The sequence below is a fragment of the Snodgrassella alvi genome, assembly GCF_002777855.1.
Lineage (GTDB): Bacteria > Pseudomonadota > Gammaproteobacteria > Burkholderiales > Neisseriaceae > Snodgrassella > Snodgrassella alvi_E.
In genome coordinates this window covers 1-49,448 of sequence record NZ_MEIK01000018.1, presented here as the reverse complement: position 1 = coordinate 49,448, position 49,448 = coordinate 1, and the positions used below count along the sequence as shown (strand labels likewise).

Annotated in this window: 34 protein-coding genes, 1 tRNA gene and 2 rRNA genes; 9 read left to right on the top strand and 28 right to left on the bottom strand. The window is 43.3% G+C overall.

All coding sequences use genetic code 11. The annotated features are described in order from the left end of the window. Positions 1-1,707, bottom strand: a 1,707-nt coding sequence (locus BHC43_RS03175) for an ESPR domain-containing protein (protein WP_218966449.1), incomplete at its 3' end; no start/stop codon positions are given. A 1,226-nt stretch (positions 1,708-2,933) separates the two neighbouring features. On the opposite strand from BHC43_RS03175, the gene BHC43_RS03170 reads away from it, so the two are divergent. After that, complete coding sequence (locus tag BHC43_RS03170; RefSeq protein WP_100156502.1) at positions 2,934-3,698, top strand: SDR family NAD(P)-dependent oxidoreductase; 765 nt, start codon at positions 2,934-2,936, stop codon at positions 3,696-3,698. Positions 3,699-4,590: 892 nt separating this feature from the next. Here BHC43_RS03170 and BHC43_RS03165 read toward each other — a convergent pair. From BHC43_RS03165 to phoB, 3 genes are all read right to left on the bottom strand, one after another. After that, positions 4,591-4,666, bottom strand: a tRNA-Lys gene (locus tag BHC43_RS03165). Positions 4,667-4,679: 13 nt separating this feature from the next. Then, positions 4,680-6,032, bottom strand: coding sequence for a phosphate regulon sensor histidine kinase PhoR (gene phoR, locus BHC43_RS03160; RefSeq protein ID WP_257377975.1), 1,353 nt, complete (start codon positions 6,030-6,032; stop codon positions 4,680-4,682). Between the two features lie 43 nt (positions 6,033-6,075). Continuing rightward, on the bottom strand, positions 6,076-6,762 hold the full coding sequence (gene phoB, locus BHC43_RS03155; RefSeq protein ID WP_100141432.1) for a phosphate regulon transcriptional regulator PhoB: 687 nt from the start codon (positions 6,760-6,762) through the stop codon (positions 6,076-6,078). Positions 6,763-7,867: 1,105 nt separating this feature from the next. On the opposite strand from phoB, the gene BHC43_RS03150 reads away from it, so the two are divergent. After that, positions 7,868-11,608, top strand: coding sequence for an autotransporter outer membrane beta-barrel domain-containing protein (locus tag BHC43_RS03150; RefSeq protein ID WP_100156501.1), 3,741 nt, complete (start codon positions 7,868-7,870; stop codon positions 11,606-11,608). Between the two features lie 309 nt (positions 11,609-11,917). Further along, positions 11,918-15,232: an autotransporter family protein gene (locus tag BHC43_RS03145; protein ID WP_100156500.1), complete on the top strand. Its 3,315-nt coding sequence runs from the start codon at positions 11,918-11,920 to the stop codon at positions 15,230-15,232. A gap of 209 nt (positions 15,233-15,441) precedes the next feature. Here BHC43_RS03145 and BHC43_RS10655 read toward each other — a convergent pair whose 3' ends face one another. After that, positions 15,442-15,741 carry a hypothetical protein gene (locus tag BHC43_RS10655; protein ID WP_180297413.1) on the bottom strand — a complete coding sequence of 100 codons (300 nt, stop codon included), beginning with the start codon at positions 15,739-15,741 and terminating at the stop codon, positions 15,442-15,444. Here BHC43_RS10655 and BHC43_RS03140 point away from each other — a divergent pair. Further along, positions 15,740-17,278, top strand: coding sequence for a YadA-like family protein (locus BHC43_RS03140; protein ID WP_180297412.1), 1,539 nt, complete (start codon positions 15,740-15,742; stop codon positions 17,276-17,278). The two genes, BHC43_RS10655 and BHC43_RS03140, sit on opposite strands and share 2 nt — an antisense overlap. Positions 17,279-17,625: 347 nt before the next feature. On the opposite strand, the gene proB is transcribed toward BHC43_RS03140, so the two are convergent. From proB to BHC43_RS03065, 15 genes are all read right to left on the bottom strand, one after another. Continuing rightward, a complete protein-coding gene (gene proB, locus BHC43_RS03135; RefSeq protein WP_100156498.1) occupies positions 17,626-18,759 on the bottom strand; it encodes a glutamate 5-kinase in 1,134 nt (377 codons plus the stop codon). 128 nt (positions 18,760-18,887) lie between these two features. Further along, positions 18,888-20,330, bottom strand: a complete 1,443-nt coding sequence (nuoN, locus tag BHC43_RS03130; RefSeq protein ID WP_100156497.1) for an NADH-quinone oxidoreductase subunit NuoN — start codon at positions 20,328-20,330, stop codon at positions 18,888-18,890. A 10-nt stretch (positions 20,331-20,340) separates the two neighbouring features. Further along, on the bottom strand, positions 20,341-21,834 hold the full coding sequence (locus BHC43_RS03125; RefSeq protein ID WP_100156496.1) for an NADH-quinone oxidoreductase subunit M: 1,494 nt from the start codon (positions 21,832-21,834) through the stop codon (positions 20,341-20,343). Between the two features lie 37 nt (positions 21,835-21,871). Next, complete coding sequence (gene nuoL / locus BHC43_RS03120; protein WP_100156495.1) at positions 21,872-23,896, bottom strand: NADH-quinone oxidoreductase subunit L; 2,025 nt, start codon at positions 23,894-23,896, stop codon at positions 21,872-21,874. A 25-nt stretch (positions 23,897-23,921) separates the two neighbouring features. Continuing rightward, a complete protein-coding gene (gene nuoK, locus BHC43_RS03115; RefSeq protein ID WP_100141439.1) occupies positions 23,922-24,227 on the bottom strand; it encodes an NADH-quinone oxidoreductase subunit NuoK in 306 nt (101 codons plus the stop codon). Then, positions 24,224-24,877, bottom strand: a complete 654-nt coding sequence (locus BHC43_RS03110; protein ID WP_100141440.1) for an NADH-quinone oxidoreductase subunit J — start codon at positions 24,875-24,877, stop codon at positions 24,224-24,226. The genes nuoK and BHC43_RS03110 overlap by 4 nt, the downstream gene beginning before the upstream one ends. Positions 24,878-24,886: 9 nt before the next feature. Continuing rightward, entirely contained in the window at positions 24,887-25,366 is a 480-nt protein-coding gene (nuoI, locus tag BHC43_RS03105) for an NADH-quinone oxidoreductase subunit NuoI (RefSeq protein WP_100141441.1), read from the bottom strand. A gap of 18 nt (positions 25,367-25,384) precedes the next feature. Further along, positions 25,385-26,434: an NADH-quinone oxidoreductase subunit NuoH gene (gene nuoH / locus BHC43_RS03100; protein ID WP_100156494.1), complete on the bottom strand. Its 1,050-nt coding sequence runs from the start codon at positions 26,432-26,434 to the stop codon at positions 25,385-25,387. 2 nt (positions 26,435-26,436) lie between these two features. Beyond that, positions 26,437-28,689: an NADH-quinone oxidoreductase subunit NuoG gene (gene nuoG / locus BHC43_RS03095; RefSeq protein ID WP_100156493.1), complete on the bottom strand. Its 2,253-nt coding sequence runs from the start codon at positions 28,687-28,689 to the stop codon at positions 26,437-26,439. Between the two features lie 32 nt (positions 28,690-28,721). Then, positions 28,722-30,017, bottom strand: coding sequence for an NADH-quinone oxidoreductase subunit NuoF (nuoF, locus tag BHC43_RS03090; protein WP_100151421.1), 1,296 nt, complete (start codon positions 30,015-30,017; stop codon positions 28,722-28,724). Next, complete coding sequence (nuoE, locus tag BHC43_RS03085; protein ID WP_100141445.1) at positions 30,017-30,490, bottom strand: NADH-quinone oxidoreductase subunit NuoE; 474 nt, start codon at positions 30,488-30,490, stop codon at positions 30,017-30,019. The genes nuoF and nuoE overlap by 1 nt, the downstream gene beginning before the upstream one ends. Further along, a complete protein-coding gene (locus tag BHC43_RS03080) occupies positions 30,490-31,743 on the bottom strand; it encodes an NADH-quinone oxidoreductase subunit D (RefSeq protein WP_100151420.1) in 1,254 nt (417 codons plus the stop codon). Before BHC43_RS03080 ends, nuoE begins: the two co-directional genes overlap by 1 nt. After that, positions 31,736-32,323, bottom strand: coding sequence for an NADH-quinone oxidoreductase subunit C (locus BHC43_RS03075; protein WP_100156492.1), 588 nt, complete (start codon positions 32,321-32,323; stop codon positions 31,736-31,738). Before BHC43_RS03075 ends, BHC43_RS03080 begins: the two co-directional genes overlap by 8 nt. Before the next feature lie 13 nt (positions 32,324-32,336). Beyond that, complete coding sequence (locus BHC43_RS03070; protein ID WP_037407271.1) at positions 32,337-32,816, bottom strand: NuoB/complex I 20 kDa subunit family protein; 480 nt, start codon at positions 32,814-32,816, stop codon at positions 32,337-32,339. Further along, positions 32,807-33,163 (bottom strand): NADH-quinone oxidoreductase subunit A, encoded by a 357-nt coding sequence (locus BHC43_RS03065; protein WP_100090213.1) that lies wholly within the window; start codon positions 33,161-33,163, stop codon positions 32,807-32,809. The genes BHC43_RS03070 and BHC43_RS03065 overlap by 10 nt, the downstream gene beginning before the upstream one ends. Before the next feature lie 475 nt (positions 33,164-33,638). On the opposite strand from BHC43_RS03065, the gene BHC43_RS03060 reads away from it, so the two are divergent. Then, positions 33,639-33,905 (top strand): chorismate mutase, encoded by a 267-nt coding sequence (locus BHC43_RS03060; RefSeq protein ID WP_218966448.1) that lies wholly within the window; start codon positions 33,639-33,641, stop codon positions 33,903-33,905. 42 nt (positions 33,906-33,947) lie between these two features. Here the strand turns inward: BHC43_RS03060 and murJ are convergent, their stop codons facing one another. Continuing rightward, positions 33,948-35,486: a murein biosynthesis integral membrane protein MurJ gene (gene murJ, locus BHC43_RS03055; protein WP_100156490.1), complete on the bottom strand. Its 1,539-nt coding sequence runs from the start codon at positions 35,484-35,486 to the stop codon at positions 33,948-33,950. A 236-nt stretch (positions 35,487-35,722) separates the two neighbouring features. Here murJ and asd point away from each other — a divergent pair, with 236 nt between their 5' ends. Beyond that, the gene (gene asd / locus BHC43_RS03050; RefSeq protein WP_100156489.1) at positions 35,723-36,838 is read left to right on the top strand and encodes an aspartate-semialdehyde dehydrogenase; all 1,116 of its coding nucleotides are present in this window, start codon (positions 35,723-35,725) and stop codon (positions 36,836-36,838) included. Between the two features lie 200 nt (positions 36,839-37,038). Here asd and BHC43_RS03045 read toward each other — a convergent pair whose 3' ends face one another. Then, entirely contained in the window at positions 37,039-38,427 is a 1,389-nt protein-coding gene (locus tag BHC43_RS03045; protein ID WP_100151417.1) for an L-cystine transporter, read from the bottom strand. A 272-nt stretch (positions 38,428-38,699) separates the two neighbouring features. Between BHC43_RS03045 and thrB the strand changes: the two genes are divergently transcribed. Together thrB and BHC43_RS03035 are read left to right on the top strand one after the other, a co-directional pair. Then, positions 38,700-39,620 (top strand): homoserine kinase, encoded by a 921-nt coding sequence (gene thrB, locus BHC43_RS03040; protein ID WP_100156488.1) that lies wholly within the window; start codon positions 38,700-38,702, stop codon positions 39,618-39,620. A 705-nt stretch (positions 39,621-40,325) separates the two neighbouring features. Then, a complete protein-coding gene (locus tag BHC43_RS03035; protein ID WP_100156487.1) occupies positions 40,326-42,707 on the top strand; it encodes a glucose/quinate/shikimate family membrane-bound PQQ-dependent dehydrogenase in 2,382 nt (793 codons plus the stop codon). Between the two features lie 109 nt (positions 42,708-42,816). Here BHC43_RS03035 and leuS read toward each other — a convergent pair whose 3' ends face one another. From leuS to BHC43_RS03015, 4 genes are all read right to left on the bottom strand, one after another. After that, positions 42,817-45,456, bottom strand: a complete 2,640-nt coding sequence (gene leuS / locus BHC43_RS03030) for a leucine--tRNA ligase (RefSeq protein ID WP_100156503.1) — start codon at positions 45,454-45,456, stop codon at positions 42,817-42,819. 343 nt (positions 45,457-45,799) lie between these two features. Continuing rightward, a complete protein-coding gene (gene ptsP, locus BHC43_RS03025; RefSeq protein WP_100141454.1) occupies positions 45,800-47,557 on the bottom strand; it encodes a phosphoenolpyruvate--protein phosphotransferase in 1,758 nt (585 codons plus the stop codon). After that, positions 47,557-47,826: an HPr family phosphocarrier protein gene (locus tag BHC43_RS03020; protein ID WP_100141455.1), complete on the bottom strand. Its 270-nt coding sequence runs from the start codon at positions 47,824-47,826 to the stop codon at positions 47,557-47,559. Before BHC43_RS03020 ends, ptsP begins: the two co-directional genes overlap by 1 nt. Before the next feature lies 1 nt (position 47,827). Further along, positions 47,828-48,220: a PTS sugar transporter subunit IIA gene (locus tag BHC43_RS03015; protein ID WP_180296789.1), complete on the bottom strand. Its 393-nt coding sequence runs from the start codon at positions 48,218-48,220 to the stop codon at positions 47,828-47,830. Between the two features lie 339 nt (positions 48,221-48,559). Between BHC43_RS03015 and BHC43_RS03010 the strand changes: the two genes are divergently transcribed. After that, the gene (locus BHC43_RS03010) at positions 48,560-48,862 is read left to right on the top strand and encodes a tRNA (cytidine(34)-2'-O)-methyltransferase (protein ID WP_306807694.1); all 303 of its coding nucleotides are present in this window, start codon (positions 48,560-48,562) and stop codon (positions 48,860-48,862) included. A gap of 70 nt (positions 48,863-48,932) precedes the next feature. Here BHC43_RS03010 and rrf read toward each other — a convergent pair. Both rrf and BHC43_RS03000 read right to left on the bottom strand, forming a co-directional pair. Further along, positions 48,933-49,045 (bottom strand): 5S ribosomal RNA (rrf, locus tag BHC43_RS03005). Positions 49,046-49,155: 110 nt separating this feature from the next. Beyond that, a 23S ribosomal RNA gene (locus BHC43_RS03000) occupies positions 49,156-49,448 on the bottom strand; the annotation flags it as partial.

Sequence of the window (49,448 nt, the reverse complement as noted above, 5' to 3'; positions counted from 1 at the left end):
GCCTATGCCTGTACCATATTCGATTTTTGGTTTATCAGTTTCTGGTTTATCAGCTTCTGGTTCCTCAGCTTCCTGAAATTGAGTGCCTGTTGCACTCACATTGCCACTCACCTGAATATTGGTCGCACCTGATTCATGATTGCTGGCATCTATACCACTAGCAAAACCATTGATTTCACCACTTGACTGAACAACATTAATTCCGCCCAAAGGTACCTGGCCATTTTCATCACCGGCTTTTGTTGCGGCTTTCTTATTTACAGCAAATGCTGAACTTATGTCTTCTCCGTTTTCGTCAATATCTGAAACTGGTGCTGTACCTGATACAACCTGAATTCCGGCTCCAGTTTTACCTTCTACTTTGCCGGCTGTAGTCACTGAGACTTTTCCACCAGTTTCATTAACAGCAGTAATACCATCTGTACCACCAATAATACTTCCGGCAGTTTGATTAATAATAATATCGGTCTTCGATTTGCTTTCTGCTCTTGTTTCAGCATCAGGATAATTAAAATGCATATTAGTAACATCGATACCGGCGTCTTTATTACCAGTAACATTTCCTGCAGTAGTGATTTCGGTATTGCCTTGTCCGAAATTACTTGCAGATATGCCTTTTTCTTTACCTTTAATATTTCCTGATGTTTGGTTTATATGGATTGCTTTGGCTGTTTGAGTATTGGAAGCGGCAATACCAATACCATTTTCTGCTATGCCATCAGCAATTACCGTGCCAGCAGTAGTAATCGTGGTAGAACCAACACCTGAATTAGATGCCGTAATTCCTGTTGCTCCACCTTGAATTAAACTGGCGGCTGAAGACTGAGTTATATTCAGGTCAGTGGTATTTTTATTATTTATGGCAATAATACCACTACCAGAATTATATCGTTCACTATCTGGATTTTCAGGATCTTCCGGAATGGTTGCATTACCAGTTGAGCTTACATTACCGGCTATATCAATATTTGTTGCTCCCTTACCCTGATTATTTACTACAATTCCGTTAACTGAACCTTCAATTTTACTGGGAGCTGACTGCGTGATAGTCACATCTTGAGTTTTTTCACCACTATCTGCGTAAACAGCTGTTGTTGCTGCTATTGTTCCTGCAATATTAATTTTAGTAGAACCGGTACCATTATTAGATGCCATAATACCGGTGTTTTTAGCTTTAATGATGCTACTTTCTTCCTGATTGACTGTAAGATTAGTTGCTTGTTCAGAGTTAGTCATGCTAACCGCATCATCAAATAGCATATTTTCATCTGTTGATTCAGCAGCATCCTCGGAAGAAGGAAAAAATAAATTTCCTGAAGAAATAACATCTCCTTTTATATTAACAGTGGTTTCTCCAGTTCCATTATTCAACCCCCAAACACTACCCAAATCCCCTTTTCTCTCAAGTTCTACTCTAATATTCTGGCCATCTTTTAAATTAAAGACTTCAAAAGGGAGGGCAGGAAAGTCTATGTCATTATCCGAATAAATATTGCCAATAAACACAATATCTTTTCCGTTGACTTTATCTTTATCTGAAATTACTAAGTCTTCTGCTGCGGAAGCAACATTTGCACTCAATGCGAGTGCACCTAACAAGGTAAGTACTTTAACTCCTACAACTTTTCCACTTTTTCGAGCCAATTCTGAAGTTACTACATAAGCATGTTCTCTGGCATTCCATATAAGTTTATATATTTTATTCATAAATTAATCTATCTATAATTGTGAGTTGGTTTTTGTTAACACTATATAAATATAATGCAATTTATACTAACACTTAATTACATTATAAATCAAACCTATATTTTGTCTTAAAAATTACCATTATTGATACATATCAATTAAATTTTAGTTCATATTTATATTTATTTTTAAAGTATACATTAATTATTAGAATTTTTATTTGTAACAATTAGAGAAGAATTTTTTAATCACGATTTAGTTTTGGTAAATAGAACCTAAAAACTTAATTCAATTAAGTATTTAATTGTGTTGGTTCAGCTAGTATTTACCATCCACACTGATTTATAAGATATTTGAAGCATAAAATGCGAGAATAGTTGCTTTTTATATAGATGGATCTGATAGTAAACATCTTTATTCGTTTATATGAATAAAAATGAAATTTTTAAAAATTAATCAAATTTCAATTTATTACTGACATTTATAAGGAAAAATAAAGCATAGGCATATTAGTATCTAAAATTTTGCATTCATTACATTCCTTAAAAATTTTTTAAAATATATACACAAGCAAGTTCGAAACGCTAGCCCAGTTTTAACCTACATGCATAGCATGTAGTAGATAAAGATAATCAAACTTTAACTAAATATGTTGACTGATATCGTTTTGTTTTATACCCAAGCACTGATTCTTGCTGCTAAAGAAAGACGAGTAATCATGGCGGAATAATATTAATAATCTTCAGGTCTTAATGGAGGTCTATTATCTTTATAAACACACTACCTGCTTCCAGCATATAACCACCTGCTCTGATACCTTGTTTTTTTATATGCTTTCCAGATTAAATGAAAAGTCCAAATTGTGCATCAACAAAATCATTAAGCAACAGCATAGTCACAACGCCAAGTTTTTTATTTGGCCTAATGCGCATCAATGATTAATGAATTTTATTCATAAGTGTAATGAAACCAAGTATGTAGTTTTACTCTTTCTAATTCAGTATATTACAAATCATCCAGCCATCAATGTTCATCAACAAATATATGATGAGAATAGCTAAATATTAATATTATATTTGTATATTATTTTATACTTAACAATCACGTTTTTAAAACTTAAGAACGATAAATTGAAATCTTAAAAACACAGGATGGCTACGAATCAACCTGCAAATTAAAACCCATACTTTTAATGAGTTATTTACAACAATTAGTCACATCTTTCAATCTTAACTGGAGAAATAAATATGAATTATTCCTTTGATAATAAAGTTGCTTTAGTGACCGGTGCTGCTTCAGGTATAGGCCTTGCTACTGCTCGTGCCTTTGCAGAATCAGGTGCAACTGTCGTCCTAGCTGACATCAATGCAGATGCAGTAAACAAAGCTGCTCAGGATCTTGTTGCGAATGGATTTCAAGCAGAGGCAGTTATCTGCAATGTAGCCAATTTGGATGATATAGAGGCAATGGTAAAGCACATTGTTTCTACCTATGGCCAGCTCGATATTGCGTTTAATAATGCTGGAATACAAAATGTTTTAGCAGAAACTGCCGATGCCACAGCAGAGGATTTTGATCGTGTGATGAGTGTAAATCTGCGCGGAGTATGGGGATGTATGAAATATGAACTGATACAAATGCGCCAACAGGGCAATGGCGTGATTGTAAATTGTTCATCCTTAGGCGGAATTCTCGGTGGGGTAGAACGTGCTAATTATCATGCTGCTAAACACGGAGTGTTAGGTTTAACCAAAAGTGCGGCATTAGAATACGCGACACGCAATATTCGCATCAATGCTGTCTGTCCCGGATTAATTCGCACGCCTATGTCTGAAAAAATGGCAGCATCAGGTCAAAAGGAAGCATTAGATGCGATGGTTAAAACCGTACCGATGCAACGCCAAGGTCGACCCGAAGAAATTGCCGATGCCGTGCTATGGCTAGCTAGTGACTGTTCTTCTTTTGTTACCGGACAATCCATCTCAGTCGATGGTGGCTTAACCATGCGCTAATATGATTAACAAAAAAATGGCCGAATAGAAGTCTCAAGTATGTCAAAATTTAATCTGATTTTTGTGTTCGGTTAACATTCAGTGCGGTTATATTGTTATTTTTCTGCAAACTATGGTACAGGAATCAGCAAATAACATAGATTCCTGTATCAATTTAAAAAATAGAATTGGTATTTGTTTCTGATATTAAATATGCGTTCAGAGTGAATAAGATATTTTTTTTATAATTTTAAACAACATTGAGGAGTATCTACTAACAATCCAATACTTTATCCGTCTAATTCTCCTACCTTACCGTGATAACCTAACCAGCATGCATCATCTTCCAATATAGTATCCTTATTGCAACGACTTATATATTTTGCGATGAAAATATTAGGTATTAGATTACAAGTAATATAACACTCAATTTCTGTTCAAATTTTAGCTTAATCGAAAATCCAGAACATAACTGCAATTCTTTTATTGTTACAAAACAAAATTCTGTATTTGATAGTCAGTATGCCATCCCCTACAAAAAACATTTATACAAAATAATATCTAACTCCTACTTAGAAACACTGCTATTGATGCGTATTAAGCTTAATTTATATATATTTTATTCAGAAAAATAGGCAGTTTATTCCTTAGTTAAACATTCAAAAACTAAAAAAATGGCAGCCAAATTGCTATTAAAATACCAGAAAAGAAAATAATGATTAAGGATAACAGTTTAATTGTGTAAAAATACAAACAACAACAAAACAATATAGAGTCGAAGTGACTTTAATTTAGTGCAATAACAATTTGTAATTTAACTATTTAATGACAAAATATAGACATACAAGTCAAATTAGAAGAAAAATGGCAATAGCCATTTAAGAAATACTATATTGAAAATATAGAAGAAAGATGGTGGGTCGTGAGCGATTCGAACGCTCGACCAACGGATTAAAAGTCCGCTGCTCTACCGACTGAGCTAACGACCCAAGAGCGCGCATTTTAGGCAGGAGTGTTGCTGCTGTCAAGTCCTTTGCTAATTTCCATCTGTGGCAGAACGGCACAAAACGTACTGCCTCTTCCCACCACACTTTCAATTTCCAATTTACCGCCATGTTCTGCCAAAGCATGTTTAGCAATTGCCAGCCCCAGGCCAGTGCCACCACTCTGGCGGGAACGGCCAGAATCGACCCGATAAAAACGCTCGGTTAGATGGGGAATGTGTTCCGCCGCAATACCACCTCCGGTATCACTCACCTGAAAAATAGCCTGCTTAGCATCTGGTGCGACATTCTGACTCCATAGCCGGATACTGATGGTTCCTTGAGGCGGCGTATAACGTACTGCATTAAACAGCAGATTACTGAAAGCATTATACAAATCCTGCTGAATACCATTCACCCATATATCCGACGCCAACTCAGAGATAAAAGAATGCTTCTCTGCCGATAAAAGCATTGCTTCATGCACCACTTGCTCAGCCAAAGCCGTCAGGCAGACAGGCTGTCTACGCGAAGAAATATCGGTCTGGCTTTCTAGACGTGATAAGGTTAATAAATCAGCCAGTAGGTTGCGCATCCGCGCACCCTCTTTACTCATCAGTTCGATAAATGACTGCCGCTGCTCCTGTGGTAATTCGGGCATATCCGTCAATGTTTCCAGAAAACCATTAATAACTGTCAAAGGAGTGCGCAGTTCATGTGAAACATTGGCCACAAAAGCGGTACGTGTCGCATTTAGCTGTTCTGCCGCTGTAATGTCCTGCGTGATAATCAGAGTTGCCTGCTCGTCAAATGGTGTACGAATAATATTCAGTATTCTTGGTAAACCGCTGCCGTTTGCGTCAAAAGTAAGCTTGATATTTGCAAACTCTGTATCCTGCTCATGGAGAAACTGTTGAAAATCAGCTTTAGCGATTAATTCAGCCAAATTGCCATCAATATCCCGCTCGGTATCAAGATTTAAATGAATGGCTGCCATATGATTCAGCCACTGAATACGGCCATCCAGCCCCAGTATAAGCACACCTTCGGGTATGGTTTCAGCAATACGATTAAATCGTAGTAAAGCCACCCCTAGCTTCTGTTTGCGTTTTTTACGGCTTTTGGCCTGTAGCATTAAAGTATTGAAAATAGTATTCCAAATGCCAATACCTTGTGGCACATTTCGAAGCTTTGGCCGTTCCAGCCAGCGTACGAGTTTAATTAGATGATACCAGTACCCCACTAGCCACAAGAAAAAAAGAATACACAGACTGATCACTACAGACTGCACACCGCCAGTTAGCAGGGACAGCATAACAACCACAATCAGTGTAATCAGTATTAAATAAAGGTGACGACGCAGTTCTGGCATAAATGAATTTTATCCTGCCTGAAGAAAGATTCAGTATGAATGACTACAATGAAAACCGATAGCCACTGCCACGTACTGTCTGTATCAGGTGCTCATAGCCTACGGTCTCGAGCCCACGCCTCAAGCGACGAATGTGCACATCTACCGTACGTTCCTCAACAAAAACATGGTCTCCCCATACTTGATCTAAAAGCTGGCTACGGGTATAGATTCTGTCTGGATGAGTCATAAAAAAATGCAATAATTTAAATTCACTGGGACCAAAAGCTACTGCCTGACCATTAACCCGCACCCGCTGCTGTACCGGATCCAGCTCCAGCCCTTGTATCGACAATGGGGTACTGGTTTTTTGTGGAGCCCGGCGGCGTAACAATGCATTGATACGCGCTATCAGCTCCCGCGGTGAAAAAGGTTTGGTAATATAATCATCAGCGCCCAGATTCAGCCCCTGCTCCTTATCCGTTTCTTCACCGCGTGCAGTAAGCAAAATAATCGGTAAATCACGGCTTCTGGAATCGCGGCGCAGCTGGCGGATAAAATCGATACCGGAAATACCCGGCAGCATCCAATCCAGCAGCAGCACATCTGGTAGTCTGGATTGTAAAAATGGCTGTGCTTCTTCCACACTAGGTACACATTGCACGGCAAATCCGGCCTGCTCCAGCGTAAATTGAATCAGAGTGGCAATGGCTGCCTCATCTTCTACTACTAGAACCATTACATCTGCCATATATTTTCCTGAGCGGATAAATTGTTACCGTGTCAGATTAGCAAATTAATCAGAAAATACAACCTATCAGCAAGAAAAAACCTGTGCCAGAAAAGATTCTGCTGCACAGGTTAATAATTGGAGTAACCTTTTTCATGCTAACACAATATCAGCGGATATTGCAGCAAAAATGCATAATTAAAATGACAATCCACGCAAATGATTGCCGTCAAGCAGCTAAATTACATTTTAATATCTAATTATCAATCAGTTGATAGATTTTACAGAATGTTGTGAAACTGTCAGATAAATGCATTGTAGGCTGCCACTTAAGATTGAAAAACTTAGAAACCTTTAGATGAAAGCAATAATATTTCAATTTTTTAGCTTGGTCAGAAAAATATTTTAAGACGTAAAAAGCCAGTATGGCGGATTTATACTACCCCATGCCAGAGTAGAGGTATTTGTTCTTAATAAACCATCCAAAGCTTAAAAATCTTTATTTCAATAGCCGACACCACAAATAACTAACCTTTGCTTCAAACTCCTAATAAATTAATACCCATAATCTTCCCCTCGCCACTAAGAATTAAAATATGCCAAACGAAATCTATAGTTCACACTAATATAAATAGCCACAATAAGCCAAATCGATGATTTCTTCGCTCTAATTTATTCGACTTGAATGATAAAAAGAGAAGCTCAGTGAAACTAATTTACAACATGTCTAAAATAAATAAATATTCAAAATTTTCTTATTTTATATATATTTAGATATTCTTTACCAAATCAAACCTGAAATATTTTATTTTATTACTTCAGCATAATAAAAATACACATCTAAAAATCAGATACGCATATATTAAATTATTTAGCTAATTTCTTTTTCGCCAGCATGTAGCATTTTCCAGTCACCCTACAGCTTCTGACCAATCAAAATTATCTCTAACACTATTTTTTACATCGTATAACAATACTTATATTAATCATATAGTTAATTTTTTGACTTAGGTAATATTTTATAGTCGAATGAAATCCGAACTATATCTTATTCATTTTAAAGCCAGTTCTTAAGATATATGTCGTTAATACGAAATTATTATTAACCTGATTAAAGTTAATCAAAATGAATAAAATCTACAAGCTTATCTGGAGTGCGCAAGTACAGGCATATATAGTTACCTCCGAATTAGCCCACAAAGGAGGCAAAACAGCTACAGTCAAATTACTAAGCATCTTAGGTATTACCTTGGCCGCCTCCACTATAGCTCATGCTCAATGCCTTATTACTTCTCCTGACCACAAAGCATGTACGATTTCACAGCAAAGCCTTTCGCATAACACCACCTTTGCGGATACAACTATTACCAATAATCTGATTGAAAATCGCGATCCAGCCAGCCAAACCATCAATACTTCTAATGATGAACTGAATCAAACCCTAACCATACGCAATCAGACCGGCGCCGGTGATTTAACTGTCAATGCAAATAATAAAAATATCACTAATATCGATGCCAGAAACGATAGCACAGGTGCCGCATTTACCCTGACAACCACACAGGACATGTCCGGTTCCGATGTACGAGGCATTTATATAGAACATAACGGTACCGATGTACATCTTTCCACAGCATCCATCCATAGCCGGCAATTGAAAGGCATTAGTATCAACAACAGAGGCACTGGTGCCACTATCATCAACTCCGGCAATACCATAACCTCTGATAACGATGATGCCATCTACGCAGTCAATGATCCGACCGCCACTGATGTACAAATTACTGCCGGAGCCGTAACTGGGCATGGCAAAGGAATTTACGTAGCAAATAATGGTACAGGTTCAACAACCATTACCGTTAGTCAGGGTGTCGTGTCTGAAACAACAGATGGCATCTATGCTCACAATTCAGCCACAGCAAAAAATCTGACAACTTACACAAATTCAACCGTTCATGGATACACCAACGGCATCTATGCTGAAAACAACGGCAACGGCATGACATCAATAACCACTATTGGAGACGTAGAATCCCAAAATGGTGATGGTGTACATATCAACCACAACGGACAGAAATTAACCCTTAACAGTAAAAATGTACAGGGCACCAGCAACGGCATTTATGCCATCAATTCTGGAAACGATTCCACCGAAATTACGTCCAGTGCAACCGTCAAATCCACCTCCGGTAATGGTATCTTTGTTAATAATGGCAGTAACACACGAGACCTAACCATTAGCACCAATGTCGTTTCTGGCTCTGACAACGGCATTTATGCAAGCAACAATGGTAGCGGTTCAACAGTTATCAAGAACAGTGCAACCATCACAGCAACCGATAATACCGGCATCCGGATTGAAAACAACAATCAAACCACTGGATTACGCATCGAATCTCAACTTATTCATGCCGGAAATAACGGTATTTACGCCATAAATAATGGTAGCAATGCCACAGATATTATTTCACAGGGAGAAGTGACCGCTACGAAAGGCTACGGTATCTGGGCTGAGAATGGCAATAAAACCACCGATATCAATATTATACAGTCAGGTGGCAAAATCACCGGAGGTATCAGCGGCATCGAAGCACGCAATTCCGGTACCGGCAATACCTTAATCACCTTGGCAAACCAGATAACCGGTGGTTCCGGCGCAGGTATTATCAGCCATGACAAAGCCGGTAGTACCACTACTATCACGCTTAATACTGGTAGCCGCGTTTCCGCTACATCTGGTCTAGCAATCAGTGATGAGGAAGGTAATGCCAATGTGACACTAAAAAGTGGTTCTACTGTCAGTGGCCGAATCGAATTGGGTAATGGCAGTGATATCCTCAACGTAAACCGTGGCACCAACGTCAGTGAAATAACCGTTATGGATGGTGGCGATGATACCAGCAGCAATGATGGCATGATTGATACATTAAATATTAATCAGACATTAACCGGTTCAACAACAGGCACCAATAATGGTATAGCCGGAAATATTGCCATTCGAAACTGGGAGAAAATCAATCTGGCACAGAATAGTACACTCAATCTTAGTGGTGATTTGAACACAAATCAGCTCAATATCGGTGACGGTACAACCATCAGACTCATTCCTGACCTCAAACAAGCACGCATTGAAGGTGATGTATTAAATTCAGGCTACATCAACCTGAACAGCACCTACACCGGCGACAATCTTACTATTGGCGGAAATTATCAGGGTAATAACGGCAAACTTATTCTCGATCTAAAACTTAATTCTGCCCAAAGAGATAGCAACACTCCAGACAATACTGCCGACAAACTCATCATTCAGGGCAATGCCTCAGGTAACACCACCATCAGATTTGACAAAGTCGAAGGATTGGGTGGAGATACCGGCAACACCAATGGTATTGAAGTTGTCGAAGTAAAAGGAAGCAGCACACAAGACGCTTTTGCACTGAACGGTAATCGCCTGAGTGCAGGAGCTTATGAATACCATTTATTCAAAGGCGATTTACAACAAAACGGAAACAACTGGTATCTGCGTTCGCAAAAACAAACAAATCCTTCAGATGGTGGCGGCACTGGCGGTGGTGGCACTGGTGGTGGTGGCACTGGTGGTGGCGGTACTGGTGGTGGTGGCGGTACTGGTGGTGGTGGCACTGGTGGTGGTGGCACTGGTGGTGGCGGTACTGGTGGTGGAGGTACTGGTGGTGGCGGTACTGGTGGTGGTGGCGGTACTGGTGGTGGTGGCACTGGTGGTGGCGGTACTGGTGGTGGTGGCGGTACTGGTGGTGGTGGCACTGGTGGCGGTGGCACTGGCGGTGGCGGCACTGGTGGTGGCGGCACTGGTGGTGGCGGCACTGGCGGTGGCGGCACTGGTGGCGGCACTGGTGGCGGCACTGGTGGCGGCACAACCGTTAAACCATCTAAACTCAAACCACTGTATCGCAAAGAAGTGCCATTACTGGCTACAGTTGCTACACAGTTACGACAAGCAGATAACCTAATGCTGGCTAATATGCATCAGCGTATTGGTGCCACACCCATACCTGAAGAACGCATGAGCTGGGGTAGAGTTCTTGCAAACCGTACTGACATTCAGCAAAACGGTCCGGCCGAAGGCCGCAGTACCGGCAATTATGCTGGTTTACAACTTGGCAGTGATGTCTGGACAGGCAATGGCTGGCGTATCGGTGGCTATATAGGCTATCTACATGGCAATCTGGATGTAGATGGCTTTGCCAGCGGCGTAGATGACAAAGTAGGCAAAAACACCACCAAATCCTATTTTATCGGTGCTTATAGCAACTATACCCGTACCGACGGAGCTTACGCTGATTTTGTATTACAGGCAGCACGTCATCGTGCAGACATCAAACCGGATTACAATCCTATTAGTAAACAGAAAGGACACGGAATCACCGCTTCAATAGAAATAGGCAAACCATTTACACTGGCCAACAGCAACTGGAAAATTGAGCCACAAGCACAGATTATTCATCAGTGGCTGGATCTAAATGATAGCAATATCAGTGGTCACACCTTAGTAAGTCAGGAGCATAATAATGCGTGGTTATTCCGTCTTGGGGGACGTTTAGCAGCAACATATCAGCTCAATAAAGGCTTAATACATCCATATGCACGGGTTAATTTCTACTACTCACCTGATGGCTCAGACAAGACCAGCTACCGAACCATATCCACAACAACCACACTTAATGCCGGTGCCTCACATCGGAGTACAGAGCTCGCTCTGGGTGGCACGTATGACATTAACAATACTGTAAAAATTTATGCAGAAATCGGCCATACTTGGTCAAATGGAGGCAATGCCAAAGTAAAAGTACCCGTCAATGCTTCAGCCGGCTTAAAAATTGACTGGTAACCCCAAAGCTCCTGCATTACTTTTAGCATTATATAAACAACCACCTTAATCAATGATTAAGGTGGTTTCTATTAAATTTAAAATAATTATTCAATAAAAAATATCTGATAAATAAATCCCTTTATTTTTTATTCTTCTTGTGAAGAATCCTCCACAGACAAAATCATCAAATTCATATGGCAAATATTCTTTACATTCATTGATAAAGTGTTGTTTTTAGGTAATATTAGTTTGTTTTAAACTTTTATTATATATTTTTGTTAATTCAATGGATTACAATAGATTACTTTTTATTTGGGAACCAGAGCAATGAAAAGTAAACACCATCCCATCTGGAATAATCAGATCCCCTCCTCAACAATAACAACATATCTAAAATCCGCACTTGGACAAAAAACCATCGCTGAATTAACTATTCTATCCTTTTTACTGATCTGTCCCGAAATCAGTTACGCTGCCTGTCAGATTCAAAATTTAGAAACAATGACATGCGCAACAAAAACCATTGCAAACCAATCACCTTTTACATTTCGTCTTCAGAATACTGATACCGACTTTTCTGAATCTGATAGCAATGATAATCAAAAGAAAGCAATCAATAAAACCTTCAGTGGAATCGTAAGCGGCGCAACTTACGCAGAAAACAATCAGGCAAAACGCACGGAACGAATTGTCATCAACAACCGCTTTAACTCGTTAATTATTGACGAATCCAGAGATATGGATATCGGTCAGTATGACAGCGGCCCTGCTGTACAAGCAAACAATTACGATACAGCAACTAACATAGATATCAAAACCCAAAATATTACCAATCAAGGTGATGGCTTAATCGTCAATAATGAAGGTAATGGTTTCTCACATATCAAAACAGGAAACATTAACGCAACTGGCACCGCTATTGCCGTCACAACAGGCGAATCAGCACAGGACATATCCATTGATACACAGAATATTCAGTCCAGTGAAAGTAGTAATGTCGTCACAGTACAAAACAGAGGTAAAAATAGCTCCATCAGTATCAAAAGTGGCAACATATATTCTAGTGACCAAAGCAGCATCGGTATAACCGCTGAAAATCAGGAAAATACAAAAAATATTCTCATTCAAGCCAAAGACATTAATACCGGCGTAGGTATAAATGCATTTAATAACGGAACAGGTTTTACCACCATCAATACAGGAAACATCACAGCTGAGCAAAATGGCATCAATGCCACAAACGGCGACAACACACAGCAATTAACAATCAATACCAAAAATATAAGCGCAAGTACTGCCATCAGTGCTATGAATAGTGGTAAAAATTCAATTTTTATCAATACAAATGGCAATGTAACCGGTAATCAGATGGATGGCATTAATGCCATCAACATCGGTACTGCAAAAAATATTAATATTAATCATTCAGGCGGTACCCTCACTGGAGCAAACAATGGCATCAATACCGTCAATATCGGTACTGGAGACATTAATATTGAAATTGCTGGCAATGTTAAAGGCGGCAACGACGCCATCATAGCTCAAAACAGCGGCAGCGCTAAAGACATCAATATCGATCAGATTAATGGCAACATATCTGGTGACCTGAATGGTATCAACATCATCAATAATGGACTTGGAAACATCCGAATAAAAGCAAATGGCCAAATTCAAGGTGATATAGGATCCGCAATCAATATCAGCGGAAAACCCAGTACAACAACCAACATCTTTTTAGATAAAAATGCTGTAATAAAGTCAAATTCAGGTATTGCCATACAAGACGATAACACCAATACAAACATTATCCTGAATAATGGAGCCAAAGTCAGCGGACAAATACTACTTGGCGACGGCAATGACACCTTCACCATTAATCATGGCGACACCAGCACTATTACAGTTCTCGATGCGGGTAACAAAGATACCAATGGGCTAAACGGTAATGGCGTGAAAGATATAGATACACTGAATATCAACGGATGGCTTACTGGTTCCTCAAGCAGCGAAGGAAAAGAAAACGATACAGCCCTTCGCAACTGGAGCATCATCAACATCGGAGGGAAATCCCAGTCACAAACAGACAGCACACTAAATCTTACTGGCGACCTAACAACCAATCAGCTGAATATCAATCGCAGCGGAAAATTAACATTTAACGGATTTTCCGCAGAAGCATCCTCAGACCATAGCCTGTCTGAACCTCATTCCATCATCATCAATGGCAATGTTACCAATGCTGGCATCATCAGCCTAGGTAACAGGCATACTGGAGATAATCTTACAATCACAGGTGACTATAACGGCGCCAAAGGCACGCTCATCCTCGACACTGAGCTGAATGATGATAAAAGTATTACCGATAAACTAGCCATCAGCGGCAATGCCTCAGGCACAACCAGTATACGGATTAACAATATCAAAGGTCTCGGCGCCGACACAGGTAACAGCAAAGGAATTGAAATTATCAGTGTAGCCGGCACCAACATTACGGATGCAGAAAATGAGCCTGTATTCACACTGACTGGCAGCCATGTCGATGCCGGTGCCTACGAATACCGATTATTTAGTGGCGATCAGACCAGAGAAGATAGCAACTGGTATCTGCGCTCACGCATTAAGGACACACCTAAGCAAGACGACAAAACCACCATAGTAAGTAATCACCCTGATAACAAACCAGTCATCACCAAACCAACCTACCGCAAAGAAACACCACTAAACTCTTCAACCACTGCACAACTGCTTCAAGCTGACAGCATTATGTTGGCAAACCTACATCGCCGTACGGGCTCCACACCAACAGCAGAACAACGCAGAAGCTGGGGACGAGTAATAATCAGCCGTACCAATATTCGACAGAATGGAACCACCAGTCCACATACCACCGGTCACTATAATGGTTTACAAATGGGCAGCGATATTTGGAGCAATCCTCACTGGCATACAGGTGGATACCTCGGGTATCTGAACGGTCAGCTGAATGTAGCCGGTTTTGCCAGCGGTATAAATGGGAATGTAGGTAAAAACGACATTCAATCTTATTTCCTGGGCGCCTACAGCACCTACACCAGCAATACTGGCAGCTATCTAGACATCGTTTTACAGGGCGCACAACACCAGGCAAATATCAGGCCTACTGGTAATCAGGCCAGCAAACAAAAAGGACATGGCATCACAGCCTCAGTTGAAATAGGTAAACCTTTTACAATCGGCCACAGCGCATGGAAACTGGAGCCCCAGACACAGATTATGCGCCAGTGGTTGCACCTGAATGACAGCCAGATAAGCGGAAACACAACCGTCAGCCAGAACGGCAATAATGTTTGGCTGTTTCGTATCGGTGGTCGCATGCATGGTGATTTTCAGTTTAATAAAGGCATATTCCATCCCTATGCACGAATCAATTTTATCTATTCACCGGATGGTGACGATTACACCACGTACACTACTCGTACAGCATCAACCACATTAAATACCAGTCTGGCGCATAGCAGTACTGAAATGGCGATTGGAGGCAGCTACGAAATTTCCAATAAAATGAGACTTTACGGAGAATTTGGCCACACAAAATCTAACGGCGGAGATGCACGGATAAAAGCCCCTTTTAATGGGTCTTTAGGATTCAAAGCTGAATGGTAATATTTATAATGATATTATCATAAATAATGAATAATCTGTTTAAATAATTATTTAGCATAATTAATCTAAAGAAAATCCAAAATAAAAATTAAATTCCTTCTGAAAAACAGACATTAATGGACAATAATATTGCAAATAATCAATATTATATTAATCAATCAGAATAAATAAAACACAACACCTTTAATCAAATATTTCGATATAAAACTTTAAAGCTTAATACTTACAACATTAATACAAACCGGAGAAATCACCATGAATACACAACCGAAATCCACTTTGCGCCCATTGATATCACAAATAAGCCTATCCGCTTTATTATGCCTATCAAATAATATTTTTGCTGCAATCGGAGATACAGCAGCTGCAATAGATGCTTGTGAAAACAATGTCAGCCCAGCCCAAAACCATACTTTACCAACAGAAGTAGGCAACATTGCAATAGGATGCGCAAGTTTGGCGGCAAACGGCTCAGATAAAGAATCTAAATTAGTAAAGGGGTGGGCCATGGCAGAGAGATACAATCCTTACAACAAAATCAGTGGCAAAGATTATGGAAGCAGTGCAGCAATAGGATTTGGCGCATACGCCTATTCTCCTTTTACATTAGCACTGGGAAGTCACGCCAAAGCTTCTGCAAGCTCTGCAACAGCCATAGGTCCAGAAGCATTATCATCAGGTAATACATCGCTAGCTATCGGCCGTCAAGCCGCAGCCATTGCAGACTTTGCGCAGGCTATTGGAAATGTAGCCGCAGCCACAAATAAAGGAACATTGGCTATCGGACATTCCGCAACAGCAACCGGCTTTCGCTCTATAGCCATCGGTTCAGCCAATATCAAAAATGTTTCGACAATTGATCAAGATGTAAAGTTTCAGTCCGAAGACAACACCCTATCTTCAGGTGAGGACGCCATTGCTATGGGTAGCGGAGCACAAGCCGCAAAAGATTACACCTTGGCACTGGGTGCATTTTCTAAAGCCTTAGCATTGGACTCAATGGCAATAGGAAAAAATGCTCAGGCAATAGCAGATAATGCCATTGCCATCGGCAATGGTGCGTCTGCAACCAAAACAGGTGGCACTGCGCTAGGCATGAACGCCAGAGTCTTAACAGAAAACAGCATCGCCTTAGGTATAAATTCCGTTACCAGTAGTGCATTAGGCGATGCATATCTAACCAAACAACCCCTTTCATCAGTCAGGGGAGTAGTCTCCATTGGCACACCAGAACAACTACGCCGCATCCAAAACGTAGCCGATGGCGCTCAAGACAGCGATGCAGCCACCGTTGCTCAGCTTAAAGCAGCAACCAGCTCCGTCATAAACACAGGACAATTGGATAACATATTGTCTTTAGCAAAAGATTATACTGATCATAAAATTAGTCAGGTCACAACTGTATCCAATCAAAATCCAGCTAACATCAGCAATGATATTAACAAACTGAATAATGGCAGCGCGGGTATGTTTCAGGTAAACCAAAACGAGACAACTACCGCACCACAACCATCTGCTCCTGGCTCTGTAGCTGGTGGCTCAGGAGCCGTAGCCTCTGGCAACCACAGCACAGCAATCGGCAATCATGCACAGGCCAGAGCAGAAAATTCTGTAGCACTGGGCGAAAGTTCAGTAGCCACCCGCAATAACAGTGTCTCAATTGGCAGCGTCGGCCACGAGAGACAAATCAGCAATGTAGCAGCCGGCGTTGCAGACACAGATGCCGTTAATGTAAGTCAGATGAATCATGCACTCAATAAAATTGGCCACAATATCAGTCACCTGAATCGTAAAATCAATGATATTGAAGATAACTCAAATGCAGCTATCGCTTCTGCCATCGCTATGGCTAATCTGCCGCAGCCGATGAATGCTGGTGATGGAGGCCTCACAATGGGCTTCGGCACACATCGTGGTGAATCAGGCTATGCTGTCGGTTATTCTGTGGCCAGCAATAAAGGAAGCTGGGTTTTTAAAGCAGCGGCTACAGGCAACACTCAAGGCAAATTTGGAGCAGGTGCGGGCGTATTTATAAAGCTGCACTGACGAATAAAAATTATCGTGCAGACGGCACTTTATATTCAAGGTGCCGTTATTTTTTATAAATTAAATCCATCGCAGCATGAAAACGATTCAAAACAAAGTAGGAAATGGCTGAATATTATTAAGTTTTACTAAAAATAAAAACAAAGGGCAAACAACGCATAGACGTAAATCACTTCAGTAATGATTTATTTTAAATACTGATAACATTATGTTCCATAACAGCATTTTGTGATTAGCAACAAAATATCATCGGTATTTGAATATAAAATCTCATCACCCCAAAACACATAAATATTACTGCTTACTTGAGCAAAACATTTCATACAGAACAGCTACAACTATCCTCTTCAACTGCGTCTTAACACCATATTATCGCGATGAATCAATTCTTCTTCCGCCACATAGCCTAATATTTCCTCAATTGCTTGTGATGGCTGCCGCAACAACCGACTGATTTCATGATCGCTATAATTTACTAATCCTCGAGCAATTTCTTGGCCTGTTTGATTACAAACAGCCACCAAAGCTCCGCGTTCAAAATGGCCATTTACCGCCATACAGCCGATGGGTAACAAACTAGAATGCTGTACAGTCAACGCCTTGACTGCGCCATCATCTACCACAACACTTCCTGCTAGCTGCACCTGCCCCAACAGCCATTGCTGACGTGCACTTAGACGATTTGCAGCTGGCGTAAACAAAGTACCTATCTGTTCTCCATCCACTACTCGCACTAATACATTGTCCGCATGTCCATTTGCTATCAGGGTGGCCGCACCACTCAAAGCAGCACGTCTGGCTGCCACTACCTTGGTAAACATGCCGCCGGTTCCTACACTGCTGCCGGCACCACCGGCCATACTTTCCAGCTCAGGATGGTCAGCAGCAATTTGATGGATAAAACTGGCATCGGTATGCTGGCGTGGGTCGCGGTCATATAAACCATTCTGATCAGTCAGAATAATCAGTATGTCTGCTTCAATCAGATTGGTCACCAACGCCCCGAGCGTATCATTATCCCCGAGCTTAATTTCATCTATGGTGACAGAATCGTTTTCATTAATAATGGGTACCACCCCTTGCTCCAGTAGGGTACGGATGGTACTGCGGGCATTCAGATAGCGAGTACGGTGACTCATATCATCATGCGTCAACAATATCTGAGCGGTCTGAATCTGCAGTGACACAAATGCCTCTTCATAGGCTTGAGCCAGTCCCATCTGACCCACTGCAGCCGCAGCCTGTAGTTCGTTGAGTGCTTTAGGTCGTACTGTCCAGCCCAGACGCTTCATACCTTCAGCAATGGCCCCACTGGAAACCAACACCACCTGCATGCCACGCGCACGCAAGTGCGCAATTTGCTGTGCCCAGTTATTCAGTATCGTCTGGTCGACACCCTGTCCACCGTTAGTTACCAGACTGGAGCCCACTTTTACCACCACACATTGTGTCTGGCGAATATCAAAACTTGAAAGATTCATGCTGACCATGCCATTATTATTTTCATATTTGAATGAACCATTTTACCTGCTCTTATCCACTTTAATAAATGCTCATGCAACAGCAAAAACAGCAGCCATAAAGGCTGCTGTCAAATAGATAAAAGACGTTAGCTATGCATCAAAGCCTGTACACACCATGCCATCACGCCATCCGGTACTACACCCCATAGCAACAAAAGCAAACCGTTGATGGATAACACCACTTTACCCAGCAGGGACATATTAAATATAGGTGCACCCACAGAATCCGCAGTGTCGAAATACATGGTTTTCACCACATGCAGATAGTAGAACGCGCCAATTAATGACATCACCACTGCATACACAGAAACCCACACATAGCCACTAGAAAGCAATGCTTTGATGACTGCCAGTTTGGCATAGAAGCCCATTAAGGGTGGAATACCAGCCATAGAGAACATAGCCAGCAACATTAGGAATGCATACCAAGCATTTTTCTGATTCAGGCCGGCAAGATCACTGATATTCTGGCATTCAATATCCTTGTTAGATAACAACATCAAAATGGCAAAAGCCACAGAAGCCATTAAAGCGTAGGTGATGGCATAGTAAATGGCGGCAGTACAGCCAACTTCACCAGCCAACAGCGCCAGCAGGATAAAACCCATATGTGCAACGGTTGAGAAACCGAGCATACGCTTGATACTGGTTTGCATAATGGCAGCAAGATTACCAATAAACAAAGAAGCAATCCCCAATAACAGCAACAAATCGCGCCAGCTTTCCCATTGTGTCAGTAGACCATACACCAGAATACGGAAAGCAAACACCGTGGCAGCGATTTTTGGCGCCGTACCAACCAGAGCAGTTACAGCAGTTGGCGCACCTTGATACACATCGGGTACCCACATATGGAAAGGCACTGCACCCAGCTTAAATACAATACCGGCTACAATAAATACTACGCCTAGTTTCAGCAACCATGGATTGGTGCCTTCCTGACTGGCTGCCAGGACTTGCTGTAACTGCAGAGTACCTGTTGCACCATATACCAGAGAAATGCCGTACAACAGCAAACCGGAAGCCAGAGCACCGAGCACAAAATATTTCAGCGCTGCTTCAGCTGCACGGCCACTATCGCGCTGCAGAGCAATCAACGCATACAATGCCAGTGACAGTAATTCCAACCCAACATATAAGGTTAAGAAATGGCATGCAGAAACCATGATGTTCATGCCCAACAGAGCAAACAAAGTCAAAGTGTAAAATTCACCCTGATAAATATTTCTGGCACGAAGATAAGCCTGACTGTAGATAAAAACGGCTATCACCAATCCATACATACATAATTTGGCCAATTGAGCCATGCCATCAAGCACAAACATGTCGTGGAAGGCATATTGCGGTTGCTGTTTCCACACCAGACACTGCACAGCAGCGGTCAAAATCAGGCCGATAACAGATAAGGTACAGGTTATCCAGCGTTGCCGGTCATTCAGCCATAAATCCACCAGCAGTACGGCAAACAGTACGCCAGTTAGCACCAGTTCCGGTACAGCGGGAAATATTGTTAAATCTGTCCAGTTCATTCACATTTCCTTACAGTTTGCTTTGTGCCGCTTGGACAATTAAATCATTAGCTGCCTGATGCACAACGGCGATAAAGGGTTCGGGATACAAACCAAAACCAAGTACCGCTACGGCCAAAATCACCAGAATAAGCAGTTCGCGTTTATTCACATCTTTTAATTGCGCCACTTCGGGGTTTTTAATAGCACCAAAAATCACCCGTTTAAACATCCACAGAGTATAGGCAGCACCATAAATCAGAGTCAGTGCCGCTAGTGCGCCAATCCAGAAATTGGTTTTTACCGCGCCAACAATCACCATGAATTCACCCACAAAACCGGAAGTACCGGGTAGACCAGCATTTGCCATGGCAAACAGCAGCATAAAGGAGGCAAATATTGGCATGCTGTTAACCACGCCACCGTAAGCTGAGATCTCACGGGTATGCATGCGGTCATACATCACGCCAATGCTCATAAACATGGCTGCTGAAACAAACCCATGAGACAGCATCTGCATGATGGCACCTTTAAACGCCCAATCATTCAGGTAACCGCCAGTAAACAGGAAAAAGCCTAAGGTCACAAAACCCATGTGGCTAATGGAAGAATATGCCACCAATTTTTTCATATCGGTTTGTACCAGTGCCACCATACCGATATAAATCACGGCAACCAAACTCAGCACAATAATCGCTGGAGCAAAATAGCGTGCTGCATCCGGCAGAATCGGCAGCATAAAACGCAGAAAACCATATCCACCAATTTTCAGGGTAATAGCCGCCAGCACCATGGAACCACCAGTTGGTGCTTCCACATGGGCATCTGGCAACCATGTATGTACTGGCCACATAGGTACTTTCACTGCAAAAGACAGGAAAAAACCGATAAACAGCAACACCTGTGCAGTCATGGCCAAATGTTTGATGTTGTGCCATGTTTCGATAGCAAAGCCGCCAGTCTGATTAGACAGGTAAACAAAACCCACCAGCATCAGCAATGAACCCATCAGGGTATAGAGGAAGAATTTGATGGAGGCGTAGACACGTCGCGGACCTCCCCAGATACCGATAATCAGATACATCGGTATCAGCATGCCTTCGAAGAACACATAAAACAGAATGGCATCCATGGCTGCAAAAGCACCATTGATCAAACCAGACATAATTAAAAACGCGGCCATATACTGTGCCGGTCGTTTCTGAATCACCTGCCAGCCAGCCAACACCACCAGTAAGGTAGTGAAGCTATTCAGAATCACAAACAGTACAGACAGACCATCCACGCCCAAGGCATAGTTGATATTGAGGCTGTCTATCCAGACATGAAATTCTGTAAATTGAAAGCCACCATTCAAGCGATCAAATTTGCAAAACAGCGGTATGGTGATGAGAAAGGATAGCAGCGCACCTATTAAGGCCAGCACTCTGGCTATCCCAGCGTGCTTGTCTGAGCCGGTGGCCAGCACAACGATACCGGCCAACACGGGCAGCCAAATCGCCAAACTGAGTAAGTAATCGTACATATTTATAGCCTAAAAATACTAAGTTGAATGCCTTGAATTAACCGCCGAACATGGTTTTCAGCAACGGCCAGAATGTCCATGCCACCAGCACAAACACGCCCAGCACCATAGCAGTTGCATAAGTATAGAGATAGCCGGTTTGAATCCGTCGCACCAGTGCAGCCACTGTGGCCACAACGCGCGCAGCACCGTTAACAATTAATTTATCAATGATGAGCACATCACCTACTTTCCAGAACAGCGTTCCCAGCAGTCGGCTGCCTTTGGCAAAAACGTTGTAGTAAAGTGCATCCAGATAGTATTTGTTGTCCAACAAGGTATATATCGGACGGATGGAAGACACAATCCGCGCCGGAATCTGTGGTTTTTTCATGTAGAAAAACCATGCCAGAACTACGCCGGCAATGACCAGCCATAACACTGGTGTAGTCAGACTGTGCAGAGCCATGGCAAAAATACCGTGATATTCTTCTGCCACGGTGGCCAATGCAGGGTGGGCGGCGCTGTTGATGAAAATTACATTATGGTAAAAATCGCTGAAGAGCATGGGTTTGATTGCCCACATACCGACAAACACTGATGGAATAGCCAGTAAAATCAGCGGAATAGTCACCACCAGCGGGCTTTCATGTGGATTATCCTGCGGACGCAGACCATGGTGTTCCTCGCCATGATGATGTTCGTCCTGCCCACTCTGGCGCCATTTTTCTTCACCGTGGAACACCAGAAAATACAGGCGGAAGGAATAGAAAGCGGTGACAAATACACTGGCTACCAGTGCCACATAAGCGAAGCTGCTGAAAGGCAGTGTTGAAGCTTTAACAGCATCGATGATGGAATCTTTGGAATAGAAACCGGAGAAGAATGGTGTACCAATCAGAGACAAAGAACCAATCAACATGCAAATCCACGTTACTGGCATGTATTTACGCAGTCCACCCATGTGGCGCATATCTTGATCATGATGCATACCCATAATCACACTACCGGCCGCCAGAAATAACAGTGCTTTAAAGAAAGCATGGGTCATCACATGGAAGACAGCAATATTGTAGGCAGAGGCACCCAGTGCTACGGTCATATAGCCTAACTGCGACAGGGTGGAATAAGCAATCACACGTTTGATGTCGTGTTGAATCATGCCTAAAAAGCCCATAAACAGTGCGGTTATGGTACCGGAAACCATGATGACACCAAGTGCTGTATCAGACAATTCATACAATGGTGACATGCGCGACACCATGAAAATACCAGCAGTTACCATAGTGGCAGCATGAATCAGGGCAGAAATCGGAGTTGGACCTTCCATGGAATCCGGCAACCATACATGCAATGGAAACTGTGCTGATTTACCCATGGCGCCGACAAACAGCAGAATACAGGTTACGGTAATCAGTGACCATGGATGGCCGGGAATCAGTTCAATGGTGGCGTTTTTTACTTGATCGATGTGCTGGAATACGTCGGCATAGCGCAAACTGCCGCCAAAATATGCCAGAATCAGGCCAATACCCAGCACAAAACCAAAGTCACCAACACGGTTGACCAGAAAGGCTTTCAAATTGGCAAAGATGGCGCTATCGCGTTTGTAGTAAAAACCAATCAGCAGATAAGACACCAGACCTACGGCTTCCCAGCCAAAAAACAACTGGATGAAATTATTACTCATCACCAGCATCAGCATGGAGAAAGTAAACAGGGAAATATAGCTGAAGAAACGCTGGTAACCATCGTCGTCACTCATGTAGCCGATGGTATAAATATGCACCATCAAGGAGACACTGGTTACGATGACAAGCATGGTAGCGGTGAGCGTATCAATCAGAAAACCCACCGAGAAATCCAGCCCGCCCATGGTCAGCCATGTATAGACGTTTTCATCAAATGGCTGACGGCCGCCTGTCATAAACCCGTATAGTACCCACACCGATAATACGGCGGATAGGGCAACGCCGGCAATGGTGACACTGTGCGCCCCTTTTCGACCTATCAGCTTACCGCACAATCCAGCCAGCAGGGAACCGATGAGCGGAGCCAAAGCAATAATCAGATAAACACTCATAATTTTCTCTCGTTCCTCTCAACCATCAGCCTTTCAGGCTGTCCAGATCCTGTACGTTAATGCTCTGGCGGTTGCGGAAAATCAGCACCATAATCGCCAGCCCGATAGCGGATTCAGCCGCGGCAACAGTCAGAATAAAAAACACGAAAATCTGTCCGGCGCTATCACCGAGATAACGGGAAAAGGCGACAAAGTTAAAATTCACCGCCAGCAGCATCAGTTCGATGGACATCAGAAGAACCAACACGTTTTTGCGGTTCATGAAAATGCCCATGGCCGAGATAGCAAATAAGATGGCGCTGAGTACCAAATAATGAGTTAAGGTAATCATGCTTTCTGCTCCCCTTCTGATGTTTCTTCTTTGTTATCGTCAGCTGATGCAGCAACTTCAGGCTGCATTTTCACCATACGGAAGCGGTCTTTAGCCTGTACCTTAACCTGCTCAGCCGGATTGGTACGACGTGGGTTGTGTGTTTGCCGATGCACCAGAGCAATAGCAGCCACCATACCCAATACCAGCAATATGGCTGCTAGCTCAAACGGCAGCAGATAAGTGGTGTAAATCTGCATACCCAGATCGCGTACATTACTGTAGTCAGCAGGAAGTGGATTGTCGCTACCGAGATGTGCCAGATCAAGTTGTGGATTGACCAGAATGACAATGAGCAGTGCGGCGGTCAGTATCCCCACCAATGCAGCAATCGGCGCATGACGCCAGAAACCGGCGCGCATTTGTTCGATATCGATGTTGAGCATCATGATAACAAACAGGAACAGCACCATCACGGCACCTACATACACCACCACCAGCACGATGCCGAGGAACTCAGCCTGCATCAAAATCCACATCATGGCACTGGCACAGAAGGTCAGCACCAGAAACAGCACTGCATGTACTGGATTTTTAGCAATTACAGTATTAATGGCACCAAGCAGTATAACCGCTGCAAATACATAAAACAGAATTAAGGGTAAATTCATGATCACCTCTTAACGATAGGGTGCATCAGCGGCTTTGCATTTGGCGATGTCTTCTTCATAGCGATCGCCAATGGCCAGCAACATGGGTTTAGTGAAATATAAGTCACCGCGTTTTTCGCCGTGATATTCGAAAATACGGGTTTCGACAATGGCGTCTACCGGACAGGCTTCCTCACAGAAACCGCAGAAGATACATTTGGTCAGATCGATATCGTAGCGGGTGGTACGGCGTGTACCATCCTCACGTTTTTCTGACTCAATATTAATTGCCATAGCTGGACATACAGCCTCGCAGAGTTTGCAGGCAATGCAGCGTTCTTCGCCGTTGGGATAGCGTCGCTGTGCATGCAGCCCACGAAAGCGAACTGATTGCGGAGTTTTTTCTTCCGGAAAATAAATGGTTTCTTTACGTGCAAAAAAGTTTTTTAACGTCACTTTCATGCCCGCAAGCAACTCGGTCATCAGAAAAGTTTTAATTATATTTGCCATATCAGTGCCTCTCCCTGTTTAACGCCATAAAGACAGGGGTGAAATCATCCACAATCCTAAAATAATCACGGCGACAATGGTGACCGGAATCAATACTTTCCAGCCCAGACGCATAATCTGGTCATAGCGGTAACGCGGAAACGTTGCCCGTATCCACAGATAGAAATACAGCACGAGTGCCATTTTCAGGAACATCCACAATACACTCGGAGTACCAATGAAGCCCCAACTTTGCGGAAAGGGTGATAACCAGCCGCCAAAGAACAACAAAGCTGTTAACGCGGCCACCAGAATCATAAAAATATATTCCGCCAGAAAGAATAAGGCGAAAGCGAAACCGGAATATTCAACATGGAAACCGGCAACAATTTCTGATTCACCTTCGGCCACATCAAACGGGGCGCGGTTGGTTTCGGCCACGGCCGAAATCAGATACACCACAAATAACGGAAATAATGGCAGCCAGTTCCACGAGAAAATGGAACCACCAGCTATACCTTTAGCTTGCGCCATGACGATATCGTGAAAATCCATACTGCCAGACACCATAATCACTCCAATCAGGGCAAATCCCATGGCTATTTCATAGGAAATGGTCTGAGCAGAAGCACGCATGGCGCCAAGAAAGGCGTATTTGGAGTTGGATGCCCAGCCCGCAATGATGACACCATATACCGACAATGACGAAATCATGAGAATATAGAGCAGGCCGGCATTGATGCGGGTAAGAAACCAAGTTTCGCTAAACGGAATCACTGCCCAAGCGGCAAAAGCAGGCATCAGCGACATCATCGGGCCGATATAAAACAAAGCTTTATTGGCCTGTGACGGGCGGGTCACTTCTTTAAATAAGAGTTTTAATACATCGGCAAAAGGCTGGATTAAACCATAAGGTCCGGTCACATTCGGACCGACGCGCAACTGCATGTAACCAATGACTTTACGCTCAAAATAAGTCAGGTAGGCAACGGTGATAATCAGCGGCAACATGATGATGACAATCTTGACGATTACAGACACCAGTAAACCGAAGTCGTTGCCTAATAATTGTTGAAACCACGCTTGCATGATTATCCTTTACTCAATTCCACAGTGGTCAATAAAGCACCCAGCTGCCAGTTACTCTGATGCAGTGGCAGCAGCAGTACGTTTTCAGGCAGGGTATCGTCCGCGGCTACGCTGACCGCTACCGCATCATTGTTCTGTTTCGCCCATGCCGTATCGCCATTTGTCAGCCCCAGTGCACTAAGCGTATGGCTGTGTGCTCGCGCAGCAGGCACGGCAGCATGTACTGTGTTCTGCAAAGGAGCTGAACGGCGCACAATGCCATCGGTGGCATACAGGCTAACGCCGCCGATTCGTACCAAACTGATAGCAGGATTGCTAGTGGCAACCGGCTGAATTTGGTTATTCAGCAAAGCAGGTAACTGGTTTTTGTCCACTGCATCAGCCAGAATCTGCTGCGTGTTTTCATACTCAAAACCCGGCAGTTCAAGGACGTTGCCAAGTACCCGCAGTACTTTCCACAATGGTCTGGCTTCTCCATACGCCTGTACCACACCATGGAACGATTGCAGCCGACCTTCCATATTGATAAAGCTGCCAGAAGTTTCGGTAAATGGGGTGATCGGCAGCATCACATCGGCCACTTCGCGCAATACGGCACTATCATATGCGGTGAATGCCATGACTGTCTGTGCCTGTTTCAGCGCGGCAATAGCGGCAGCACCATTGGCCACATCCATATCTGGTTCCACATTCAGCAGCATCACGGCCTGTTTCGGCTGAGTAATTTGCGCGGCAATACTGTGTTCGGCCGTTTTAGCCGCCACGCCCACTATTTCAGCACCAATACTGTTCGCTGCTTGCGGCAAAACACCAAGAATACTGCCAGTTGCTTCTGCCAGATCCTGTGCTGCAGCATAAACGGCAGCGGCATCAGAATGATTAAGGACATCAGCGCCCAGAATAATGCTGGTTTTCTCCGCTTTTAATAACGCCAGCCCTACTTCACTGTTTAGTGCATTGCTTAGCCAGTCTATCCACTGATAAGGATGCAGGCTGACTTGAGCCAGTAAAGGCATGAATAGTTCTTCTTGGGCTGCAGCCAGTACTGCCACCTGTGTGCCGTTTTTGGTGGCTTGCCGGATGCGAGCGGTGAGTAATGGCTGCTCCTGACGCAGGCGGGCACCAACAATCAAAATTACTTCGTTGGCCGCTAGCTGCTCAATGTTCTGTCCCAGCCACTGCGCCCCTTTTGCAGCTGCGCCCAGTCGCCCATCTAGCGCTCGTAGACGACTATCAACAGCAGTGATGCCCAGTCCTTGAGCCAGTTTGCCGGCCAAATGCATTTCTTCCACAGTATTGGCAGGATTGACCCACATGCCAATTGCTTCGCTGCCAAAATCGTGGCTGACACCATGTAAGCCCTTGGCCACATAATCCAGTGCAGTTTGCCAGTCGACGGTATGCCACTGGTTATCCTGTTTGATTTGCGGTTGGGTTAAGCGTTCCTGATACAGTCCTGCATAAGAAAAGCGGTCGCGGTCACTGAGCCAGCATTCATTAATGGCTTCGTTTTCCAGTGGCAACACACGGCGCACTGTATGGTCTTTGGTCTGCACAATTAGATTACTGCCCAGCGCATCATGGGCAGAAATGGATTTCCGTCGGCTCAGCTCCCATGAACGGCTGTCAAAACGGAATGGTTTGCTGGTTAAAGCACCAACTGGACATAAGTCAATGACGTTGCCAGACAGTTCGGTTTCCAGTGTTTTGCCATTAAAGGGAGCAATTTCAGAATGTTCACCACGATTTTTCATCGCCAGCTCCTGTTTACCGGCGATTTCTTCAGTAAAACGGATGCAGCGGGTACAATGAATGCAGCGGCTCATTTCGGCAGCCGACACCAACGGCCCCATCTCTTTACCGGCAACAGCATGTTTGGCTTCGCTGTAACGACTGGCGCCTTTGCCATAGCCCATGGATAAATCCTGCAGCAAGCACTCACCACCCTGATCACAAATCGGGCAATCCAGCGGGTGATTAATCAGCAGAAACTCCATTACCCCTTTTTGGGCATCTTTCGTCAATTTAGAATCGGTTTTCACCACCATACCATCGGTTACCGGTGTGGCACAGGCAGGCAACGGTTTGCGTGACTTTTCCACCTCAACCAGACACATTCGGCAGTTGGCGGCGATGGACAATTTTTTGTGATAGCAAAAGTGCGGAATGAACGTTCCGGCCTGACGGGCGGCTTCTATCACCGTACTACCCTGCTCGACAGAAAGTTGTTTACCGTCAATTTGAATTTGTAACATAGGTTCGCAATCCTAACTAAGCAGATAGTGCCTTAGCACCAGCGATGTTCTTTCATGGGTTTGCCGTGTTCGATGTAGTGCTCAAACTCGGGGCGGAAATGCTTCATAAAGCCCTGAATCGGCATCACCGCCGCATCCGCCAACGCGCAGATTGTACGCCCCGAAATATTATTACCGAGTGACTCCAGCAAATCTAAATCCTCCGGCCGTCCTTTACCCGAGGTAATACGGTGGATAATGCGATACAGCCATCCTGTACCTTCACGACATGGGGTACATTGGCCGCATGATTCTTCAAAATAGAAGTAACTTAGCCGCTCCAATGCTTTAACCATACAAACGTCTTCATCCATGACAATCACTGCACCGGATCCAAGCATAGAACCAGCTTTGGCAATGGCGTCATAATCCATCGTAATTTCCATCATGACATCAGCCGGCAGTACCGGTGCGGAGGAGCCACCTGGAATCACTGCTTTCAGCTTTTTGCCATTGCGCATGCCACCGCACATATCGAGTAAATCTCTAAACGGTGTGCCCAGCGGTATTTCGTAGTTACCGGGACGTTCTACATGGCCGGAAACTGAAAATAGCTTGGTACCGCCATTATTTGGAATACCCTTATCCGCAAATTGCTGGCCACCATCGCGAATAATAAACGGCACCGAAGAGAACGTTTCTGTGTTATTGACAGTAGTGGGCTTGCCATATAAGCCATAGGAAGCCGGAAATGGTGGTTTGAAGCGCGGCTGACCTTTTTTGCCTTCCAGTGACTCCAGCAGAGCGGTTTCTTCGCCGCAAATATAAGCACCATAGCCATGATGGGCATGTAACTCAAAGCTGAAATCACTGCCCAGAATATTTTGCCCGAGGAAACCAGCATCTCGCGCCTGCTGTAAAGCAGTTTCAAAGCGTAGATAGCTTTCGAAGATTTCGCCGTGAATATAGTTATAGCCGGTAGCCGCACCCATCGCATAACCACCAATAATCATGCCTTCAATCAGGGCATGAGGATTGTAATCAATGATATCCCGGTCTTTAAATGTACCGGGCTCACCTTCATCGGTATTGCAGACGATGTATTTGGTACCTGGAAACGAACGCGGCATGAAACTCCATTTCAGTCCAGTCGGAAAGCCGGCGCCGCCACGTCCACGCAGGCCAGATGTTTTCAGCTCGGCTATCACATCGTCCTGCGGTATTCTGTCATGAATGATTTTTTTTAGTGCTTGATAGCCGCCGCGGGCTAAATAGGCTTCCAGCGTCCAGCATTCCGGATCAGTTGTATCAACCTGATTGAAAATTACGCCATTTTGATACATTGCCATCAGTTCAACTCCGCCAGTTTCGCTTCGATGGCTTCTTCGCTCATAAAGCTACACATTTTATGATTGTTCACTAACAGCACCGGCGCATCACCACAGGCACCCATGCACTCGCCTTCTAAAAGTGTGTATTTGCCGTCAGCAGTGGTTTCGCCATAGCGAATACCAAGGCGCTTTTGCAGATATTCACCGGCATTGACACCACCACGCAATGCACAGGGAAGATTGGTGCATACGGTGAGTTTATATTTACCTACCGGCTGGAGGTTATACATATTGTAAAAAGTAGCCACTTCTAATGCTTGAGCCGGCGGGATGCCGATGTAGTCTGCTACTTCCTCAATGGTTTCTGGCTGTAACCAGCCCTTTTCTGTCTGAGCGATGCGCAGGGCTGACATAATGGCACTGCGACGCTGGTCGGCCGGATATTTGGCCAGTTCTGTATCAATCTGTTTTAAACTCTCAGCGGACAACATTATCTATCCACCTCCCCAAATACAATATCCTGAGTACCAATAATGGCGACCACGTCTGCAAGCATATGGCCGCGTGCCATTTCATCCATACCTTGTAAATGGGCAAAGCCCGGTGCACGGATTTTCATGCGATAAGGTTTGTTGGCACCATCTGAAATCAGATACACACCAAACTCCCCTTTCGGATGCTCAGTGGGCACATAAACTTCACCCTCCGGCACATGCATCCCTTCGGTAAACAGCTTGAAGTGGTGAATCAATTCTTCCATCCCGTCTTTCATAGCGGTACGATGTGGCGGCGCCACGGTATGATCATCCGTAATTACCGGCCCGGGATTGGTTCTGAGCCAGTCAACACACTGGCGGATAATGCGGTTAGCTTGCCGCATTTCATGAATGCGACACAGATAACGGTCGTAGCAGTCACCATTGATGCCGACCGGAATATCGAAATCCATAGCGGCATAGGCATCATAAGGCTGTTTCTTACGAATATCCCACTCTATACCGGAGCCACGGAGCATCACGCCGGTAAAACCTTTCTGCATGGCTCGCTCTGGTGAAACCACACCAATACCAACTGTACGCTGTTTCCAGATGCGATTATCGGTAAGCAGATTTTCATATTCATCCACGCAGGCTGGGAACCGATTAGTAAAGTCTTCAATGAAGTCTAGCAAGGTGCCTTCACGGCTAGCGTTGAGTTTTTGCAATACTTTGGCGTTACGGTATTTGCTGGATTCATACTTAGGCATGAAATCCGGCAGGTCACGGTAAACGCCGCCTGGACGGAAATAAGCAGCATGCATGCGTGCACCGGATACCGCCTCGTAAATATCCATTAGGTCTTCACGTTCGCGAAATGCATACAGAAACACAGTCATGGCGCCGATATCCAGTGCATGCGAACCGATACCCATGAGATGGTTGAGGATTCGAGTAATTTCGGCAAACATCACGCGAATATATTGAGCGCGAATGGGTACATCAATATTCAGCAGACGTTCAACAGACAGACAGTAGGCCTGTTCATTACACATCATGGATACATAATCCAGACGATCCATGTACGGCAATGCCTGAAGATAGGTGCGTGATTCAGCTAATTTTTCCGTACCACGGTGTAATAGCCCGATATGTGGATCGGCACGAACGATATTTTCACCATCCATTTCCAGAATCAGGCGCAACACGCCATGTGCAGCCGGATGCTGCGGCCCGAAATTAATGGTGTAATTGCGTAATTTAGACACCGTACTGCTCCTCTCTCACCACGCGCGGCGTGACTTCACGCGGTTCAATCGTTACCGGCTGATAAATCACGCGGCCTTCGGCCTCGTCATAGCGCATTTCCACATAGCCGGAAACCGGAAAATCTTTACGAAATGGGTGACCGACAAAGCCATAGTCAGTCAAAATTCGGCGTAAGTCGGGATGGTTGTTAAACAGGATGCCGAACATATCAAACGCTTCGCGTTCATACCAGTTGGCACCGTTATAAATGTCCACAACAGAATCAACGGTAGGAAAATCTTCCGTCTCTGCCCATACACGCACGCGAACGCGCCAGTTATTGCTGATTGACAGTAAATGGCTCACAACGGCAAAACGTTTGCCTTCCCATGGTTCATTTTTGTAGCTCTGATAATCCACACCACATAAATCAATCAGAGTTTCGAATTTAAGTTCTTGGTGGTCTCGCAGGGTTTGCATCAGTTGGTGATAATCTGCGGCGGCGCAATCCAGCGTCAGCTCACCGCGATCCAGACAGTAACGTACTTTATCGCCGAAAGTGGTTTCACACACGGCCTTCAGTATTGCTATATCTGCCATATTTTCCTCACTTTCAGACCCGCGCTATGGTGGCGGTACGCTTTATTTTCAGCTGCAATTGCAACAGACCATAAACCAGTGCTTCTGCTGTAGGCGGGCAGCCAGGTACATACACATCGACCGGCACAATACGGTCGCAGCCGCGCACTACCGAATAGGAATAATGGTAATAACCGCCACCATTGGCGCAGGAACCCATTGACAATACCCAGCGCGGCTCTGCCATCTGGTCATAAACTCGGCGCAAGGCAGGCGCCATTTTGTTACATAAGGTACCGGCCACAATCATAAGGTCAGACTGGCGCGGCGACGGACGGAAAATAATGCCGAAGCGGTCTAGGTCATAACGGGCAGCACCGGCCTGCATCATCTCTACAGCACAACAGGCCAGCCCAAAAGTAGCCGGCCACAATGAACCGGTACGCACGTAGTTAAGTACGGTATCGGCAGTAGTTGTGACAAAACCTTTTTTTAAAACGCCTTCTATTCCCATTCCAGAGCGCCTTTTTTCCATTCATAAACAAAGCCGATAACCAGAATCAGCAAAAACACCATCATCGACCAGAAGCCATAGGCACCAAGCTCTTTAAACACCACGGCCCACGGCACCATAAAGGCCACTTCCAGATCAAAGAGGATGAATAAAATGGCCACCAGATAGTAGCGCACATCAAATTTCATACGTGCGTTTTCAAACGCTTCGAAACCGCACTCAAACGGTTCCTGCTTCATTTTATACGGGCGATTTGGTCCCAGTAACAGACCCAGAGAAATAAAAAGAACTCCGGCAGCAAAGCCAACCAGAACAAATATTAAGATGGGGAAATAATTCGCCAACATAATTGCGCCGACCTTATGCAAATATTGGTAAAATTGATGTATTGTAACTAATTTCGAACGTTATTAAAAGTACGTATTACATTAAACAGAAATAAAAAAATAATGTTTTCAATAATATAATGATAATTGTTATCATTAATATCTTCGAACAATTACTTGTTAATTTTCTATATTTTTTTCTGCTAAAGAAAACCGAATATCAATTATAAAATTTTTTATTAATCCCTGTTAGTTACAATTTTGCGCTATAAATATCACTTTTAGATAATTCTAATAACATAATTAAGAGGGTTGAGAGTACGCCCCGCTGTTTAACTTGAATTAAATTCTTTTAATCGATATTTTTCATTTGTTAAGCTTAACGTTTTTAACTATACATAACATCTTTACTAGCCTAAAATATAATTTCTTGATAAATAAATAACTTACAAATATGCCATATACTCCACACCGTCTGCCAGATGATTGCAGCAATATGAATGAAATCCGTAGCGAAATTGATAACATTGATTATGCGATCATTCAGTTATTGTCCATCCGTTTCGGTTATGTCAAAGCAGCCAGTAAATTTAAAAAAAATACTGCCGATGTTCAAGCCAGTGAACGTTTTAAAAGCATGCTTGAAAAACGCCAGCACTGGGCAGAAAAGCAAGGTCTAAACGGAGAGGTAATCAAAACGCTGTACTCTGATTTGGTTAAATATTTTATTGCCGAAGAATTGAAAGAATTTGAACGCAAGTAATACGCTTACTTTACTCATCAAGAAAGTAAAATACTGAGCTGTTTATTCTGCTTCGGCACGCCGGAAATCACGTATCCGGAAACCCAATGCGAAAAGAGCACCGAAGTACAAGACAATTCCGGCCGCTATCAAGACACTTAGCTGACCTACTTTTATCAGTCCGCCACTATGCCAATTAAATGGCAAATAATGCTGCAAGAGCCACAGACCGCTTCCCATAATGATCAATGCCATTACCAGCCGCAGCAGAAAACGCATCCATCCTGCTGTGGGTGTATACAGTTTCTGCCGCCGTAATAGAATATACAACAGCCCAGCATTGATACAGGCACCTAAGCTGATGGCCAGAGCCAGACCAACATGATGCAGTTTCCACACAAACAGTAGATTCATTAACTGCGTCATGCATAAGGTGAAAATCGCGATTTTGACTGGCGTTTTTATGTTTTGACGCGCATAAAAACCTGGTGCCAATACCTTTATCAAAATCAGGCCAATTAGACCAACAGAATAGGCCACCAATGCGCCTTGTGTCATCAGTGCATCATATTCATTGAACTCTCGGTACATAAACAGCGTCGCTACCAATGGAAAGGACAAAACCGCCATACCCACAGCTGCCGGCAAAGTGAGCAGCATACATAGACGCAACCCCCAGTCGAGTAAAGCGGAAAAACTGGCAATGTCATTAGTGGCAGAGTGCTTAGACAGAGTGGGCAGTAGAATTGTTCCCAGTGCTACGCCCAGTACGCCCGTCGGCAACTCCATTAGGCGATCGGCGTAATACATCCACGATACTGAACCCGATTGCAGATAGGAAGCAAAGATGGTGTTAATCACTAAAGATATCTGCGCCACTGATACACCAAGAATGGCCGGTGCCATTTGCTTTAAAACACGGTTTACGGCCTTGTCCCTAAGTTTAAGCTTAGGCATGGCCAGAAAACCCAGCCTAAATAAATATGGTAGTTGATACAGCAGCTGCAACAATCCTCCTACAAATACTGCCCATGCCAGAGCCAGTACCGGCGGATGAAAATATGGTGCCAGCCATAAAGCAAATACAATAAAGGAGATATTCAAAAATGTGGGGGTAAAAGCCGGCACACTGAACTGATGATAGGTATTGAGTACGCTGCCAACCAGTGAAGACAACGAAATCAAAAATATATATGGGAATGTGATCCGCAATAGCTGGACAGAAAGTGCAAACTTATCGGTATCTTGTTGAAAACCAGGCGCAGAAATATAAATTACCACTGGCGCAGCCAGAATCCCGATGGCTGTCACGATTATTAGCACAAATGACAGCAATCCGGCCACATGCTGCACAAAAGCCCGCGTTGCTTCTGGTGAACGCGTCTCGCGGTACTCAGCCAGTATCGGCACAAAGGCCTGTGAAAAGGCGCCTTCGGCAAAAATACGGCGCAACAGATTGGGGAGTTTAAACGCCACAAAAAATGCATCTGTTGCCATGCCCGCACCAAAGCTGCGGGCTATTATGGTGTCGCGGATGAAACCTAGCACACGTGACAACATGGTCATGCTGCTGACTTTGGCCAGAGTACGCAGTAAATTCATCGATTGCACCAACTAAAAACAAAGGCGAAAGTGTACACCGGAATGGCTACCGATTCTATACGGCCAGAATTGAGCTCAAACGGATGGCACCAATCTGCCAAAACGTGCTATTCAGCATCAAATACAATTCAAACAAAAATTAACAGTTTACAAATAGTCACGAATATGGTTATAAGAGTGAATGACTTCTGGTAACAGAGATTTTGATTCATTTAAAGTGACTTAAGGAGCACCCGGTGAAAGTAGGTTTTGTTGGCTGGCGCGGCATGGTGGGTTCGGTATTGATGCAGCGCATGCAGGAAGAAAATGATTTTCAGAACATTGCTGATGCGTATTTTTTCACGACGTCAGCTGCAGGTGCGGCAGCGCCGGATTTTGGTCAGACAGCTAAAATTTTGCTGGACGCGCATAATCTGGAAGCTCTGGCACAAATGGATATTATTGTTACCTGTCAAGGTGGTGATTATACAAAAGCTGTGCATCAGCCATTGCGTGAACAAGGCTGGCAGGGTTTCTGGATTGATGCTGCCTCTACCCTGCGTATGAGTGATAAAGCCGTTATCGTACTTGACCCAGTCAACCGTGCTGTAATTGATACTGCATTATCTAGTGGAATCAAAGATTTTGTAGGTGGTAATTGTACAGTATCACTAATGTTGATGGCTCTTGGCGGTCTGTTTGAGCAAGATTTAATAGAATGGGCTACCAGCATGACCTATCAGGCAGCTTCCGGAGCTGGTGCTCAAAATATGCGCGAGCTGATCAGTGCCATGGGTGCAATTGAATCACAGGTTAGTACCGAGCTGGCCGATCCGGCCAGTGCTATTCTGTCCATCGACCGCAAAGTAGCCGATTTTCTGCGCAGCGATGCTTATCCGCAGACACAATTTGGCGTACCGTTGGCCGGAAGCCTGATTCCTTGGATTGATGCCGATCTGGGTAATGGCCAGTCAAAGGAAGAGTGGAAAGGTGCCGTGGAAACCAATAAGATTTTAGGTCGTAGTACCCAACCACTGGTGATTGATGGATTGTGCGTACGTGTGGGTGCCATGCGTTGCCACAGTCAGGCGCTAACTATAAAACTGAAACAGGATTTACCGGTCTCTGAAATTGAACGTATTTTGGCGTCAGCTAATGACTGGGTAAAAGTCGTGCCGAATGAAAAAAATGCCTCCATGCACGAGCTGACACCTGCGGCTGTTACCGGCACATTAACTGTACCTGTTGGACGTATTCGCAAAATGGGTATGGGCGGTGATTACATTAGTGCATTTACCGTTGGCGACCAGCTTTTATGGGGTGCCGCAGAACCCATCCGGCGCATGTTGCAAATTGTTCTACACAGCAGATAAATATACAGTAGCAAGTTGGATAATATTTACTTGTCCTGTATTCATAACAGGGGGGTTTATATTTAATTACCCTGTTTTTTTCTGAGTGCATTCATAATCGCAATCTGTTCAGATCAATGCGAGAGCATCAATATAAATTCAGCCAGTCCGTATTAAAAGACTGGCTGAAATTCAACGTAGTTTTAGTTCACTCAAAACGATTATGGTGTAAGCTCATCATGTTCACTACTATTTAGTATGGCTTGATCCGTTTGGTGTAGCCACTGGCTGGTTAAGGTACCGGCGGTCATGGCGCCACTAACATTCAATGCCGTGCGACCCATATCAATTAAAGGTTCCACCGAAATTAGTAACGCAACTAGTGTAATCGGCAAGCCCATTGCCGGTAATACAATCAAAGCAGCAAAAGTCGCACCACCACCCACACCTGCAACCCCAACTGAGCTGATGGTTACTATTCCAACTAGGGAAGCTATCCACCAAGGGTCAAGCGGATTAATTCCTACTGTTGGTGCAACCATAGTAGCCAGCATGGCTGGATACAAGCCAGCACAGCCATTCTGCCCGATGGTTGCACCAAAAGAAGCAGCGAAACCAGCAATCGACTTTGGCACACCTAGGCGTTGTGTCTGTGCCTCGACATTTAGTGGAATAGAAGCAGCACTGGAGCGGCTAGTAAAGGCAAATGTCAGCACCGGCCAAACCTTCTGTAGATATTTTATTGGATTGATACCAGAAACCCCTAGCAACAAACCATGTACCATAAACATTAATGCCAATCCCAAATAAGACACCAGTACAAAAGCCCCAAGCTTGATAATATCTTGTAAATTGGAAGCGGCCACTACTTTTGTCATTAACGCCAGCACGCCATAGGGAGTTAATAACATGACGATCCGAACCAGCTTCATAATCCAACTTTGCAACGTATCTATAGCCAGCAATACTCTTTCACCTTTAGCGGCATCATCTTTCAAAAGTTTCAATGCCGCTATACCTAAAAATGCAGCAAAAATCACAACACTGATAATAGAAGTTGGATTTGCTCCAGTTAAATCAGCAAAGGGATTTTTCGGAATAAATGAAAGAAGCAGTTGTGGTACGGTTAAATCGGCTACCTTTCCAACATAATTTGTTTGAATTGCAATATAACGTGCAGTTTCTGCCTCACCCTGAATCAAACCGTTTGCAGTCAATCCAAACAAGCTGGTAAGAAGAGTTCCTATTAGGGCCGCAATAGCCGTAGTCAGCAACAATACACCTATCGTCATCAGGCTGATTTTGCCCAGCTGTGTGGCATTATGTAAACGCGCTACCGCACTCAGAATAGAAGCAAATACTAGCGGCATCACTACCATCTGTAAAAGCTGAACATAACCATTACCAATTACATTAATCCACTGCAATGAAGCATCAACAGCTGGACTGGCTGTGCCGTATACAAGCTGTAGCCCCAGCCCGAATAAAATACCCAGAATCATACCCAGCAATACTTTTCTGGAAAGACTCCATCTGGCAGATTGCGTTCGGCCAAGCACCCATAATAACAATGCGAACACTATCGTGTTCGCAAGCACAGATAAATTCATTTTATACTCCTGAACTGGCAAAACTTCAGCCAGCGTTTAATACAAATTGCTTATCAAGGATACGTAAATCTTCTCAGCTTGTGAAATAGCCCTTATGCATTCATTTATTCCTTTTTATTATATGTTAAAAGCATAGTAACCGCTGTATTAGTCCTGTTTAGCTGCCTGAATACAAGATTTTTTTGTTATCATGCACACGTTTTGCTGAAGTCACTCCTATTTTCTGTTTCAGCTTTTAATAATGTCTATATCCTGTTTGATTGGTGATATCTATGTCTGTTTATACCAGTGTCAGCGATGATGAAATGCGCACTTTTCTGCGCGATTATCACTTGGGTCGATTTATTGGTTTGCAAGGTATCGCTCAAGGGGTAACCAACAGTAATTACTTCGTTACCACCACACAGGGACGTTATGTATTAACAGTATTTGAAGCCATGACCCAAGCTGAACTGCCTTTTTTTCTGGATCTTACCCAGCATCTCAGTGCTCATGATGTAGCTTGTCCTGCTCCCATTGCCCGAATAGACGGCCGGTTGGATAGTACGCTTGCAAGCAAGCCAGCCTGTTTGGTTACTTGCTTGTCTGGCAAAGACACCAGTAGCCCTTCTGAGCAGCAATGCTTCCATACAGGAGCCATGCTGGCGAAAATGCATTTGGCCGGAACTGAATTTCCACAAACAATGCCTAATCCACGCTACATAAGCTGGTGGCACGAAGCCAGCAATCGGCTCTTACCGTTTCTAAATGAAGAAGATAAGCATCTATTGCTAGAAGAAATTGCTTTTTTTGATACTCATAATCGTGCGGATTTACCAGAAGGCATTATCCATGCCGATCTATTCCGTGATAATGTTTTGTTGGACGGGGAGCAGGTAGCCGGATTTATTGATTTCTATTATGCATGTAATGGCAACTTCATGTACGACCTTGCTATTGCAGTAAACGATTGGGCTCGACGAGCAGACAATCATCTTAATCAGAATCTCCAGCAAGCTTTTTTCCGTGGATATGAAAGCATACGAACACTAACCACTGATGAAAAAGATTATTTCCCGATTGCACAACGGGCAGCATGTATCCGTTTCTGGGTTTCACGCCTGCTTGATTATCATTTTCCGCAAGTTGGCGAAATCACCTTCATCAAGGATCCAAATGTATTCCGTGATTTATTGCTAAGCTTACGCCAGTAATATTTTATATATGCCATTAACATATATAAAATATATTACTTTCAAACTTCCCAATAAAAAGCAAAGAATATACGGAAGAATTTTTTATCTTAAGAAAAGTTCATTTATTAAATAATTTATCAATCGAATAATTTATCAGCTTATTTAAAAAATAATTAACCATTCAATTTTTTGCTGCTTTTTATTCAATGTTTATTCAAATGTTTTCTCTTAGTTTTTGTCTTATTATAATTAATAGTGAATTAAGCCAACCAGATAACTTCAGCATTAACCAACCATTTTTATCAAAAACTTTGAATTTTTGAAATATTTATATTAAGAAAACTACATCTATTCGTATCGAATCTGTGCGATGGCATCAGATAAAAACAAAATCAAGAATTTTCACATAAAAAAATATTATTGTTGCGCCCTAGCGATAATTAATACTACTGAAAGAATCTGTTCTGAATCATGATCAACCAAATTTTTGAAAAAAGAATTAACTTTTATACACCATCGTCAATAATATAATTTATTATCAATAAATCTGCTAAATTAGCTTTTGAATCCCTAAAACAATAATTTTTAGATGAATAGTATATAAAATCTTGAATATTAATTATTTAATATTCATAAAGATAGTCATTTGCATAATTATTATTGCTGACTATAATGACTTTTATTAACCATAAGAATTTTATTAAAACAACATACAGAGGCATAATGAACACACATAAATCAAAGCGTTCCGTCGCCAAAATCATCACATCGATCATATTATGGCTAGCTACTCTTTATTTGCTTATAGGAGGAATCTGGTTAATTAGTCTGGGCGGTTCCGCTTATTATGCAATCCTAGCAATCGCACTTGGTTTGTTCACCGTTCTATATCAGCGTAATTGCAGCAATAGCCTGTGGTGGTTCGCGATAATCCTCATTGCCACACTTGATTGGGGATTATCGGAATCCGGTACAGACTTTTGGGCACTGGCACCACGTTTTGACATTCTGTTTTTACTAGGTCTGTGGCTACTGTTACCATGGCCAACACGCCAATTAGCTACCAAACGCAGTGGCCAAGCTGCCATTGCCATTGGATTGATAGTTATTCTGGGTATCATGCTTTACAGCATTAATCATGACCCACAGGAAATCAACGGTACCATTTCGCGTGCCCAGCCAGAACCTGCAGTAGACCCAAATGGCGTAGCAGCAGAAGACTGGCCCGCCTATGGCCGTACACAAGGCGGCACACGCTATTCCCCTTTAACTCAAATCAATACCAATAACGTTAATCAGCTTAAAGTAGCCTGGACCTATCACACCGGTGATTTCAAAACTAATAACGACTCAGCAGAAACAACTAATGAGCTGACACCAATTAAAATCGGTAACAAGCTATTCATTTGTACACCACATCAGTTTCTGGATGCCCTCGATGCCACAACAGGTAAAAGACTTTGGCGTTTTGATCCAAAGTTACGCAGCAATAAAACCTTTCAACATCTTACTTGCCGTGGTGTCAGCTATTACGACGCGACCAAAGCTAAGCAAAATGAAACCACTCCTTCTACTTTATGTCCACGAAAAGTCCTTTTACCGGTTAATGATGGACGATTAATTGCAGTTAATGCCGACAATGGACAAAAATGTCAGGACTTTGGCAATAACGGCGAAATCAACCTTCAAGCCAAAATGCCTTATGCATATTTAGGTGGCTACAATCCTACTTCACCGCCGGTAGTGACACCCAGCACTATTATCATTGGTGGGTCTGTTACTGATAATCTCTCCACAAAAGAGCCCTCTGGTGTCATCCGTGGTTATGATGCCAACAATGGCCATCTGAAATGGATATTTGATACTGGTGCACAAAATCCGAATGCCATGCCGGGTGAAAATACTACTTTTGTGCATAATTCTCCCAATGCATGGGCACCTTTAGCCTATGACCAGCAAAGGAATATTGTTTATATACCTACTGGAGTAGGTACACCAGATATCTGGGGAGGAAATCGAGATAAACTCAAAGAACGGTATGCTAATTCCATCGTGGCACTAAATGCCTCCACCGGAAAACTTATTTGGCATTTTCAGACCACTCATCACGATTTATGGGATATGGATGTGCCGGCTCAACCATCATTAATGGATGTAACACTACCTTCAGGAAAACGAGTACCAGCCATTTATATTTTGACTAAAACTGGTAATATTTTTGTGCTTAATCGTGAAACTGGACAACCCATTGTTCCCATTACCGAAAAATCAGTACCGCAAACCTTAAAACGTGGCAATCCGACAAAAGGCGAGCACTATGCAGCAACTCAGCCATTCTCAGCACTAAGTCTGACACCACAAGGTAAACTCACTGATAAGGATATGTGGGGTGCAACCATGTTCGATCAGCTTGTCTGCCGAATTCAATTTAAACGTCTAAATTATGATGGCATTTATACTCCACCTTCTGAAAATGGCACGCTCGTATTTCCCGGAAATCTAGGTGTGTTTGAATGGGGTGGTATATCTGTGAATCAAGATCGTCAGATTGCACTAATGAATCCGATTGGACTACCTTTCATTTCTCGCCTGATACCAACCAATCCAAACAGAGCACAGCAAGAACAAGGTGCAGGCACAGAAAACGGTATGCAACCCATGTATGGGGTACCTTATGGAGTAGAAATCAATCCTTTCCTATCTCCGATTGGCTTACCCTGCAAACAACCAGCCTGGGGATTTATTAGCGGCGTAGATTTACAAACTAATAAAGTAGTCTGGAAAAAACGTATCGGAACGATACGCGATAGCCTACCGAAACTGTTTGAACTGCCTCCGATGAAAATCGGTGTACCAGGGCTTGGCGGTTCAATATCTACTGCAGGTAATGTAATGTTTGTCAGTGCCACCCAAGATGATTATCTACGTGCCTTCGACACTAGTAATGGTCAATTATTATGGCAGGCTCGCTTACCAGCAGGTGGTCAAGCAACACCTATGACCTATGCTGTTAATGGCAAACAATACATTGTACAAATGGCTGGCGGTCATGGTTCATTTGGTACAAAAATGGGTGATACATTAATTGCCTACACCCTGCCATAAGTTTTAAAAAACACGGATAATCTGATTACTGACTGTTCATACTCAAATCAGACAAATATAAACAAAAAAGACATGTTAAAACATGTCTTTTTTTTAGCCCTTGCAAAATTCAGACGACGATATTAACCAAACGTTTTGGCACCACAATTACTTTTTTCGGCGTTCTTCCTTCAACAAAACGCTGTACAGATGGCTCAGCCAATGCCGCGGCCTGTGCTGCATCATTACTGATATCAGCTGCAACGGTAATCTGTCCACGCAGCTTACCATTTACCTGCACCATTAAGGTTATTTCGTCTTGTACCAGTGCAGCTTCATCCACACGCGGCCATGCTGCTTCCCACAGCGTTTTCTGCGTAGACACCTCATTCCACAATATTTCACATACATGAGGCACAATCGGCCACAGCAGGCGCAACACGGATTCCAACACCTCTTGAGCTACTGTACGTCCTAGCTCTGAACTGCAATCGGTACGATCATATTGATTAAGCAGTTCCATCACTGCAGCAATAGCAGTATTGAACTGCTGGCGACGGCCATAGTCATCGGTTACCTTGGCTATCGTGGTGTGTAATTTTAGACGCAATGCTTTCAGTTCAGCGGACAACCCATCCTGACTACCTGAAAATGCCTTTACACTGGTACCTTGCTGCAAGTACTCATACACCGTACGCCATAAACGCCGTAGGAAGCGGTGTGCACCATCTACACCTGCATCAGACCATTCCAGCGATTGTTCTGGTGGTGCAGCAAACATCATAAACAAACGCGCTGTATCTGCTCCATAACGGTCGATCAGCTCTTGGGGATCGACACCGTTATTTTTAGATTTAGACATTTTCTCAATGCCGCCAATACAAACAGGTTTGCCATCTGCTTTTAAAGTTGCCTCCAGTGGTCTACCCTTATCATCACGCTTCAAGTCCACATCTTGTGGCGCAATCCATTCTTTACTACCATTCGCACCCTCACGGTAATAGGTTTCACAAACTACCATACCCTGAGTAAGCAGACGTGCAAATGGTTCATCTACATTTAACAACCCTTCATCGCGCATTAATTTAGTAAAGAAGCGCGCATATAACAAGTGCAAAATTGCATGTTCAATCCCACCAATATACTGGTCAGCATTCAACCAGTAATTAGCAGCCTCTTTATCCACCATAGCTGTATCACATTGCGGCGAAGCATAGCGTATCGCATACCAGCTGGATTCAACAAACGTATCCATAGTATCGGTCTCGCGGCGAGCGGGCTTTCCACAGCACGGACAATTGGTTTCATAAAATTCCGGCATTCTGGTCAAAGGTGATCCAGCACCATCAGGAACAACATTTTCTGGTAATACTACAGGCAGCTGATCTTCCGGCACCGTAACATCACCACAATCATCACAATGAATAACCGGAATCGGACAGCCCCAGTAACGCTGGCGAGAAATACCCCAGTCGCGCAGACGGTATTGCGTTTTCGGTGCACCAGCATTTTTCGCCTGCAAAATTTCACCTATACGTTCAAACGCTGCCTGAAAATCTAAGCCGTCCAATTCACCACTGTTAATACATTGCGTCTGCTCCTTACGACCACACCATTCCTGCCAAGCTTGCGTATTGAATTCATCATCAGCCTGAGTAGAAGCAATTACCTGCTTAATCGGCAAGCGATACTTAGTGGCAAATTCAAAATCACGCTCATCATGAGCCGGAACTGCCATCACAGCACCATCACCGTAACCCCATAGCACATAATTAGCTACCCACACCGGCAGTACATCACCGTTCAGAGGATTAACAGCAAACCGACCTGTCGGCATACCTTTCTTTTCCATCGTAGCCATATCAGCTTCTGCAACTGAACCAGCCTTACACTCAGCAATAAACTGCTGTAAATCTGGATTATCAATAGCTGCAGCAGTGGCTAGAGGATGTTCTGCTGCTACCGCAATGTAAGTTGCACCCATCAGCGTATCTGGACGTGTAGTGTAGACCTGCACATAGTCAGCATACTCACCGCTCAAACCGGCCTTACTGTCATCAGATAGTGCAAACCGAACCTGCATACCATGCGACTTACCAATCCAATTGCGTTGCATGGTTTTAACCTGCTCAGGCCAATGATCCAGTGTATCCAGCCCATTAAGCAGCTCTTCAGCATAATCTGTAATTTTAAAGTAGTACATCGGTATTTCGCGTTTTTCCACAATCGCACCAGAACGCCAACCACGCCCATCTACTACTTGTTCATTAGCCAATACAGTCTGATCTACCGGATCCCAGTTAACCGTACCGTTTTTCTTATAAATAATGCCTTTTTGAAACAAACGCACAAACAGCCATTGTTCCCAGCGATAATACTCTGGTGTACATGTCGCAATTTCCCGACCCCAGTCAATCGCAAAGCCCAGACTTTGCAACTGTTTTTTCATATAAGCAATATTGTCATACGTCCATTGGGCGGGCGCCACTTGATGCTTCATTGCTGCATTTTCAGCCGGCAAGCCAAATGCATCCCACCCCATCGGCTGCATAACATTAAAACCATTAAGCAAACGATAACGGCTCAATACATCACCAATTGTGTAGTTACGCACATGTCCCATATGTAACTTACCAGAAGGATAAGGGAACATCGACAGACAATAATATTTGGGTTTAGGACTAAAATCTTCAGCGTTAAATAAGCGGTATTCCTGCCAGCGTGCCTGCGCTGCGGGTTCAATTTTCTCAGGACAGTATTGTTCTTGCATCATGAATCATCAATTTATTGTATAAAAATAGACCGCTATTATAACAGCTTACTCCAGACACCAACTTGCAATTAATTACTTTAGTAAGATAGTAGATTCCTTCAACTCTTCGATATTGAAAACATACTATGTAATCAATCAATTTAAATAATATATTCACATATCATACACTTATCTAAAAAAACCACCGATACCAAGGGAGAGAATATCGGTGGACAATTTGCGGGAAAACACTACTTACTCAATACTGACTGTCAGGCAACAACAATATTGATAAAATAATTATATTAATCCGAGCATTAAACGCAGTTAATCTATGCTAAGTCAAACAAAAGAATTTGTTTTATTCCACAGAATCAGCCAATTCATGTGAAGAATTAAATTTTTTTAGTAATTTTAATGCCTTATCAGGATCATCATTGCGCAGAATTTTCTGCACCTCATTTTCCAGCATTAACAAATCACTTTGAATAATCTGATTTTTTACTGCTAGAATGTTATTCGCATTCATCGAAAAACGACGTAACCCCATCGCCATAAGCAGACGCGTATACTGGGCATCTCCGGCCATTTCTCCGCAAATCGACACTGGTTTATTTAACCGTACAGCAGTACGGATAACATGTAATAGCAGCTTAAGCACTGCAGGATGACCAGGCTGATATAAATAACTAACACTTTCATCATTACGATCAGCAGCCAATGTATACTGAATCAAATCATTGGTACCCACAGACACAAAATCAATCAGTTTCAGAATAGAATTCACAGTTAAAGCAGCTGAGGGTATTTCTATCATCGCGCCGACCTGAATTTTTTCATCAAACTTTTGAAAACGGTCATTTAACTGCTGTTTAGCAGTATTCAGATGAGTTAGGCATTGTTGAATTTCAGTGACTGACGAAATCATTGGCCACATCATGCGTACAGGACCAAGAACAGCAGCTCTCATAATAGCCCTCATCTGAGTACGAAACATCACAGGTTCTGCCAAACATAATCGAATTCCAGTCAGACCTAGGGCTGGATTCATCGTATGACTGGGTCCAAACCAACGCGGATTCTTATCAACACCCAAATCAATAGTGCGTATAGTTAATGGTTTACCTTTCAGCCTTTTTACCACGTCAGCATATTCTGTATATAGCTCTTCTTCTGTCGGTAATGCATCCCGATTTAGGTAAAAAAATTCACTGCGGTACAGCCCGATACCATCTACACCCAGATTATTTAATGATTTAATATCATTAACACTTTCAATATTGCCTAAAAGCTCTATATTGATGCCATCTAGGGTTGTTGCCGCCGTATTTTTTAGTTTATTTAATTGCCGTTTTAGACTACGAAATTCGCGTAAACGCCGACGATATTCTTTTAAAATAACATCATCAGGCGCAATAATGACTACGCCCATAGAACCGTCAACTATTATCAATTCATCTTCATTAATTAACTCACGGGCATATCCAAGCGCAATTACTGATGGAATATCTAGACTACGCCCCAAAATAGCTGTGTGACTAGTTGGACCACCAGCATCTGTAACAAAAGCAGCAATACGGCTGTCTTTAAAAAAGACGGTATCTGCCGGTGATAAATCATGTGCAACCAGAATCGTATCTTCTTCAAAGTCCTCGGCTTCAGTTACAACTTCTGTAGATAGTCCTATCAGATTTTTAAAAATACGCTCAACCACCTGCAACATATCTTGTTTACGCGCGCGCAGATAATTATCTTCAATTGCATCAAACTGTTCAGCTAACTTATCTGTTTGTAACTTTAAAGCCCATTCAGCATTAATACACTTTTCTTTAATAATATCAACAGGCTCTCGAGACAGACTGACATCTCCAAGCAGCATCAGATGCAAAGAAATAAACGCGCCTAGTTCCGAAGGTGCATTTTGAGGAATATCGGTGCGTAGCTGTTCTAACTGACGGCGTGTCGTTTTAATAGCCTGCTCATAGCGGGCAATTTCTGCTGGAATTTCTTCTATGGATAAATCGCGATGAGGGACATCGTCCATCCCACGTACGACTAAATGAGCCCGTCCAATAGCTACTCCGGTTCCTACTGCCACACCATGCAGCACTATACACATTATTCGTCTTCACCAAAATAATTGTTAATCAGTTCAACTAATGCCTGCATCGCCTGATTTTCATCTACTCCATCTGTTTCCAGCTCAATAACACTACCCTGCGCGGCAGCTAGCATCATCAGACCCATAATACTTTTACCATTCACTCGCCGGCTTTTCCGTGTTACCCACACTTCACACTGAAAACTACTGGCCACCTGAGTAAATCTATTCGAAGCTCGTGCATGCAAACCTAGCTTATTAACAATTTCAATTTCCTTTTTTATCATGTTAGGGCTCATCCTGATTAGATATAGTCATAATACCGGCGATAGCAGCTGCTTTAACATCATCAGCAAATTTATGCACATCTTCTGCTTTAGTAAAATTTTGCAGTGCTTTGATTAACATAGGAGCATTCAAACCAGTAAGTAAAATAACATCTTCTCGCTGAATCAGCCGGCGTACCAAATTGCACGGCGTAGCTCCAAATATATCTGTCAAAATCAGTACACCATGGCCATAATCCAAAGCGGCCAGTTTCTCTACCACCTCTTTATGTATATTTTCTATTAAATCGCTGCTACGTACCCCGATTAATGAAACTTTTTCAGGTACAGATCCAAAAATATGCTGAATTAACTGCATATTTGCCTGTCCCACAGTCTCATGGGTTACAATCATCAAACCTATCATCGTATAACCTATTACAATTACAGCTCCAAGTGTACCGAATATTTCTCACATACGAAAAATAATTGCACCTGCTATCGCTGCCCAGTAAAAATAAGCTAAAACTCAACTGAATATCATTTTTTCGAAAACTTATCATACTTGTCTTATAGCAGAAAGAGAAATATTGAAAGAAAAAGATTCAGGTTTTAAGCTTTATCCACAAGATGGGTATTTTAGTCAAAATTCTTAATATACAACCGATATCAATTTTCAATGAAAAATTCTTAAGTTCTTGAAATGCTCAGTTTTTAATAATTTATTATTTAATAAATCTTTTGGTCAAAATTATTGTTAAGATATTTTGTATCATACTTAGTTTCAGATATTTATGATTTCAAATCAAATTATCTAACCGAGACGTACGGCACGCGCAATTACACAGAATTTGACTACAGCAACAGCAGGCAAGCAATCTATTTCCTCTTTGGCCGGGAAACGACCGGCCTGCCGCAGGAGTTCGCACAGGCCAGAGCAGATCACTGCCTGCGTATCCCTCAGACTTCCCATATCCGCTCATTGAATCTATCCAACGCAGCGGCCATTGTGTTGTACGAAGCGCTACGGCAGCAGGGGTTCGCTGGTTTGTCTTAACCAGTTGCGTTTCCATTTAGCACAAAGCAAAGAACCCAGTAGATAGTCTACTGGGTTCTTCTTAATGGGTGTCTGGCGGTGTCCTACTTTCACATGGGCATCCATACTATCATCGGCGCTAGGTCGTTTCACGGTCCTGTTCGGGATGGGAAGGCGTGGGACCAACCCGCTATGGCCGCCAGACTTTAAACTGTCAAATCAGAAAGCCTTAATCTTGGTGATGCTTGTATTCTCATCAGTAAGCTTTATCATTTACCTTGCACACCTTCTGTGTGCGAAGTCCTTCAAATGATAGAGTCAAGCCTCACGAGCAATTAGTATCGGTTAGCTCCAAGTGTTACCACTCTTCCACACCCGACCTATCAACGTCCTGGTCTCGAACGTCTCTTCAGAGGGATTAAATCCCTAGGGAAGTCTCATCTTCAGGCGAGTTTCACGCTTAGATGCTTTCAGCGTTTATCTCTTCCGAACTTAGCTACCCGGCGATGCGACTGGCGTCACAACCGGTACACCAGAGGTTCGTCCACTCCGGTCCTCTCGTACTAGGAGCAGCCCCCGTCAAACTTCCAACGCCCACTGCAGATAG

What these genes read in the sequence shown, in the direction of transcription:
- BHC43_RS03170 (WP_100156502.1), top strand. Translation starts at nt 2,934, where the DNA reads ATGAATTATTCCTTTGATAATAAAGTTGCTTTAGTGACCGGTGCTGCT.
- phoR (WP_257377975.1), bottom strand. Translation starts at nt 6,032, where the DNA reads ATGCCAGAACTGCGTCGTCACCTTTATTTAATACTGATTACACTGATT.
- phoB (WP_100141432.1), bottom strand. Translation starts at nt 6,762, where the DNA reads ATGGCAGATGTAATGGTTCTAGTAGTAGAAGATGAGGCAGCCATTGCC.
- BHC43_RS03150 (WP_100156501.1), top strand. Translation starts at nt 7,868, where the DNA reads ATGAATAAAATCTACAAGCTTATCTGGAGTGCGCAAGTACAGGCATAT.
- BHC43_RS03145 (WP_100156500.1), top strand. Translation starts at nt 11,918, where the DNA reads ATGAAAAGTAAACACCATCCCATCTGGAATAATCAGATCCCCTCCTCA.
- BHC43_RS03140 (WP_180297412.1), top strand. Translation starts at nt 15,740, where the DNA reads ATGGCAGAGAGATACAATCCTTACAACAAAATCAGTGGCAAAGATTAT.
- BHC43_RS10655 (WP_180297413.1), bottom strand. Translation starts at nt 15,741, where the DNA reads ATGGCCCACCCCTTTACTAATTTAGATTCTTTATCTGAGCCGTTTGCC.
- proB (WP_100156498.1), bottom strand. Translation starts at nt 18,759, where the DNA reads ATGAATCTTTCAAGTTTTGATATTCGCCAGACACAATGTGTGGTGGTA.
- nuoN (WP_100156497.1), bottom strand. Translation starts at nt 20,330, where the DNA reads ATGAACTGGACAGATTTAACAATATTTCCCGCTGTACCGGAACTGGTG.
- BHC43_RS03125 (WP_100156496.1), bottom strand. Translation starts at nt 21,834, where the DNA reads ATGTACGATTACTTACTCAGTTTGGCGATTTGGCTGCCCGTGTTGGCC.
- nuoL (WP_100156495.1), bottom strand. Translation starts at nt 23,896, where the DNA reads ATGAGTGTTTATCTGATTATTGCTTTGGCTCCGCTCATCGGTTCCCTG.
- nuoK (WP_100141439.1), bottom strand. Translation starts at nt 24,227, where the DNA reads ATGATTACCTTAACTCATTATTTGGTACTCAGCGCCATCTTATTTGCT.
- BHC43_RS03110 (WP_100141440.1), bottom strand. Translation starts at nt 24,877, where the DNA reads ATGAATTTACCCTTAATTCTGTTTTATGTATTTGCAGCGGTTATACTG.
- nuoI (WP_100141441.1), bottom strand. Translation starts at nt 25,366, where the DNA reads ATGGCAAATATAATTAAAACTTTTCTGATGACCGAGTTGCTTGCGGGC.
- nuoH (WP_100156494.1), bottom strand. Translation starts at nt 26,434, where the DNA reads ATGCAAGCGTGGTTTCAACAATTATTAGGCAACGACTTCGGTTTACTG.
- nuoG (WP_100156493.1), bottom strand. Translation starts at nt 28,689, where the DNA reads ATGTTACAAATTCAAATTGACGGTAAACAACTTTCTGTCGAGCAGGGT.
- nuoF (WP_100151421.1), bottom strand. Translation starts at nt 30,017, where the DNA reads ATGGCAATGTATCAAAATGGCGTAATTTTCAATCAGGTTGATACAACT.
- nuoE (WP_100141445.1), bottom strand. Translation starts at nt 30,490, where the DNA reads ATGTTGTCCGCTGAGAGTTTAAAACAGATTGATACAGAACTGGCCAAA.
- BHC43_RS03075 (WP_100156492.1), bottom strand. Translation starts at nt 32,323, where the DNA reads ATGGCAGATATAGCAATACTGAAGGCCGTGTGTGAAACCACTTTCGGC.
- BHC43_RS03070 (WP_037407271.1), bottom strand. Translation starts at nt 32,816, where the DNA reads ATGGGAATAGAAGGCGTTTTAAAAAAAGGTTTTGTCACAACTACTGCC.
- BHC43_RS03065 (WP_100090213.1), bottom strand. Translation starts at nt 33,163, where the DNA reads ATGTTGGCGAATTATTTCCCCATCTTAATATTTGTTCTGGTTGGCTTT.
- BHC43_RS03060 (WP_218966448.1), top strand. Translation starts at nt 33,639, where the DNA reads ATGAATGAAATCCGTAGCGAAATTGATAACATTGATTATGCGATCATT.
- murJ (WP_100156490.1), bottom strand. Translation starts at nt 35,486, where the DNA reads ATGAATTTACTGCGTACTCTGGCCAAAGTCAGCAGCATGACCATGTTG.
- BHC43_RS03045 (WP_100151417.1), bottom strand. Translation starts at nt 38,427, where the DNA reads ATGAATTTATCTGTGCTTGCGAACACGATAGTGTTCGCATTGTTATTA.
- thrB (WP_100156488.1), top strand. Translation starts at nt 38,700, where the DNA reads ATGTCTGTTTATACCAGTGTCAGCGATGATGAAATGCGCACTTTTCTG.
- BHC43_RS03035 (WP_100156487.1), top strand. Translation starts at nt 40,326, where the DNA reads ATGAACACACATAAATCAAAGCGTTCCGTCGCCAAAATCATCACATCG.
- leuS (WP_100156503.1), bottom strand. Translation starts at nt 45,456, where the DNA reads ATGCAAGAACAATACTGTCCTGAGAAAATTGAACCCGCAGCGCAGGCA.
- ptsP (WP_100141454.1), bottom strand. Translation starts at nt 47,557, where the DNA reads ATGTGTATAGTGCTGCATGGTGTGGCAGTAGGAACCGGAGTAGCTATT.
- BHC43_RS03020 (WP_100141455.1), bottom strand. Translation starts at nt 47,826, where the DNA reads ATGATAAAAAAGGAAATTGAAATTGTTAATAAGCTAGGTTTGCATGCA.
- BHC43_RS03015 (WP_180296789.1), bottom strand. Translation starts at nt 48,220, where the DNA reads ATGATTGTAACCCATGAGACTGTGGGACAGGCAAATATGCAGTTAATT.